Genomic DNA, 57,671 nt, shown 5'->3' with positions numbered 1-57,671 from the left:
AGACGGCACCGTTTACACCGACCATAAAGTGGGTAACCCATTCGACCGCTTCGAAGACACGTGTGCAAACTGTCATACTCAATCTAAAGAAACCATGCGTAACATCGTTTCAAGCCGTAAAGCGCAAGTACTGAACATGAAGTTGACAGCAGAGAAACAAATCGTTGCTGCTCACTTTGAAGCGGGCGCAGCATGGGAAGCCGGTGCGACAGAGCAAGAGATGGAGCCAATCCTACTGGATATCCGTCATGCTCAATGGCGCTGGGACTACGCTATTGCGTCTCACGGTATTCATATGCATGCACCAGAAATCGCTCTAGAAGTGCTAGGTACTGCCGTTGATCGCGCAGCCGATGCTCGTACTAAGATCATTCGTCTACTTGCGAAGAAAGGCATTACGGACCCAATTGAAATTCCTGACATTTCGACCAAAGAGGCGGCTCAAAAAGCGCTAGGAATGGACATGGATAAGATGAACGCTGAGAAACAACACTTCTTAGACACGGTTGTTCCCAAGTGGGAAGAGCAAGCCGAAAAACGTGAAGCTAACTACGAATACTAATCTCGTCAGTTAGACCATTACGTAAAAACCAGTCACACTATTGTTGTGTGGCTGGTTTTTCTATTTTGAATCTTAAGCGCTAGATTCTCGCGTATTCAAACCGATGCCGACCTTTAAATACCTAGTTTCTAATTCAAGGAATTAAGAATGAGAACCCTACTTTCGCTTTCTGCATTGTGCATTACGTTGTTAAGTTCTGGAGTGTACGCTTCTGAACGTGCTGAGATAGGCTGGGAATTAATTGAGAAAGGCGCATTAGTGGTTGATGTCAGAACGCCTGAGGAGTTCGAACAAGGGCATCTAGACAACGCCATCAACTACCCTCTTTCTGAAGTGGCTACTCACTTTGCTAAGATAGATAAAGACCAACCCATCGTGTTGTACTGCCGCAGTGGCAATCGTTCAGAGCAAGCTTATCAATTCTTGCGTGCTCAAGGGTTTACTCAAATCCACAATGCTGGTGGCTTAATCGAAATGCAGGAAAACCAATAGTCTTAGAGATGAGAGCTTAAGTAAGGCCGCCTCTTTAGCAATTAGCCAAGCTTAACGGATCATCTGTTTGGCTTGGTTGATCGAATGGATAATAGAGACACGATCAATGCCCTTCTGATTGGAATCTAAGATTTGAGTCCACGCGTCGATCGCTTGTTGATAGCGCATGCTGATGAAGTGATCGGTCGCAATCAACATCAATGCCGTACGATCATTGGGATCAAGCTGCATGGAGTGCTCCAACAACGCATTAACATCATCACTCATCGCTTGAGAGCTAAGATAATAAAGTGCGGTTGCTTTGGCAGCATAGAGGCCAGAAGGCGCTTGAGGATCTAAGCGAATCGCATAATCGTAGCAAGTGAATGCCGCATCAAACTCCCCTTTCTGCATGTATACACCACCAAGCTTAAACCACAAGTCGGATTGATTCGGGTCTTGCTTGAGACTTTGTTGAAGCTCATCTTCGAAATCTGTTGCCGTGTAGTTATTGCTATCATCCAAAGGAAGTTGAGGTAACTCTTGTTTCAGTTGAGACCAGACCAGCACGCTCAAAGCCACTGCAGTAAGAGAAATCACCACATTGCCTTTTAGATGGCTGCCATTGTTGCTCGCGGCAATAACGACCGTGATCAAAAACAGACTCATTAGTACCAACGCAACCAACAACCAGATATCCATTCCACATCCCTTTTATTTAGATCTACCTCTACTCTATCGTTTTCGTACTGCCTCGTTATTGATCAAAGTTTAGCGTTCGAGATTTAGTGCTCAAACTTTCGCATAAAAGCGACTGATTAAGGTTAGCACTCAGACCTAAGCCATAAGCCATAAGCCATAAGCCATAAGCGAAATGAGAAATGAGAAATGAGAAATGAGAAATGAGAAATGAGAAATGAGAAAAATAGTGAAATGACAGGCAATAAAAAACCGAGCACTTAGGCCCGGTTTTTTCATTGGTAAACTTAATTACTTAACGTAATAGAGATTACTCAGTGTCTTGCTCGCTATCACTTTCAGAGTCAGAAGCATCTGATGCTTGCTCTTCACTTGATTCAGAAACAACAGCTGTTTCAGCGTTTACTGCGTCAGCATTTGCTTCTTCAGTTTCTTCGCCTTCAACAATCTCAGCTTCTTCTACTTCGTCGATACGTTGTAGACCTACAACATTCTCGTCTTCAGCAGTACGAATCAGTGTCACACCTTGAGTGTTACGACCAACTTGGCTTACTTCCGCTACGCGAGTACGTACTAGTGTACCTGCGTCGGTGATCATCATCATTTCATCGCCTTCTTCAACCTGAACAGCACCAACTACTGGGCCATTACGATCAGAGACTTTGATAGATACTACACCTTGCGTTGCACGGCCTTTCGTTGGGTATTCAGCCAGCTCAGTACGCTTACCGTAACCGTTTTGAGTCACAGTTAGGATATCGCCTTCGTTTGAAGGAACAATCAGTGAAACCACTTGATCGTCTTCTGGAAGCTTCATACCACGAACACCAGAGGCAGTACGACCCATTGGACGTACTTTGTCCTCGTTAAAGCGAACAACTTTGCCCGATTTAGAGAACAGCATGATGTCGCTATTACCATCAGTAATATCAACGCCAATCAGTGAATCATCGTCACGTAGGTTAACTGCGATTAGGCCGTTAGCACGTACGTTTGCGAATTGATCCAGTGATGTCTTCTTAACTGTACCGTCGCCTGTTGCCATGAAGATGAATTTCTCGTTAGAGAACTCAGAAACAGGCAGGATAGCCGTAATACGCTCACCTTCTTCTAGAGGAAGAATGTTAACGATAGGCTTACCACGAGCGGTGCGGCTTGCTTGTGGAAGTTGGTAAACTTTCAAGCGGTACGTCTTACCACGAGTAGAGAAACATAAGATGTTATCGTGAGTATTAGCAACAAGCAGACGCTCAATGTAATCCTCATCTTTCATCTTAGTTGCACTCTTACCTTTACCACCACGACGCTGAGCTTCGTAGTCGCTTAGGATTTGGTACTTAACGTAACCTGCGTTAGAAAGCGTTACTACAACGTCTTCTTGAGCAATTAGCTCTTCCATGTCGATGTCATGAACCGCTGCTGTGATTTCTGTACGACGCTCGTCGCCATAGATATCACGTACCGCTTCAAGTTCTTCACGGATCACTTCCATCAAACGCTCAGTGCTTGCAAGAATATGCATTAGCTCAGCGATCTCTTCTAGAAGTGCTTTGTACTCGTCTAGAATCTTCTCGTGCTCAAGGCCAGTTAGGCGGTGAAGACGAAGTTCTAGAATAGCTTGCGCTTGAGTTTCCGTTAGGAAGTATTGACCATCACGGATACCGTATTGGTCTTCAAGCCAATCTGGACGAGCTGCATCAGTACCAGCACGTTCAAGCATTGATGCAACGTTACCAAGATCCCAACCACGAGATACTAGACCAACTTTAGCTTCTGCTGGTGTTGGTGCGTTCTTGATCAGTTCAATGATTTCATCAATGTTTGCAAGCGCTAAAGATAGAGCTTCCAAGATATGTGCACGGTCGCGCGCTTTCTTCAGTTCGAAGATAGTACGACGTGTCACAACTTCACGACGGTGATCAACAAAACACTTCAACATATCTTTAATGTTGAAAAGTTGTGGTTGGCCGTTGTTCAGAGCAACCATGTTGATGCCGAAAGTTGTTTGCAGTTGAGTTTGTGAGTAAAGGTTGTTTAGTACAACTTCACCGACAGCATCACGCTTACATTCAATAACAATACGCATACCATCTTTATCAGATTCGTCACGCAATGCACTGATGCCTTCAACTTTCTTGTCTTTTACAAGTTCTGCAATCTTCTCGATCAGACGAGCTTTGTTCACTTGATATGGAATTTCAGTAACGATAATTGTTTCTTTACCGTTCTTTTCCATTTCAATGTTCGCGCGCGAGCGCATGTAAACTTTGCCACGACCAGTCTTATATGCATCAACAATGCCCTTACGGCCACTGATTAATGCTGCTGTCGGGAAGTCTGGACCAGGGATGTAGTCCATTAGCTCATCAATAGTGATGTCTTCATTATTGATAAATGCTAAACAGCCATCAACAACTTCGCCGAGGTTATGCGGCGGGATGTTGGTAGCCATACCTACTGCGATACCAGAAGCACCGTTAACCAATAGGTTTGGTATTTTTGTTGGTAAAACTGCTGGTATTTGCTCGGTTCCATCATAGTTAGGAACGAAGTCAACCGTATCTTTATCAAGATCCGTTAATAGCTCACCAGCTATTTTTGACATACGAACTTCGGTATAACGCATTGCCGCAGCTGAATCGCCGTCAACCGAACCAAAGTTACCTTGGCCATCGACTAACATATAGCGTAGTGAAAACGGCTGAGCCATACGAACAATTGACTCGTATACCGCACTATCACCGTGTGGGTGATATTTACCGATTACATCGCCTACTACACGAGCAGACTTTTTATATGCTTTGTTCCAATCATTACCTAGTACATTCATCGCGAACAAAACGCGGCGGTGTACTGGTTTTAGGCCATCACGCACATCTGGAAGGGCACGACCAACGATGACGGACATCGCGTAGTCTAGGTATGAACCTCTAAGCTCATCTTCAATATTTACGGGCGTGATCTCTTTCGCTAGATCGCTCATAGAGCCATTTTCCCTCTATAGTCAGATCGTATTTTTGAATACGTATAAGACCGAAAAATATAACACAAATTTACCTACGGAGGCATCACTTTCCCTCTCCTTTTACCATCTTGTGACCCTTGTAGCCAATCTATTGATGAGAAATTGCACCTCAGCGTCATATCTTGCTGAAACATGGTCACTTTACACCCAATAAACTCGCAAAATTGTAGATCTTCTGGTCAGCAGGAAAAGGCAAGTTATAATGCCTGCAATTTCATGGATGCATTATTTAACTTGGAAATGCCGATTATGACTAAATCACAGAACGTAGACCCAGCAGAAATCAAAAAATTCGAAGACATGGCGTCGCGCTGGTGGGATCTAGAAGGCGAGTTTAAGCCACTACATCAAATCAATCCGCTGCGCCTAAATTACGTGCTAGAGAAAACCGAAGGCCTATTTGGCAAGAAAGTTCTCGATGTTGGCTGCGGTGGCGGTATTTTGGCTGAGAGCATGGCTGTAGAGGGTGCATTAGTTACCGGCCTAGATATGGGTAAAGAACCGCTAGAAGTCGCTCGTCTACACGCATTAGAAACCGGCACCAAGCTAGATTACATCCAAAGCACCATTGAAGACCATGCAGAGCAAAACCCACAAACTTACGATGTGGTGACGTGCATGGAAATGCTAGAGCACGTTCCTGACCCACAATCGGTTATCTCGGCTTGTTCAAAGTTGGTTAAACCAGGTGGCCATGTGTTCTTCTCGACATTGAACCGAAACTTTAAGTCTTACCTGTTTGCGATTGTTGGTGCAGAGAAGCTTCTTAAGATTGTGCCTGAAGGTACTCACGACCACGAAAAGTTCATTCGACCAGCTGAACTCATCAAGATGATCGACAATACGCCTCTACAAGAGTTAGGTATTACTGGGCTGCATTACAACCCACTAACAGACACGTATCGTTTAGGGTCGAATGTCGATGTGAATTACATCGTTCACACTCAAAATTTCGCCCAATAAATATTCGTGCATCTACCAGTATCCCTACCGTAAAATCTTTTATAAAAAAGACCCATGAAAAGAGTTGCAATTAACATAAGTTTGCGACTTTTTTCAGTCTAAATTTCGTGCGCCAGCTTCCATTTTGACCACCTCGATTTAAATTTAATCACCTAAAATCCATCGCCCATTTTGCTCAAAGATCAAGGGATTTTTTTTTATGGGAGTGCAAAAATAAAGCATCCTTAAAAGGCGGCTTTTATACAATCAAGTCACATCTAACCTCATCAGTTAGTGGTCACTTACAGTTTTTTTTAATCCACCACTTATCCACAAGCAACCCAATTTCTTTACCTTGAAAAATATCAGTTGTAGCACTATCTTGTAACCCAACAAACAAATGACCCCCATATGTTGTGTTTGAACTACAATGTATGGGTAGACCAAGATCACAAAGCCGAAACGTAATTTACAAAAATTACACAGAAATACACAAAAACACGGCCTTGTTCAGTTTTGTTAGGGAAATTAAGCAGAATGAACCAACAACTTACTGTTACCAAGCGTAACGGGCGCAAAGAAACGATCGATTTAGAGAAAATCCATCGAGTGATCACATGGGCAGCTGAAGGCTTGCACAATGTTTCTGTATCACAAGTAGAATTGAAAGCTCACATTCAGTTTTACGATGGCATTACCACGACTGACATTCATGAGACAATCATCAAGTCAGCAGCGGATTTAATCTCTGAAGAGACTCCTGATTACCAATATCTAGCAGCACGTCTGTCAGTGTTCCACCTACGTAAAAAAGCGTACGGTGAATACGAGCCGCCTGCTCTTTATGACCACGTTGCAAAACTGGTTGATATGGGTAAATACGATAGCCACCTTATGGAAGACTACACGAAAGCTGAATTCGAAGAGCTTGACGCGTACATCGACCACAAGCGTGACTTAAACTTTTCTTACGCAGCGGTTAAGCAGCTTGAAGGTAAATACTTCGTGCAAAACCGTGTAACAAAAGAAATCTACGAGAGTGCTCAGTTCCTTTACATCCTAGTTGCTGCGTGTTTATTCGGTAAATACCCGAAATCAACTCGTCTGGATTACATCAAACGTTTTTACGACGCCTCGTCTACGTTTAAGATTTCTCTACCTACACCAATTATGTCTGGTGTACGTACGCCTACTCGTCAATTCAGTTCATGTGTACTGATTGAGTGTGGTGACAGCCTTGATTCTATCAACGCAACAGCAAGCTCTATTGTTCGTTACGTATCTCAACGTGCTGGTATTGGTATCAACGCAGGTCGTATCCGTGCGCTTGGTTCTGAAATCCGTAATGGTGAAGCGTTCCATACTGGCTGTATCCCTTTCTACAAATACTTCCAAACAGCAGTAAAATGTTGTTCTCAAGGTGGTGTTCGTGGCGGCGCAGCAACCGTGTTCTACCCACTATGGCACGGTGAAGTTCAGTCTCTATTAGTACTGAAAAACAACCGCGGAGTTGAAGAGAACCGTGTTCGTCACATGGACTACGGCGTACAGCTGAACAAGCTTATGTACTCTCGTCTTGTTCAAGGTGGCAACATCAGCCTGTTCTCACCTTCTGACGTACCTGGCCTTTACGACGCGTTCTTCGAAAACCAAGAGCGTTTTGAAGCACTTTACGTTAAGTACGAAAACGATCCTTCAGTGAAGCGTGAAACGGTTAAAGCCGTTGAGCTATTCTCTCTGCTAATGCAAGAGCGTGCTTCTACTGGTCGTATCTACATTCAGAACGTTGACCACTGTAATACACACAGCCCGTTTGATTCTGAAGTAGCTCCTGTTCGTCAATCGAACCTATGTCTAGAAATCGCGCTACCAACTAAGCCGCTTTCTAACGTAGAAGATGACGAAGGTGAGATTGCACTATGTACGCTTTCAGCGTTTAACCTAGGCGCAATCAACGAGTTAGACGATCTGGCTGAGCTTTCTGAATTGGTTGTTCGTGCTCTAGATGCACTACTTGATTACCAAGACTACCCGCTTCCAGCAGCACGTAAGTCGACAATGAACCGTCGTACTCTAGGTGTGGGTGTAATCAACTACGCATACTACCTAGCGAAGAATGGTGTTAAGTATTCTGATGGCAGCGCAAATGGCCTGACTCACCGTACTTTTGAAGCAATTCAATACCACTTGCTAAAAGCGTCTGTTGACCTAGCGAAAGAGCAAGGCCGTTGCCCATCTTTCCACGAAACCAACTACGCGAAAGGCCTACTGCCAATCGATACTTACAAAAAAGATATCGACTTAGTATGTGAAGAGCCACTGCACTATGATTGGGACACGCTACGTGAAGAGATCATGGAGCACGGCCTACGTAACTCTACACTGACAGCGCTTATGCCTTCTGAGACTTCGTCTCAAATCTCGAACGCGACTAACGGTATCGAACCACCTCGTGGTTACGTATCAGTTAAAGCGTCGAAAGACGGCATCCTGAAGCAAGTGGTTCCTGATTTCCTAAATCTTAAAGAGAACTACGAGCTACTTTGGAACATTGGTACTAACGATGGTTACCTTCACTTAGTGGGTATCATGCAAAAATTCGTTGACCAAGCTATCTCTGCAAACACTAACTATGATCCAAGTGTTTACGACAGCGGTAAGGTACCAATGAAGCAGCTGCTTAAAGACTTGCTAACAGCGTACAAGTACGGTGTTAAGACGCTTTACTACCATAACACTCGTGATGGTGCTAAAGACGACCAAGGCGATGCAGTTCAAGTGCCGGAAGAAGATTGTGAAGGCGGCGGTTGTAAGATCTAAACCGCAATAAACATTAAGACCCCAGAGAAGTTATCTTCTCTGGGTTTAAAGCATTAACAGGGTTCGTTTTATTACGGGTCCTTAAAGGATTTGAGGCATTTATGGCTTACAGTACTTTTTCTCAACAAAAAAATGACCAACTAAAAGAACCAATGTTCTTGGGTCAGTCGGTAAACGTTGCACGTTACGACCAACAGAAATTCGAAATCTTCGAAAAGTTGATCGAAAAGCAGCTTTCTTTCTTCTGGCGTCCAGAAGAAGTAGACGTGTCTAGCGACCGTATCGACTACAACAAGCTTCCTGAGCATGAAAAGCACATCTTCATCTCTAACCTGAAGTACCAAACACTTCTAGATTCTATCCAAGGCCGCAGCCCTAACGTTGCCCTACTTCCTTTGGTATCACTGCCAGAAGTTGAAACTTGGATTGAGACATGGTCATTCTCTGAAACGATTCACTCTCGTTCATACACGCACATCATCCGTAACATCGTGAATGATCCAGGCGTAGTATTTGACGACATCGTTGAAAACGAAGAGATCCTAAAGCGTGCGAAAGACATCGCGTTTTACTACGACGATTTGATCAAGCTGACGGCTGACTACCACCGCTACGGTGAAGGCAACCACAACATCAACGGCGAAGACGTTAAGATTTCACTTCACGACCTGAAGAAGAAGCTTTACGTATGTCTAATGTCTGTAAACGCACTGGAAGCGATTCGTTTCTACGTGAGTTTTGCATGTTCATTCGCATTCGCTGAACGCGAGCTAATGGAAGGTAACGCGAAGATCATCAAGCTAATCGCTCGTGATGAAGCACTTCACCTTACTGGTACACAGCACATGATCAACTTGCTGCGTAATGGCCAAGATGACTTCGAATTCATGCAGATCGCTGAAGAGTGTAAGCAAGAGTGTTTCGACCTATTCAAAGAAGCGGCAGAGCAAGAAAAAGAGTGGGCAGAATACCTATTCAAAGATGGCTCGATGATTGGTCTGAACAAAGACATTCTTTGCCAATACGTTGAATACATTACCAATATCCGTATGCAAGCGGTTGGTTTAGGTACTGCTTACCCAGAAGCAACATCGAACCCAATCCCATGGATCAACGCATGGCTATCTTCAGATAACGTACAAGTTGCTCCACAAGAAGCTGAAATCAGTTCTTACCTAGTTGGTCAAATCGACAACGAAGTAAAAGCTGACGACTTTGAAGGATTTGAGCTGTAATGCCAACAATCAAAATCAACAAGCTGACTTCGATTGAATCTAACCCGTCGAATACTCTATTGGAAACAATGGAACAAGCGGGCTTAGAACCAGAATACAACTGCCGAGATGGGCACTGTGGCGCATGTCGTTGCACGTTGGATTCTGGTGAAGTTGAGTACGTTGGTTTTGCTATGGCTTACACACAAGGCGACGAGATTTTGCCGTGCATCTGCAAAGCAAAAACTGATTTGTCGCTGAGTAACGTGATTCATAGAAACAAGCAAAAACGCGCATAAGCCAACTGGCTTTAGGTCGCTTTGCTCGAATATCGTCAATAAGAATCAAAAAAGGATCCGCTTCCTTTAGGAATGCGGACCCTTTTTCTATTCATGTCTTTAGGTATCTGAGACGACTCGTCTATCACTCAACCAAAGCCTTCTTGTTGGTTCCCACTAAGCAAACCCTGACGTTTACTGTTGAGTCAGGTTCAGAGTCACGGAACCAATATAACAAGCGCTTCGGCACTCTCCACAGCCATTGCACTTATCTTGAGCTACCATAGGCAACTCCCCAGCTTCGATGTGTATCGCAGCCGCTGAACAAGCGGTCTGGCACGCATTGCAATCCATTTGCATGTAGTTGTTACAGCTATCCGCAAAGCTAGGCTTAAGGTCGATATAAGGCGTGACCGTTTGATGAAGTGCGCCAGTCGTGCATACTTCGCTGCACTTATCACACAGCGAACAACTGTTGTAATCCAAATTCAGTAGCGCACTGCCCTCTAGCATCTCAATGACACTATTTGGACATGCTTGCTCGCACAAACCACAACCATCGCAAAGACGCTCAAACAGCACCTCATCGACAGCTCTTGGTGGCCTTGCATGTAGGCGCTGCGATTTCTCTTCATAACTCGCGGCGGCTTTAACCGGTTTAGAGAGCCGAGTTAAGAAACCACGCCTATTTGAATTTATTTGTTCAGACATTAATCGATATATAACTTTTTAGTAGCAACGTTTAAATTATATTCAGATGTTAATTGCTCAAGCCAATCTATTACATCACTTGATAGCTTCTTATAAAAAGATAACTCTGATGCTGAATTAAATTTTTCTAAATAAACAGATGACCAAGTTAATAAATGAGACTCTAATAATTCACGAGCTGAATCAATATTATTATTTTCTAACAAATACGCATGTGCGAGTAGCATTAAACCAAATTGGTCTTCAGGCTCTCTTAAGCCTGTATCTAATTCTATATGATTCAATTCTAAAAACTGTCGATATTCTACAGTCGATGCGCCAAACACAATACGGTCTTTATCGAGATAAACAGAGCCCCAAGGTGGCGCTAGCATGTCTCCAACTCCTTCAAACAGCCGACTAAACTCTGCAGTTAGTGCATCTTCCTGTTCGTTTTGGAGTGCCAGTAAACAATCTTCTGATAAAACTTGGCTCTCTACTAAGGCCTGAACAATATCTATTAACTGTTCTTTATTAGTTGCTTGATAAAATAATGAACCGAGCAATTTATGCGTATCAATAATCATTCTTATTTATACCGTAATTGGTTTAACGACAATTATATAAATAATACGATTGGATTCTTTGATCTATTTTATACATTCGATTCATAATATTTTAATTCCGATCTTATTTGATGCCAATCAATCAATAATTAGAAATAAAAACATAGAGACCAAACTACCTATAAAGTGCTAGTCATCAATAACAATAGGCATCTTAGAATGACGAATAAGAAAGAATCTGGGGTAATGAATCTTACTCGAAGAGGCTTCATGAAAGCTTCTTCTGCGGTAGGTAGCGCAGCCGCACTCGCGGGCGGTATCGCTTTACCTTTCAAATCCAAACCAGTAGCGGCTGCGGTTGCTGAGAGTGTGGATGAGAAAATCGTATGGAGTGCATGTACTGTAAACTGTGGCTCTCGCTGCCCATTACGTATGCATGTGCAAAACGGTGAAATCAAATACGTAGAAACCGACAACACAGGTACTGACGAATACGGTCAGCACCAAGTTCGTGCTTGTCTACGTGGTCGCTCTATGCGCCGCCGTGTTTACAACCCAGATCGCCTGAAATACCCAATGAAACGTGTGGGTAAACGTGGTGAAGGTAAATTCAAACGTATTAGCTGGGAAGAAGCATACGATGAAATTGCTGGCACCATGCAACGCCTTATCAAAGACTACGGTAACGACACCATCTACCTAAACTACGGTACAGGTACACTTGGCGGTACGGTGACTAAGTCTTGGCCACCAGCACAAACGCTGATTGCTCGTCTAATGAACCTAAGTGGTGGTTACCTAAACCATTACGGTGACTACTCAACAGCGCAAATCGCGAAAGGCTTGAGCTACACCTATGGTGGTTGGGCAAACAACAACTCTTTCTCTGATCTAGAGAACACCAAGCTTAACATTCAGTTTGGTAACAACCCAGCTGAGACACGTATGTCTGGTGGCGGCCAGATCCACCACTACGTTGAAAGCAAAAACAAATCAAACGCAAGAACGATCATCATCGATCCACGTTACACCGATACTGCCGGTGGCCGTGAAGATCAATGGATCCCAATTCGCCCTTCTACCGATGCCGCATTGGTTGCCGGTCTTGCACATGTGATGATCACTGAAGACCTTGTCGATCAACCATTCCTAGACAAATACTGTGTTGGTTACGACGAGAAGACACTTCCTGCATCAGCACCTAAAAACAGCGACTACAAATCTTACATCCTAGGTTTAGGTGAAGATGGTGTAGAGAAGACGCCTGAGTGGGCTTCTAAGATCACAGGTATTCCCGTTGATACCATCGTTAAGCTTGGTCGTGAGATGGGCACAGCAAAACCGTGTGCAATCCACCAAGGTTGGGGCCTGCAACGTACTGCAAACGGTGAGCTAGCTTGTCGTGCAATCGCAATGCTGTCGCTACTAACCGGTTCTGTTGGTGTATCAGGTGGTTCTACAGGTGCTCGTGAAAGTGACATCAATATTCCATTTGTTCGCTTCCCTACCGTGCCAAACCCAGTTGAAACTTCCATTTCAATGTTCATGTGGACAGATGCGATTTACCGTCACGATGAAATGACTGACATCACTGATGGTGTTCGCGGTGCAGAGCGCCTTAAAAACCCAATCAAGATGATCTGGAACTATGCAGGTAACTGTATTATCAACCAGCACTCAGACATCAACAAAACACACGAAATTCTTCAAGACGATACCGCGTGTGAAATGATTGTTGTAGTCGATAACCACATGACTTCTTCTGCGAAATACGGCGATATCATCCTGCCTGATTTAACAACATCAGAGCAAGACGACTGGTGTATGGATGGTAAAGCGGCGAACATGCCTTACTTCATCTTCGCGCAAAAAGCGATTGAGCCTCAGTTCGAAGCGAAATCTATCTACGAGATGTGTTCTCAACTGGCGAAGCGCATGGGCGTAGAAAAAGAGTTCACAGAAGGCCGTACTCAAGAGCAATGGATTGAACACCTTTACGCAGAAACTCGTAAGAACGATCCAACACTGCCAACCTTCGAAGAGATGAAAGAGCTGGGTATCTACAAACGTAGCTATGACCACCACTACATCGCTTACGAAGATTTCCGTAAAGATCCTGAAGCGAACCCACTGACCACACCAAGTGGCAAGATTGAGATCTACTCGGAGCAACTGGCTGATATCGCGAAGACTTGGAAACTGAAAGAAGACGAAGTAATTCACCCACTTCCCGTTTACGCGGACTCTTTTGAAGGTCACAACGACCCACTGGCTGCGAAGTACCCACTTCAGCTAACCGGCTTCCACTACAAGGCGCGTACTCACTCCACTTACGGCAACGTTGCAGAGATCAAAGCAGCAGCACCGCAAGAGTTGTGGATCAACCCGATTGATGCGAAAGAACGTGGTATCGAAAACGGCGACATGGTGAGTATTTTTAACGACCGTGGCGAAGTTCATATTCCAGCGAAAGTGACACCAAGGATCCTTCCTCGAGTTGTCGCACTAGGCGAAGGTGCATGGTACGCACCAGATGGTCAGAAGATCGACCATGCAGGCTCTATTAACGTGCTGACCACTCAGCGCCCGAGCCCACTTGCTAAGGGTAACCCTCAGCATACAAACCTAGTTCAAATCAAAGCGCTAAAGAAAGCATAAGGTAGGTTGGAATGAAACAATACGGCTTTTACATTGATTCAAGTAAATGCACGGGTTGTAAAACCTGTCAGCTTGCTTGTAAAGATTATAACGATCTAGACATCAAAACGAACTACCGTCGCGTATACGAATACGCCGGTGGTGGCTTCACTCAAGATGGCGATACCTGGGTTCAGAAAGATGTCTTTTCTTACTACCTTTCTATCGCTTGTAACCACTGTACTAACCCTGCATGTGTGAAAGTGTGTCCTTCGGGCGCAATGCACAAGCGTGACGAAGATGGCCTAGTTGTGGTTGACGAAAGTGTGTGTATTGGTTGTCAGCACTGTAGCAATGCGTGCCCTTACGGCGCACCACAATACAATGCGAAGAAAGGTCACATGACTAAATGCGATGGTTGTTACCAACGTGTTTCTGAAGGCAAACAGCCTATCTGTGTTGAGTCTTGCCCACTTCGTGCATTGGAGTTTGGTGAAATCAATACACTTCGCGAGAAGTACGGTTCTGGTGCAGATGTAGCGCCACTACCATCTTCAAGTGAAACGCTGCCAAACATCGTGATTAAGCTGAACAAAAACGCGAAGCCTACTGGCGATACCAGTGGTCACCTAGCAAACCCGAAGGAGGTTTAAGATGATTTTTCATGAGTGGTCTTTGATCTTCTTTACGGTACTGGCACAAACAGCCGTGGGTGGTTACTTACTGATTGGCGCACGTGCACTGGTACTTGGTCATGACGAAGAGAAACTGAACAGCTACAAGGTTCCAATGTTCATTCTATGGGCATTAATGGGTCTTGGTTTTATGTTCTCGACAACGCACCTGGGATCTCCACTGCGCGCGTTTAACGCTTTTAACCAACTAGGTTCTGCTTGGTTGTCTAACGAAGTATTCTTCGGTGCGGCGTTCTTCGCAGTAGGCGGCCTGCAATGGCTACTGTCTGTGGTTAAGAAAGGTGGCGTTGCTATCCAGAAAGCACTGATGGTTGGCGCTATGGTACTGGGTGTTATCTTCATGTACGCAATGATCAATGTATACATGATCAACACAGTACCAACATGGGACAACATCTACACACCACTGAGCTTCATCATGACTATGGTTGTGGGTGGTTTGCTGCTTTCTCAATTCGTGATTGTATTCGCTAACGACAGCCGCTTTACCGTTGACCGCAACATCACCATGCTGGCTGTTATTGCCGTTGCGATCAGCTTGATTGTGACAGTAGGAAAACTGAACCTAATCGGTGACATCCAAACTTCAGTAGCTAAAGCATCTGAGTTGGTTGACGGTTTAGGCAGCTATGTGATTCTTCAAGTGGCACTGCTAATGGCAAGCCTGTTGATTTGGATTCTACCTATGCTGAACAAAGCAAAAGTGAACCCAGTAAACCTTGGCTTAGCACTAGTATTGTTCTTGGCTTCAGAGTTAATCGGCCGTGGTTTGTTCTACAGTCTACATATGACAAGCGGTTTGTAATCACGCATTACGTGTAAACATCGCAGCTTGTCTGGTTATCTAGAAGGCTAGATAAACAAAAGGCCCAACACCTATTTAGATGTTGGGCCTTTTTATTGGTTCTGCCTTAACCTTAGTTCAAGAGGTCTTGGCTCAAGAGAACTTGGTTAGCGACAAGAGCTGCTTACTTGATGATCGCTGAAGGGATAAACATATCCTTCACGCGTTTTAATGAAGAGTAATCACCAAACATAGGTTTGTTGTCTAGGTGTCTTCTCAACATATCTGCCGCAACGGTTTTGATAATGGTGCGCGCATCTTCGCGGTTATATTGACGGTAGAACTCAAGCACTTGGCCCCACTCACCCGCTTCGCTCGACAGCGCAATACTGAATGTATTGCCTTCTAGCTTGCCCGTCACCAAGGCTAATTCAGTGCCACACTTTTCTCTTGTTGCGCCTGCTAATGCAAAAGTCGCCGCCAATGGGTCGCTCTTCTCAAGCTCACTCTCTTTTGGTTCAGCCATCACCCATGAGTGACCAAAACAATCTTCAACCTGCTCATTCGATTGCAGCCAAGCCGACAATGCACCTTTGGTCGACACTTCAGAAACAGACAGGGTTTTCTTTCTCTCTGCCATGATGTGTCCAATATGGTCAATCATCGGCTCATCAACGCTCACTACATTACTCTCTAACAGCTTGTACACCATTTGTAGCAGTTTAACGCGCGTTTCTAAACCAGACTTAGGCCCAAACAATTTCACCTCAATGAACGGCAGATAAGAGCGATAACCCAGCTCATAGCCTTCAGGCAGTTTCAATTGGTCCAACACATCAGAGATACCCGACTCAGATAAGCCAAAGGTAAATAGTCGACTGCATTCAGAGGCAACCACTTGAGGATAAGCGCGTGACAAATCAGGCAGGATTTCAAAGGTCACCATGCGCTTGAATTCACTCGGTACGCCCGGTGTGAAATAGAACGTCGCATCGTTTATCTTCAACTTGAAGCCACACGCAGTGCCGACTGGGTTATCGACAATCTCAGAGCTTGCTGGCAACAAGGCTTGTTTAAGGTTGCTGTCAGGCATCGGCATGCCACGTCCAGAAAACATCTCTTCCATGCGATCCAGCCATTCAGGGAACATGACTAATTTCTGCTCTGACGCTGCTGCTGCTGCTGCCGCACTCATGTCATCCGTTGTTGGCCCTAACCCGCCATTGACGATAACCACATCATAGTTAAAGCTCAGCATCAGCAGTTCTTCAATGAGAGCATTCATCTGGTCACCCACAGTGGAACGTTTGGCGAGAGCAAAGCCGTGTTGGTAAAACTCTCCAGACATCCAAGCTGCGTTTGTGTCTACAATGTCTCCATGAAGAACTTCTTCACCTGTGCTTAACATTGCGATTTTCGTCATATTTCTATCCCTTGTGGTCATAAAAAGACACTGCATTATTCATAAACTGGTCTATGGTTGAATTTGAGACATTCCAGCTTTTCACAAATATTATTAATGTTAAATCTAAGGTTTTCTTAGGAAAAGCGATAAATTATTAGTTCCCTAAATCAGGCATTTAATAGATAATTGTGACTCTGATCAATTCTTAACTTCTCATGGAGACCCTTGTGGCCAAATCACCGTTACTAGCGAAGGTTACTGCTGCATTTTCAATGCTAATGTCAGTTAACTCGGTTGCAAGCCAATACGACTTCGACCAGCCAATCAACCTTTCTTACTCGGATGAATGTGCTCAAGACTACTGTGTTAATGATAGCTTGTACACCTACAAGCCAAGTGCCAATTACGCACTGAGCGAATCAAGTGACGAGTATGACTTCTCAATCCAACAACCAAAACATATGTTGGTGAGCCAAGAGAAGGATTGGGATTATCTAATGGGTCAAACCTACACCATTCTCGGGTTAAGTGTAGCTACAGTGGGTCTAATGACTTTGCTACCTGAAAGTATCACTAAGTGGGATGATGACCAACGTGATATCAGCTCATTAGGTAAAAAGTGGAAAGATAACGTGTCTGAGGGTCCTGTATGGGACCGCGATGAACACTTCCTAAACTACGTAATGCACCCATATTTTGGTGGTGTTTACTACACCGCAGCTCGACATGCAGGTTACGATGAGTTTGAGTCTTTCTTATACTCTTGGACCATGTCGACATTCTTCTGGGAATACGGCGTAGAAGCGTTTGCTGAAGTACCATCATGGCAAGATCTGTTCATCACACCATTCTTTGGTGCGGTTGTCGGTGAAATGATGCTAGAAGCAGAACAAGATATCGTTGCTTCAGGTGGTGAAGTGATGGGCTCTCAAACCATAGGTGATGTGTCTCTATTCTTCCTAAACCCTGTTGGCCACATCCACTACTGGGTAAGTGACGCTTGGGGCGGTGACGCAGAAGTTAACCTGAATACTAACCCTTGGTGGGATAACCAAGACGCTGCGCGATTCGCTTACGACGCCGGCGCACGATACGATTCTCAGTTTGTTGGTATGAACTTCAAGGTCACGTTCTAAACCAGAATCCACGTTATTTGTTAAGTTACTGACTAAATTATTTACTCAGTTACTTACTAAGCCGTTTACTCGTTACTTACGAAGCTTCTGGATCACAAATAACAGCGATAACTCTTCTAAAAAGCGGCTCTCTAGCCGCTTTTTTTGTGCCCTACTCTTCATTCTCTTTTTTTGCATCGAAGCTTAGTTTCAAAAATTGACGTAGGTCAAACATTGTTCGATGTAAACTTCTACACTGAAATTAAAGAACTTTATCGCGTGATATCAAACATTTAATTAGCAACGATTAATTGAGACTTTGGGGGCTGATATGAACAGTACATTTATCGTAAACTTTATCGGAAAAGCATCACCAGCAACAATCAAGCAACTTGCTGCGGTTACTCACGAAAACGACGGGAAATGGCTCATCAGTAAAGTGAACTTTATTGAAGACCAAGTCGCAGGCGTACTCAAGGTTCAACTTCCAGCCATCAACGAATCCATTGTCAAAGAAGCGTTCAGCGCCAATGCTGACTTGATCGTGCAGTTTGTTGATTCAGACCATACTCACAATGCACAAGATACAATACATCACCTACGACTCGACTCGAACGACCGAGCAGGCATCGTCAACGAAGTAACACATGTATTGGATCGACAAGGGATCAGCATTCTTGATATGGATTGCCACCGAGTCTTCATCGCTGGCGGCGGTGGTGTTAGCTCAAGCCTGTTTACTTCCAAGATTGCCGTTAAGCTACCAATCGAAGTCTTAATTGATGATGTCGTCAACGAGCTAGAAACGCTCAGTGAAGATACTCGAGTGATGATTGAGAACTAACGGATAGCACTTAACTTCTATCTTTGCTGTTTTCTCTGGTTAAACCGTTCTCTAAAAACAACAAAGAGCAGCTCGTCGGCTGCTCTTTTTATTATTCTGAAACTATGGCTCAGTTATTGAACTGACCATTGTGACAATGAACGCTTGAAGTCTTCATAGCCAAATTCATTCAGCTTTTTAATTTCGCCATTGCTGCGCTCGCAATAGATCGATGGCATTTTCAGGCCATTGAACCAGTTCAGTTTCACCATGGTGTAACCCGCACTGTCCAACAGATGAAGCTTTTGACCAATCTTCAACGGTTCATCAAAGCTTGCTTCGCAGAACTGATCGCCCGCAAGGCATGAACACGAACCAATCACATAATCATGGTTACCGTTTTCCGAGGCTTCCAATACCGATGCTGGTTCATTGTAGATAAGCGTATCAAGGCGATGAGCTTCAGTTGCCGAATCGACAATTGCCGTTTTCTTCACGTTCTCAACAATATCAACCACTGTCACAACCAAGTCAGTTGTTTTAGTGATGATGGCTTCACCCGGCTCAAGGTACATCTGCACGCCGTGCTTTTCAGAGAAGGCTTTGAGCGCAAGACCCAGTTTCTCGATATCATAACCCGGCCATGTGAAGAACACACCACCGCCCATGCTCACCCAGTCCAACTTATCTAAGTGCTCGCCAAACTGTTCTGAGATTGAATCAAGCAGGCCGATAAATGCATCGACGTCTTTGTTCTCACAGTTCATGTGGAACATAACACCATTAATCTCATCGAAGATCTCAGGTTTGATGTGGTCAGCTTGCACACCCAAACGAGAATATTGACGAGCTGGATTAGCCAAGTCTTGTCCTGCGTAGCTCACCCCCGGATTTAAACGTAAACCCAGCGAAGCCTTACCTTCAACGATATGACGGTACGCCTCGAATTGACTTTGTGAGTTGAAGATCATCTTGTCGCAGATATCCGCAACTTCTCTCACGTCATCTTCGCTGTAACCCACACTATAAGCGTGCGTTTCGCCACCAAAGGTTTCTTGACCAAGTTTCACTTCGTAAGGGCCAGAGCTTGTCGTGCCATCGAGGTAAGGTTTGATGATGTCAAACACACCCCATGTCGAGAAACACTTCAGTGCCAATACCAGCTTCACACCTGAAATCTCTTTCAGTTGCTTAGCTATCTCTAAATTCGCAATCAACTTCTCTTCGTTGATCATGAAGTAAGGCGTTTTTAGTTCGTTGTTTTGCATGTTAATACCTTGCGGCCCTCGAGTTCACGAAGGCACATGATAATCGAACAAAGCCGACGCTAATGCGTCGGCTGAAATTATACGTTCTTGTCAATCATATGACTTTGGATGTAATTCGCAGAACTTTACCTTTATCGCTAGGACACGCGACAAGGGCAAAGAACCAGAAATTACTTCAAAGTATGGATCAGAGGTAAACCGGCTGTCGGCTCTAGCTCTTGAACATGCCAATCTAGACCGATTTCAGGCATCGTTGCTAGGAACGGGTCTGGGTTTAGCTGTTCCATGTTAAATACGCCTTTATCAGCCCATTCGCCACGGAAGAACTGAAGTGCAGCAGTAATCGCTGGTACACCGGTTGTGTAAGAAATCGCTTGGTGCTCTACGTCTTCGTAAGCCACTTCGTGGTCTGCGTTATTGTAGATGAATACGCTGCGCTCTTTACCGTCTTTCTTACCTTGAACCCAAGTACCGATACACGTTAAACCTGTGTAACCCGGAGCTAGAGACGTTGGATCTGGCAGTAATGCTTTGAGAACATGCAGAGGCTGAACCACAGTGCCATCGTGCAGTGTTAGCGGATCTGGGCTTAGAAGGCCGATATCACGCATGCAGTTGAAGTAGTTCAGGTAAGCATCACCAAAGCCCATCCAGAATTCGATACGCTTAGCTGGGATGAATTCCTTCATAGAACGCACTTCATCGTGCGCCATTGAGTACACTTTATGAGAGCCACAGTTCGGGAATTCAAACTCAAGCATACGAGAGTGACAAGGCACTTGTTTCCACTCTTCATTTTCCCAGTAGAAAGAATCGCCTTGGATCTCAAGCATGTTGGTTTCTGGGTCAAAGTTTGTCGCAAACTTCTTACCATGGTCGCCAGCATTCACGTCCATTACGTCGATTGAATCAATCTCATCAAACAAGTGCTTTACCGCGTACGCAGCAAAGATTGATACCACACCAGGATCAAAACCAGCGCCAAGAATACCTGTGATGCCCGCTTCAGCGAACTTTTCACGGTAGCCCCATTGCCAATCGTAAGCTTGTGGTACTTGTTGGCCTTCAGAGCATAGGTCAACAGCTACCGATGTATCTAGGTAAGAGACTTTCGATTGGTAACACGCTTCCATGATCGCCATGTTTACCCAAGGAGGACCAGCATTGATCACTAGATCAGGCTTAACTTCTTTAATCAAAGCAACAAGCGCATCAACATCGTCAGCATCTACTGAACGTGCTTCTAGTTTCTTAGTTGAATCTTTAAGGTTGTTTTTACCTTTAATCGATTCGATGATTTTTTCACATTTCGCGATTGTGCGCGAAGCGATTGTGATATCACCCAGTACTTCGTTATTTTGTGCTGCTTTATGTGCAACAACCCAACCAACGCCGCCTGCACCAATTTGTAGAATAGCCATAGTATTAATTACCCTTGTTGTTCTGCTAGCTCAGTGGCTAGAGTTTGAATTTTGTTAATTAGAGATTTGAAATCTGATGTCTTTAAGCACGGATTCAAGATAGTAAACTTCAGTGCGCTTTTACCATCAACGACCGTTTCGCCAAGAACGGCAACGCCACGAGTCAGTGCCTCCAGTCTTAACGTCTGATTCAGTTTGTCTAAATCAAGAGCGCCTTTTGCCGATTGCTCATTGTTCGGTACCGCACGGAACAGCACAGTCGACAGTGACGGCTCAGCAAGTAGCTCAAAATCGTCATGCTTCTGAATCAGATCGGCAACTTGAAGCGTCTGCTCTAAGAGATGGTCGTACATATCGCCCAACTGCTTTGGACCGACACTTTGCATCGTCATGAAGACTTTCAGTGCATCGAAGCGCTTGGTGGTAGCAATAGACTTATCGACCAGATTCGGCAGCTCATCGTGCTCACGATTCAAGTAATCTGCGTGATGCAGTAAGTATTTAAAGTTCGCTTTGTCTTTGAGCAACACCGCACCACAGCTGATTGTTTGATAGAACAATTTGTGGAAATCGACGCTTACTGAGTCTGCTTTTTCGATGCCTTGTAGACGAGCTTTATGGCTACTTAAAATAAGTGCGCCACCGTATGCACTGTCGACATGGAACCAAAGATCTTGCTGGCTTGCGATGTCTGCAATCGCATCAAGGTCATCGATAGCACCATGATCGGTTGTGCCCGCCGTACCAACCACAGCAAAAGGAATCAGACCTTGTGCTTTCAGTGCTTTCACTTCTGCATCTAACAAATCAGCTTTGATGGTGCCGTTAGCGTTGGTATCAACACAGCACACAGCCGCTTCGCCTAATCCCATTAGAGATGCGGATTTTTGTACCGTGAAGTGAGATTTCTTTGAACATAAGATACGCAGTTTGCTCGCGTACTCTGGCAAGCCTAACTTTTGGATTGAGTGACCATCGTGCTTATCGGCAACCCAGTCTCTTGCTAGCAACAAGCCCATCAGGTTACTTTGCGTGCCGCCGCTCGTGAAAATACCATCGGCTTGATCGCCTAGTTGGTACTTATCACACATCCAGTCAACCACTCGCTGTTCAACATACGTTGCAGCGGAAGCTTGATCCCATGAATCCATGGATTGGTTCAAAGCCGCAATAATCGATTCCGCGGCAACCGAAGCCATAAGAGGAGGCGTGTGAAGGTGCGCAATACAGTCTGGGTGTTGCACAAAGATTGAGTTGGCTGCCACTAAGTCAGCGGTGCTATCCACAACATCAACCAAAGCGTGTTGGTTGTTATCGAGATCGACAGCATTGATAGCTGCTTCTAACACTTTTGGATCTAAACCCGAATAAGGAGTTTCAACCTGTTCAAAAACGGCTTTCATCGCCTGAGTGGTTTGGTTCATCACGTTAGCAAATTCGTCGCTACCGCCTAAACCTGTCTGGATGAAATGCTTTTTCCATTCTTGATTTGATTGTTCAGTTGAAGCTTGTTTTTCTTGAACACCTCCGCCAGCAGCAATGATGGCTTCTTCCATCACGCGCAGTGCAAAGTCTATCTGTTCGAAAGAGATAATCATTGGTGGCAAGAATCGAATCACTGAGCCATTACGTCCGCCCTTTTCGACCATCAAGCCACGCTCTAACGCCGCTCGTTGAATCGCTAGAGTCAGTTCGCCGTCTGATTGCGGCTCGCCAAATTTATTGAATTCACCATTGGCTTTCTTGATCTCAGCGCCAAGCATCAAGCCTTTACCACGAACTTCAGCAATGCAGTTCACGCGTGCTTGAATCTTCTCGAGCCCATGACGTAAGTATTGGCCAGCAATATTTGCGTGCTCAACTAAGCCATCTCGCTCGATGATTTCCAACGCTTTAGCGCCAGACACCATTGCCAACTGATTACCACGGAATGTGCCGGTGTGCTCACCCGCTTTCCAAGTATCAATGCTCTTATCAAATACAAGCAACGACATAGGCAATCCGCCACCAATCGCTTTAGACAAACACAAGATATCAGGATTAACACCAGATTCTTCAAATGCAAAGCGATGGCCGGTTTTACCCACACCACACTGAATTTCATCAAAGATCAGTAGGATGCCGTGTTCATCACAGATGCGACGCAAGCCTTGGAGCCAAGATGCAGGAGCTGGAATCACACCGCCCTCACCTTGTACAGGCTCAACGATCATCGCAGCCGGTTTCATGATCCCAGATTCGTCGTCATTCAACATACGCTCGATGTAACGAATGCTCGCGTTGGCACCGGCTTCACCACCAATGCCAAACGGGCAACGAAGGTTGTATGGGAAAGGCATGAAATGTACGTCAGACATTAAGCCGCTACGACGCTCTTTAGTGCCAAGGTTACCCATCATGCCCATGGTGCCGTTCGTCATACCATGGTAAGCACCACGGAAAGCAAACATGGTGTTGCGACCTGTGGTTTGCTTCGCGAGCTTGATCGCGGCTTCCACAGCATCAGCGCCAGACGGACCACAGAATTGAAGAACCGAATTAGCCGAAAAGTCTTGAGGAAGAAAAGCTTTAACTCGCTTGATAAACGTCTCTTTTGCTTGAGTCGTGATATCAAGAGTCTGGTATGGCAAACCTGAATCGAGTTGGTCTTTAAGTGCTTGGTTGATTTCAGGGTGGTTGTAACCCAAAGAAAGTGTACCGGCACCGGCTAAACAATCGAGAAAGAGTTGGCCACGAGTATCTTCAACTAAAACACCACATGCTCTTTTAATAGCAATCGGTAGGCGTCTTGGGTATGAACGAACATCCGATTCATGCTGTTCTTGCTCAAGCAAAATAGCGTCGGGTGTTAGATCGTAAGTTCCCTCTACGATAGGAACCATAGTTGAAAATGAATTTGCGATAGTATTAATATCGACTTCAAAGGCGGTGGTCATAAAAGTCCCCTTGAATGTGTTCATACTCACCTCCATCAGACGCAATTGCTCACCGTCCCTCTATTGATTTAGAGATAATTCATAGTGAAACATGCGTATTGTCTAGAAATGAGATATAGCTGTACGCTCGCATAAGTCAAATGACAAATACGAAATTAGGCCGTCTTAGGACAGCAAAAATTAGTTAGCGTGAGCTCAAGGTTCAGTAATGCTACTGTTTTGAAGAATTGGACATTTGTGCAGTATCGGACAGCTATGAAGAACTGACCCTTTTGGAAATGCAGAGCTGATTAGCAATGTTGTTATTAGTGTGTTCAATGTTGGGTTTCCCATTAGCATGGCGAATTGCGCCATAAGTATCCCGTCTATCAGCTAAAGGCTAGCTGATACCTACCCTACGTAATGTCCCAATCAGCAAGAATGGTCACTACGCGTATCCCCCAGAAGCAATCACGGCTCTTTTTGAGCATCGCCATTCCGAGATTGCGCGGGAAAGTAACATAAAGTGAAATGAACGATCAATAGTTTTTAATCATCGCTGGATAAATAGCAGCGGTGACTGACAAATTGCTGAAAATATCGTCAAGTTGATCTTTAGATAAGGAGATCCCCGGTTCGCTCGTTCCTCGCGCCCGAGGATGACGACGTGGGTATACAGAAGATGTTAGAGAGGCTCTAAAGCTAGGGCTTTTGTCATTCTCTAGAGCCGAGAGACGAGTTCATAGGGAATCTCGCTTTAAAAGCTAAGTAATCTAAACGAACTTGATAGCGACATTTTGAGATAGAAAGGAAATTTGGGGGCGTGTTCAAACAGAAAGAGGAATGACTCGTAAAAATCAGAACAGCAGAAACCAAAAAGCCCGAACATTTCTGTTCGGGCTTTTTAAATTGGAGCGATACATCGGGTTCGAACCGATGACCTCAACCTTGGCAAGGTTGCGCTCTACCAACTGAGCTAGTATCGCATTTTCATTACTCTTCAAAAGAAAGAGATAATGGAGGCGCCTCCCGGAGTCGAACCGAGGTCCACGGATTTGCAATCCGCTGCATAGCCACTCTGCCAAGGCGCCTTAGTAACTCCAATCAAATCGCTTATTGCCATCCTCTTGGGTACGGGATGCATTCTACGGATTCGAGCGTTTGAGTCAATATTATTTTTGTATTTTTAATTCGTTTGAATAGATTTCATACGAAACAGGCCAAATAGCTGACTTTGTGTGCAAAGCACTTTGTGAACAGGCTATTCAAAGGAGATCTATATCACATTAGATATCCACTATTGATAACTTAACCTTAGGTTAAAGATCAAAAAAGCGAGCCTCAGCTCGCTTCTTCATCAATGGTGTTTTTCGTCTAACAAATCATCTTTGGCGGCCATCAAGTATTGCGCCATTGACCAGTAAGTAAGAACGGTTGCAACATAAAGTGCAATGTAACCTACCCATACCATCCAGTCGTCGTATCTCCAGATAAGTACCCAAAGAGCGAACATCTGAGAAACGGTTTTGACTTTACCGACCCAAGATACCGCAACGCTTGCACGTTTACCGATTTCAGCCATCCATTCTCGAAGCGCTGAAATGATAATCTCACGAGCAATCATGGTCACCGCTGGAATAGTTATCCAAATCGAATGGTAATGCTCAGTCATCAAGATAAGAGCCGTCGCAACCAGCACTTTATCCGCTACAGGGTCAATAAAGGCACCGAAGCGAGACGTTTGCCCGAGTTTACGAGCCAGCATGCCATCTAGCCAGTCAGTAAAACCCGCTACCCAAAACACCATTGCAGCAGCAAAAGGAGCCCATTCATAAGGTAGGTAAAAAACAACAACGAATACTGGGATTAAAAATAGTCTCAGTAAGGACAAAATGTTAGGTATATTCAAACGCATATTATTAGGCTCTTATCAATTGCGCTTTAATGGTGCGGGATTTTTACTATTGTTTCAATGCTTGATAAATGTTTTCTGCCAAAGAATGACTAATGCCCGGCACTTTGGCTATTTCTTCGACAGTTGCACGCTTAAGTTCTTGTAAGCCACCCATATATTTCAACAAAGATTGACGACGTTTCGGCCCTACCCCTTCAATTCCTTCCAAAGCACTGGTTCGGCGAGTTTTACCTCGTTTCGCTCTGTGCCCTGCTATCGCGTGATTATGGCTTTCATCACGGATGTGCTGGATAAGGTGCAACGCTGGTGCATCGCTCGGCAAGTTAAATTCCTCACCTTCAAGAGTCACTAAGGTTTCTAAACCCGGCTTACGGGTCACACCTTTCGCGATACCCATCATTCTTGGTCGAAATGGCCAATCATCCCAATATTGAGAAACAATCTCGTGAGCGCGATTCAGTTGCCCCTTACCGCCATCGATAAAGATGATGTCTGGGATCTTATCGACATCGAGTTGCTTGGAATAGCGTTTCTCAAGGGCCTGAGCCATCGCCGCGTAATCATCACCTCCAGTAATACCGGTGATGTTGTAACGACGGTATTCCGGCTTAACAGGGCCTTCCTGATTGAACACCACACAAGACGCAATCGTACTTTCACCCATGGTATGGCTGATATCGAAACATTCCATGCGTTTAATCGCGTCCATCGACAACACTTCTTGAAGCTCTTTGAAGCGCTGATTGATGGTCATCTTGTGATTAATCTTGGTGGTAATGGCCGTCAGTGCGTTGGTATTCGACAATTTGAGGTAACGACCACGAGTGCCAGAAGGATTGGTATTGAAGTGAATCTTCCGACCCGCAACTTCACATAACGCTTCTTGAATCGGTGTGACATCTTCCATCAAATCGGCATTAAGAATTAAACGCGTTGGGATGGTTCTTGCTTCATTATGCGCCAAATAATATTGGCTTAAAAAGCTCGAAAAGACCTCTTCTCGCACCGTATTGTTAGGAATTTTAGGGAAATGACTTCGACTGCCCAAAACTTTGCCTTGGCGGATCATCAAGATATGAATACAAGCAACACCATTCTCTTGGGCAAATCCGAGCACGTCCATATCTTCCATAGAGTCGTCAGATACGTACTGTTGTTCTTGTACACGTCGAATCGCTTGAATTTGATCGCGGAAAGCAGCGGCTTGCTCAAAACGAAGCTCTTGGCTTGCCTTGTCCATCTTGTCGATAAGCGTCTCAAGGACGAGCTTGTCTTTACCTTGAAGGAATAGACGAACGTAGTCGATAAGCTCGCTGTACTCTTCATCAGAGATAATGGAGCTAACGCAAGGCGCCGCACAACGACCAATCTGGTACATCAAGCACGGGCGTGTTCTGTTCGCATAAACCGTGTCTTCACACTGGCGAGCAGGAAAAATCTTTTGTATTAGGTGTAGCGTCTCACGCACAGCGCCAGAATCAGGATAAGGACCAAAGTATTCACCCTTTCTCTTCTTAGCACCACGATGCATCGACAAGCGAGGATGCTTGTGACCGCTAATGAAAATATAGGGATACGACTTATCATCACGCAGAAGTACGTTGTATTTCGGTAGGTACTGCTTGATGTAGTTGTGCTCAAGGATAAGAGCTTCTGTTTCCGTATGCGTTACAGTGACATCGATTTTGTCGATATTGCTGACTAAGGCGCGTGTTTTTTCACTGTCGACTTTTTTACGGAAATAACTGGAAAGGCGTTTTTTGAGGTTCTTAGCTTTACCGACGTAGATAACAACAGCCTCGGCGTTATACATACGATAAACGCCGGGCTGTTCTGTTACTGTCTTAAGGAATGAGACTGAGTCAAACAAGTTGGTCACTATAAGATCTCAGAGTTAAAGGGTCTCAGTATCTAACATTCCATGTCTAATCGCTAAATGCGTAAGCTCTACATCACCGCTGATGTCTAGTTTACTGAACAGTCGGTAGCGGTAGCTGTTAACTGTTTTAGGACTTAGATTGAGTTGTTCTGAAATATCCGTCACTTTCTGACCTTTGGTAATCATCATCATGATTTGAAGCTCACGTTCAGATAGATCGGCGAATGGATTTTCAGACGCAGGCGAGAATTGGCTTAAAGCCATCTGCTGCGCAATTTCTGGTGAAATGTATCGTTGGCCACTATTAACCACTCGAATTGCATTTACCATCTCGTCCGGACCTGCACCTTTAGTAAGGTAACCTGCAGCTCCAGCTTGCATCACTTTAGTTGGAAACGGATTTTCCGTATGCACCGTTAAAACGATGATTTTAATATCAGGGTTGAAACGCAGGATTTTCTTGGTTGCTTCTAAGCCACCAATACCAGGCATATTCATATCCATCAAAATAACGTCAGTATTATTAGTACGACACCATTTTGCAGCATCTTCACCGCTTTCAGCTTCCCCTGCTACGTTCATTCCACGGACGTCTTCAATAATACGTCGTATCCCTGTGCGAACCAGCTCGTGATCATCTACAAGGAAAACATTTATCAAATCTTGTATCTCCACACTATTAATTGGCTCTGCAACCACCGTAAAGCTTCATCTGTTTGAAACAATTGAACAAAGAAACAGTGGGTCGCAGCATTGTATATATCTTAACTCAATTACTAAATTAAATCTCTGTTGAATATGTGTCGAAACACTAACTTTAGCAAGTACTTATTTATAAATAAGCCAACTAAAACAACAAGCTTTAGGTAAAAATCAACTAGTTAAAACAACACCCAATAAAATTACACAAGATAAAGACATTTTCAATACCATTGAATCTTGATTCATTACAATTTCACTTTTTTGCTTATTAAGTCCCGTTATTCTTCTCCAATTCGCAAAATATAGAGACTATTTTCGTTTGCTGTTGTGCGTGATGAGGCGCTAGATGGTAGTATTCCGCTCTCCATTTCAATAGGTTACTACATTGGATATTCAGCAAGGCTTTGTACTCACAAGACAAGCGCGAGATTTTTCAGGGCGCACACAAATCGACTTGTGGTTAAGCACCCCTAAAGGCCCAACGCTACTGACTATTCAAAACGAAAAGCCTGTCTTTTTTGTTGCTCAATCCGATATCGAAACGTGCCAATCCATTGCCGATAAAGAAGCCATAGATTGTCAGTTTAAGCCCTTAGAGCTGGCGACATTTGACCAAACCCCTTTAGCCGCTTGTTACACCTCATTGTCGAGAAGCAGCTTCGGGTTAGCTCAGGCCTTTAACGGTGAAGAGATCCAAACCTTTGAAAGTGATATTCGACTGGCCGATCGTTTCTTAATGGAACGCTTTATCAAGGGCAGTATCGAATTCACAGGCGCCATCACTCAAAAAAAACAACACCTCAGAGTTTCGAACGCAAAATGTCGAGCTGGCGATTACTTGCCAAACTTGTCTGTGGTTTCGCTTGATATCGAGTGTTCAGAAAAAGGTGTGCTTTATTCCATCGGCCTAGACAGTCCAATGGACAGCCGAGTGATCATGGTCGGCGAGCCACAAGAAGCAGACACCAATATCCAATGGGTAACCAACGAGAAAGCACTGCTTGAAGCCATGATTGCTTGGTTCTCCGAATTTGACCCCGACATCATCATCGGTTGGAACGTCATTGATTTCGACTTTAGGCTGCTGCACAAGCGTTCAGAATGGAACGAAGTGAAACTCAGTATTGGTCGCGACAATCAACCGAGCTTCTTTCGCAGCTCCGCACAAAATCAGCAGGGCTTCATTACCATTCCAGGGCGTGTTGTCTTGGATGGTATCGATATGCTTAAAACAGCAACCTACCATTTCCGATCATGGTCTCTTGAGTCCGTATCTCAAGAGTTGCTGGGCGAAGGCAAAGACATTCATAATGTTCATGACCGTATGGATGAAATCAATCGAATGTTTAAGTTCGATAAACCGTCACTGGCCAAGTACAACCTTCAAGATTGCGTGCTAGTAAACCGTATATTTGAACACACTCACCTACTCGATTTTGCTATTGAACGCTCGCGCTTAACCGGTGTTGAACTTGATCGCGTTGGCGGCTCTGTTGCTGCTTTTACCAACTTATACATGCCTCAGATACACCGAGCAGGTTACGTGGCGCCTAATTTGGAGCCCGAAAATTGGATCGCTAGCCCCGGGGGCTATGTGATGGATTCAATCCCTAACCTTTATGACTCTGTGTTGGTTCTCGACTTTAAGAGTCTGTACCCATCGATCATTCGTTCATTCTTGATTGACCCAATGGGGCTGATTGAGGGGCTTAAATTGGAGTTAGGCTCTGAAGAAGACCAAGCAGTGGCTGGGTTTCGTGGCGGTCAGTTCCACCGCTCTAAGCACTTTCTACCAGAGATGATCGAAAACCTCTGGGCAGCCCGTGATGTCGCGAAGAAAAATAACGAGAAAGCATTTTCTCAGGCGATTAAGATCATCATGAATTCTTTCTATGGGGTACTTGGTTCTTCTGGTTGTCGTTTCTTTGATACACGCTTGGCATCCTCTATCACCATGCGCGGGCATGAGATCATGAAGCAGACCAAGGTTCTGATCGAAGACAAAGGCTATCAAGTGATCTACGGGGACACCGATTCAACCTTCGTGTCTCTCAATGGCAGTTTTGAGCAAGAGCAAGCGGACGAGATTGGTCACTCTCTCGTGGCTTACATCAACGACTGGTGGACGAATCACCTGAAAGAGGCCTACAACCTCACCTCGATACTTGAATTGGAATACGAGACCCATTACCGCAAGTTTCTAATGCCGACCATTCGAGGCTCTGAGACAGGATCAAAGAAACGTTATGCTGGCTTAATCAATCAAGGTGACCAAGAAAAGATCATTTTCAAAGGCCTTGAAAGCGCACGAACCGATTGGACACCGTTAGCACAGCAGTTCCAACAAACTCTGTATGAGATGGTCTTTCATGACCAAGATCCAAGTGACTATGTTAGACAGTTTGTCGATGAAACTTCCGCGGGCAAACACGATGATTTACTGGTTTATCAAAAGCGCTTGCGCCGTAAGTTGCATGAATACCAAAAGAACATTCCGCCACAGGTTCGCGCTGCTAGATTAGCCGACGAAATCAATGCCCAGCTTGGTCGCCCACTTCAGTATCAAAACAAAGGACGTATTGAATATTTGATTACGCTGAGTGGTCCTGAGCCCAAGGAGTACTTGAAGAGTGGCATCGATTATCAACATTACATCGATAAGCAGATTAAACCGGTCGCAGAAGCGATTTTGCCGTTTATAGGGTTAGATTTTGAAAGAGTCAGCGGCCAGCAACTAGGCCTGTTCTAGATTTAATTCTCTTTTCGAGGCGACATTAGACTCGAGATATCGATTAAAATTAGAGCCAGACATCAAAACAAAAAAAGCAGAGGAGTGTTTAACTCGCTCTGCTTTTTCAGATCAATGGATAGCTTACGAAGCCCTACCCGATTCGAAACTCAGTTTTCTGATACTGCTTAACCAGCCATTCACCAAAGCCATCAAGAATACCTATCACCGAACGTTTAGGAATCGCACGTCCAGACAACAAAATACCCAACCTTTGAATCTCGACTTCTTTCTCTGGATGATATCTTAAGAACTGCCGACCGCACTCCATAGGCGCATCGAACCAGTTCTTGTCTCGGTACATGATCAATGAGTAACTGGCTCGCAGGAGCTTCTTGGCAATAATCACCTGCGCGGCGACTTGTTGTTCTGGCGTTGTTGCTCGGGCAATCTTATTACGATAAACCGCTAGCCAGTTTTCCGCATCCATATTCCAGTGCTTGGCAATTTCCCAACTCGTTTCGAAATCACCATAGCAGTCTGATAAGTCTTCACCATGTACACACACGGCTAAATGCTTGAGCATAAAGCCCCACGTAAAGATGTTGTCGAAATCAACGATCTCGCTCACCAAGGTGGTTTTGATTGCCACTTGTGTGACCTGAGGGAAGCTCTTTTGGAAGCGCCACTTGATGGTATTCAGCAGCGTGGTTCGTTGATCTGGGAAAGGACGATGGGTAACCACCACCACATCTAGATTCGAGCGACCGACAACGGCTTGCTTACGCGCCACACTGCCATAAACATAGACACTGTGCAGATTAGAACCTAACCCACCTTTTAGAAAGGTAATCAGATCGTTAACCACAGGTTGAAATTCAGGTTGAAATGGCTGTGTTGGGTCAATAACAGGTAGCTGCATAGGTCGTTTCGGTAAATAAAATAATGATTTAACTGTCTCTCTATGATCGCTTAGGTGACTTTATGATTCAAGCTATTCCTATTTATAGCGTCTACGAGATATAATCACCGGATAGACCCAATAAGGACAAACACAAAATGCCTAGAGCAAGTGAGATTAAAAAAGGTTTTGCGATCAATGTTGATGGCAAAACAGTACTAGTTAAAGATATCGAAGTAACAACACCAGGTGGCCGTGGTGGTCAAAAGATTTACCGCTTCCGTGGTCACGATGTAGCAACTGGCGTTAAAACAGAGGTTCGTCACAAGGCTGACGAAATCGTTGAAACTATCGACGTAACTAAACGTGCAGTGATGTTCTCTTACGTTGATGGCAACGAGTACATCTTCATGGATAATGAAGATTACACACAGTTCATCTTCAACGGTGAAATGATCGAAGACGAACTGCTGTTCATCAACGAAGATACGCAAGGTATGTACGCGATTCTTATCGACGGTACTGCAGCGACTCTTGAACTACCAACTTCAGTTGAGCTAGTAATCGAAGAGACAGACCCTTCAATCAAAGGTGCTTCTGCTTCAGCTCGTACTAAGCCAGCTCGTCTATCTACAGGCCTTACTGTTCAAGTTCCTGAGTACATTGCAACTGGCGACAAAGTTGTTGTGAACACAGCTGAACGTAAATACATGAACCGCGCAAGCTAAGATACTGATTATGACCGAAGCTAACGACCTAATGTCTTACGACGACGCAATTGACACTGCATACGACATCTTTCTAGAGATGGCTGCTGATAATCTTGAACCTGCAGACGTGATCTTATTCACCGCTCAGTTTGAAGATCGTGGCGCTGCAGAACTTGTTGAAACTGGTGACGATTGGGTTGAACATGTTGGCTTTGAAGTCGACAAAGAGATCTACGCTGAAGTACGCATTGGTCTTGTAAATGAAGCTGATGATGTCTTAGATGACGTATTCGCTCGTCTGCTGATCAGCCGTGCCCCTGAACACAAGTTCTGTCACATGTTGTGGAAACGCGACTAGGCTCTTCTTAAACCAGCTCAGAGTACTGAGCTGGTTTTCTTACGACTTCATAGCCTCATCACTTTACCAAACTGCAACTCTACAAAATTATGACCAAAGCAAAGACAGATACCCTATCCAAAGGCTATGCCTGTGTTGGATTAGTAAACCCCAAAACCCCTGAAAATGTTGGCTCAGTAATGCGAGCTGCTGGTTGCTACGGAGCAAACTCTGTATTTTATACTGGTACCCGTTATGACCACGCTCGACAATTTCATACCGACACCAAAGAAAAGCACCTTGAGTTGCCATTAATTGGTGTTGAAGATCTTAAAGATATTATTCCTGTTGGCTGCGTGCCCATCGCGGTTGATTTGATAGAAGGCGCTAAGCCTCTGCCTGATTATAAGCACCCACCTCGTGCTTTTTATATCTTCGGCCCTGAAGATGGGACTCTGAAAAAAGAGATCACAGACTTCTGTCGTGAAACCATCTACGTTCCGACTAATGGCTGCATGAACCTTGCTGCTGCGGTCAATGTTATTTTGTATGACCGCATGGCGAAGGGTGACAACTTCTCGAATCATTTGAAAGTGACCTAATATCAATCGTAGCGAGTCAGCCGAGCTGGCTAAGCACTTCTAGCTAGTTAATCACTTCTAACTAGTTAAGCACTTCCACATGATTTGAACTGCGCCATATTCAAGACATAAAAAAACCTGCTAAATTAGCAGGTTTTTTTGTATTCGAAACATTGGATTAAGCTTCAGAATCCACGTAATTACTTACGTGATCTTGGCTTAGCCGGTTTAGCCGGGCGTCCGTTGTTCAGTTTAGGCTTTTTGGTAGACTGAGGTTTACCATTGGTCGCTGGAGCACTACGACCTGAATCAGGTGTTGTAGTACCGCGAGTTGCAGGCTTCTTACGCTTAGTCTGGTTACTACGGCCTTTAGGAGCATTTGCGCGCTCTTCGTGACGCTTAACAGCACGACGAATTTTCTGGCTACGAGAACGCTCACGCTTACGAGAAGTGTTTGCAGGATCAAGGTCCAACAATGTCTCTTTTTCTGGCTGAAGTTCAACAAGCTCACGCAAGTAGTTTACTTCTTGAAGATCTAGCTCTTTCCAACCGCCACGAGGCAGTTTCTTATCAAGGTAGATATCACCGTAACGTACACGTTTCAGGCGGCTTACTGTTGTTTCTTGTGATTCCCAAAGACGACGAACCTCACGGTTACGACCTTCGTTAATTGCTACGTAGAAAGTATGGTTCATACCTTCACCGCCAGCGTAAACCACATCTTCGAAACGAGCCATACCATCTTCAAGTTGAACGCCACGAGTCACGTTCTTAACTTTTTGCTCTGTTACTTCACCAAATACACGTACTAGGTACTCACGCTCAACCTGACGGCTTGGGTGCATTAGGCGGTTTGCTAGTTCACCATCGGTTGTGAACAACAGTAGGCCTGATGTGTTTGCATCAAGACGACCAACTGAAATCCAACGAGAACCACGGATCTTAGGTAGACGATCGAAAACAGTACGGCGACCTTCAGGATCGTGACGAGTACAAAGCTCACCTTCAGGTTTGTAGTAAGCAAGTACACGACAAACCACTTCTTCAGAGGCTTTGCCTGTAATTGTGTGGCCATCGATACGGATCACTGAGTTCTCGTCTTCAAGACGCTCACCCAATTTCGCAACTTGACCGTTAACACTTACACGACCAGATTTGATTAAACCTTCTAGTTCACGACGAGAACCGTGACCAGCTCGCGCTAAAACCTTCTGTAATTTTTCGCTCATTTACTCTTTTCTACCTAATTGTCGTCTTCACAGACGTCGAATGAATTTTTCGCGACCAAAACGCGGTCGCGTATTATCGCAAATAACCTGCCAAAAAGCACTTGTTATTTACTCTGGCAGGTTTGCTGTTTCGTTACAGACTGTTAATCAGTAACGCTATTATTCAAACGGCGCTGGATCACCGGCACCACGACGTAAAACAACCGCGTCATCGTCACTGAAGTCAATCACTGTAGTAGGTTGCTCACCTAGGTAGCCGCCATTCAAAATGACATCAACCGCATGTTCTAGGCTGTCGCGAATTTCTTCTGGATCCGATTCAGTTGTCTCGTTACCCTGTAGGATTAGCGAGGTCGACATCAAAGGCTCACCCATCGCTTCTAGAAGGTCTAGGGCAATTTTGTTGTCTGGTACACGAATACCAATCGTTTTACGCTTAGCGTTCATCAAACGCTTTGGCACTTCTTTTGTTGCTTTGAAAATAAACGTGTAAGCACCTGGCGTGTGCGCCTTAAGCAGACGGAAAGCCACATTATCTACTCGTGCATACAGTGACAACTCAGAGAGGTCACGGCATAACAAAGTGAAATTGTGCTTATCATCGATTCGACGAATTTTACAGATACGTTCGAGTGCTTGTTTATTCTCAAGCTGACAACCCAGTGCGTAACCTGAATCTGTTGGATAAACCACAACGCCGCCATTGCGAATAATCGCAACCGCTTGAGTAATTAAGCGCGCTTGTGGGTTATCTGGGTGTACATAAAAAAACTGGCTCATTGTTGATCCTCGTTATCGAATCTCTCGACTCTATCATCAGAAGGAGCTGGCTCACCTAAAGACTATTCAGATGGTGAAACCGTTTGAAACTCCCAATCTTTCCATACTTCTTCGACCCCAGAAGGTAGCCAGAGATTACGTCCAAGTTCCATCCATGGGGATGGGTAATGGAAGTCGCTGCCTTGGGAGGCTAATAGTTTGTATTGTATAGCATAATCCGCAAGTGTGCGTCTTTCTTGTTGCGCTTGCTGAGGTTGAGCCACTTCCATGGCGTCACCATTTGCTTCAACAAATGCAGCGAGCAGACGTTTAACCCACTTGGCTGTAAGGCCATATCGCGCAGGGTGTGCTAATACCGCTTGACCACCAGCCGCATGAATAGCCGTTACAGCATCACTCATTGAGCACCATGTTGGCGGCACATAACCTGGGTTGTTGCGCGTAAGAAACTTTTTAAACACCTGCTGCATGGTTTTCGCGTAGCCGTTGTCGACTAACCACTTCGCAAAGTGCGCTCGAGTAATTGGTGCATCACCAGCAATCAACTTAACTTCTTCCAAAACGCCTTCACGGGTCGCTTTCTCGAGTCGCTGAGCAATCATCTCAGCACGTCCGACACGGTGTTGCTTCTGTTGTTCAATTAACGCTTTCAATTCTGGAGATTCAGGATCGACGTTTAACCCAACAATATGGATATCTTTGTTTTGCCAAACGGTTGAGATCTCGATGCCGTTAATCAACTGAATAGGAAGATTGTTATCAGCAATATAGCTGCGTGCTTCTGCAAGCCCATCAGTCGTATCATGATCTGTAATCGCTAACGCTTCGATGTTAAAGCCTAACGCTCGGTCAATCAGTTCAGGTGGAGTAAGTCGGCCATCTGAGGCTGTTGTATGACTATGTAGATCAATTCTCATATATTCTTTTTCATTGTTTTCAATTTTTATCGTTATATTTGTGTAAACGCACTTGACCTGCAAGCGCAAAACTAGTTAACTAGTACACAAATACGAAGTATCACATTTGATAGGTTCACTATGTTACAAGAATTTAACCAAAACCATAAAGATAAAGTTTTAGAACTTTCTTCAGTAGAAGCAAGTTCAGAGCTTAATTGGTGGCGCACTTGGACAAGTTCTTGGTGGGCCAACGTGTACTTCTAATTAAACAGTTTGTTTATAAAAAAGTTATCACTAAGCCCGCTTTCATAGCGGGCTTTTTAATTTGTCGAACATCTCACATTCAACTGACTAACAAATCAACGAATTGACCATATTCTAGATTGGGTGAACGGTATCTTTATGCGACTATGTACGGCAGGAAATTTAAAGAATCATAAAGGAGGTCTTGTGAACAAGGCCATTGAAATCAAAAAGCTGGGAACCATTGAGGTCATCAATTCTTCCGTTCCTTACTCGCAAGATCCAACCAGTGTTTTTCATACTCTGTGTGAAAACAAAACAGACAGTCTGCTGTTGGAATCTGCTGAGATTGAATCTAAACAGAACCTGACAAGCCTACTCCTTATCGACTCTGCTGTTCGCATCGTATGTCGCGGACATGAAGTAACCTTTCAAGCGTTGACTCAAAATGGTCAAGCGCTTATCGAACACCTAGCTCAAAACGTTAAAACAGAGATCAAATCTGACCTTACGGATAACGTATTGACGCTGACGTTTGTCGAGCCAAGCAATGAATTAGACGAAGACTCACGTTTAAGAGAAGCGTCTTCATTCGATGCACTGCGTTTGGTTCAACACAGCTTTGAGCAAGACGCGGATAACAAGCACGCGTTATTCATGGCTGGCCTATTCGCTTACGACATCGTGGCGAACTTTGAACCTCTAGGCGATGCTGAAGCAACCAACAACTGCCCTGACTTTGTTTTCTACGTTGCTGAGACACTATTACGTTTCGACCACCAAGAGAACGAAGGTCTGCTTCACGCAAGCTTGTTCACTCAAGATGAAAGCATTAAAGCGCAACTGACTGAGCGCCTAGCCGACATTCAAACACAGTGTCAGTCATTGAAGGCGATCACAGAAGTCACGCCGCTCGACAATGTTGACGCGGTACCAAGCGTTTCAGATGAAGACTTCTGCCAAACGGTTCGTGACCTAAAAGAGTACGTAGTAAAAGGCGATGTATTCCAAGTGGTACCTTCACGTCGCTTCACGCTACCTTGCCCTGCTCCACTGGCGGCTTACAAAGAACTCAAGCAAAGTAACCCAAGCCCTTACATGTTCTATATGCAAGATGAGCTGTTTACTCTGTTTGGTGCTTCTCCAGAAAGCGCGTTGAAGTACGAAACTGAAACCAACCAAATCGAAATTTACCCAATTGCGGGTACTCGTCGTCGCGGTAAGCGTCCTGACGGTCAAATCGATTTCGACCTAGATAGCCGTATCGAGCTTGAACTGCGTACCGACAAGAAAGAAAACGCTGAACACATGATGCTGGTCGACCTAGCACGTAACGATGTGGCGCGTATTGCAGAAGCAGGCACTCGCCACGTAGCAGATTTGCTAAAAGTGGATCGCTACAGCCATGTGATGCACTTAGTTTCTCGTGTTGTTGGTCAGCTACGTGAAGACTTAGATGCCCTACACGCTTACCAAGCTTGCATGAACATGGGTACGTTAACAGGCGCACCAAAAATCCGCGCAATGCAGCTTATCCGTGACGTAGAGAAAACACGTCGTGGTAGCTACGGCGGTGCGGTGGGTTACCTAACCGGTGAAGGCACGTTAGATACGTGTATCGTAATTCGCTCAGCTTACGTTGAAGATGGCGTTGCACAAGTGCAGGCTGGCGCGGGCGTGGTATTCGATTCAGACCCACAAGCAGAAGCAGATGAAACTCGCGGCAAAGCTCAAGCGGTTATCTCAGCGATTCAAGCAGCTCATACTAAAAACCTAACAAGTAAGAAGGAGTCGTAATCATGGCTGATATTGTATTCATCGATAACTTCGACTCGTTCACCTACAACCTTGTTGACCAGTTTCGTTCATTAGGTCACAGCGTGAAGATTTACCGTAACAACATTCCTGCAAAGGTCGTTGAAGCGGCGATCAACGAATTAGATAACCCGGTTGCACTGCTTTCACCGGGCCCTGGCGCTCCAGCAGACGCGGGCTGCATGCCAGAGCTGATTCAATTGCTAAAAGGTAAAGTGCCAATGATTGGTATTTGCTTAGGTCACCAAGCGATTGTTGAAGCCTACGGCGGCACCGTTGCAGGCGCAGGCGAAATCATTCATGGTAAGGTGTCGATGATGGAACACCAGAATCATGCAACTTACCAAGGCTTACCTTCGCCACTGGCTATTGCTCGCTACCACTCTTTGGTTGCAACACATGTATCCGATAGCCTAACAGTGACAGCTGAAGTCGATGACTTGGTGATGTCTGTAGTTCAAGAACAAGACAGGGTGTGTGGATTCCAATTCCACCCTGAATCAATTATGACGACCTACGGTGCAACGCTTCTAGCAAACGCTATCGAATGGGCTCTTGAGAAACCTCTTCACCTAGAGAAAAGCTCTACCCTTGAGAAGAACGAGAAATAGGAAACGATCATGGAACAGATTAATAAACTTTACGAACAGCAGTCTCTTACTCAAGAAGAAAGCCAACAGTTGTTTGATGTGATCATCAAGGGTGAGCTCGATCCAATCTTGATGGCTTCGGCACTGACTGCACTAAAAATCAAAGGCGAAACGCCCGATGAGATCGCAGGTGCGGCGAAAGCACTGCTTGCCAATGCAAACCCGTTCCCACGTCCTGATTACGATTTCGCTGACATCGTGGGTACAGGTGGCGACGGTCATAACACCATTAATATTTCGACGACTTCTGCATTTGTAGCAGCAGCGTGTGGCTTAAAAATAGCTAAGCACGGCAACCGCAGTGTATCGAGCAAATCAGGCTCTTCTGACCTACTGGATTCGTTCGGCATTAATTTAGCGATGACAGCAGAAGACACACGCACTGCAGTCGACGAACTTGGCGTAGCATTCCTATTTGCTCCGCAATATCACGTTGGTGTACGTCATGCGATGCCTGTTCGTCAAACAATGAAAACACGCACGATCTTCAACATCCTTGGCCCACTGATTAACCCTGCTCGCCCTAACATCGAGTTAATGGGTGTTTACAGCAAAGAGCTAGTACGCCCTATCGCGGAAACCATGCTGAAAATGGGTATGAAGCGTGCTGCGGTTGTTCACGGTAGCGGCCTTGATGAAGTCGCTATTCACGGCGAGACCATCGTTGCTGAAATTAAAGATGGCAAAATTCACGAGTACACAGTGACACCGGCTGACTTTGGTTTGAACACTCACCCGCTTGAAGCAATCAAGGGCGGCGAGCCAGAAGAGAACAAAGCCATCACTACGGATATCCTGACGGGTAAAGGCACAGATGCTCAAGTTGGCGCTGTGGCCGTCAACGTGGCTCTGCTGATGCGTCTATTTGGTCACGAAGATCTAAAAGCCAACGCACAGCAAGCGATTGACGCGATGAACTCTGGCAAAGCGTACGAGCTTGTACAAAAGCTTGCTGCACACGCCTAACGAACGACGAGACAAAGAACATGACACAGACTACCGATAAACTGTCGACCCACGTTTCAGTCAAAGAAGCTGAAATGGCGGAAGTACTAGCAAAAATCGTTCGTGATAAATACCAATGGGTTGCAGAGCGTAAGCAAATTCAACCATTGGATGAGTTTAAATCGGCGTTAACCGCAACAGACCGCAGCTTTTATGATGCTCTGAGCGGTGAACAAACGGTTTTCATCACTGAATGTAAGAAGGCATCTCCGTCAAAAGGTTTGATCCGTGACGAGTTTGATTTGGACTACATTGCATCGGTGTACAACAACCACGCCAACGCAATATCAGTTCTGACCGACGAGAAGTACTTCCAAGGTGACTTTGAGTTTTTACCTAAGGTTCGCAGCATTGCTAAGCAACCTATTCTGTGCAAAGACTTCATGGTTGATACTTACCAAGTTTACCTAGCTCGTCACTACTCAGCTGACGCAATTTTGCTAATGCTATCGGTATTGGATGACGAAGAGTACCAAGCACTTGCTGAAGTCGCTCACTCGCTAAACATGGGTGTACTTACCGAAGTCAGCAACGAAGAAGAGCTTCACCGCGCAGTCGCTTTAGAAGCAAAAGTGATCGGTATTAATAACCGTAACCTGCGTGACCTTTCGACTGATTTGAACCGTACTAAGGAATTGGCTCCGCTAATTCGCGAACTCGCTCCAGAAGCGATTGTCATTTCTGAGTCGGGTATCTACAACCACCAGCAAGTACGTGACCTTTCAACATTTGCAGACGGCTTCCTTATCGGCAGCTCTCTCATGGCTGAAAAGAACCTTGAACTTGCGGTACGTAAAGTAACGCTTGGTGAAAACAAGGTCTGTGGTTTGACTCACTCTGACGATGCAGCGAAGGCTTATCAAGCTGGTGCAGTATTCGGTGGTCTGATTTTCGTTGAAGCATCTAAGCGTCATGTGGATATCGAAGCAGCTCGTTTAACCATGAGCGGCGCACCTTTGAACTACGTGGGCGTGTTCCAAAACCATAGCGTTACTGACGTTGCAAAAACGGTTTCTGAGCTAGGTTTGTTTGCGGTGCAACTGCACGGTGATGAGTCTCAAGCATTTGTAGATGAGTTGAAACAATCACTACCTGAAAGCGTTGAGATTTGGAAAGCTTACGGTGTGGCTTCTGACGCTGAAAACGGTGCTAAAAGCGCGCTACCAGAATTACTGAAAAGCAACGTGACTCGTCACCTGCTAGATACTAAAGTGGGTTCTCAAACTGGCGGTACAGGCCGAGCGTTCGATTGGAGCCTAATCAACAACCAAAGCGCAATCATGTTAGCAGGTGGGCTAAACCCAGAAAATGCTAACCAAGCGGCTAAGTTGGGGTGTTTAGGATTAGACCTAAACTCTGGTGTTGAATCCGCTCCAGGTAAAAAAGACGCAGACAAGCTGCAACGTGCTTTTGCAGCGATTCGTAATTACTAGTCTGGCTTCTAGAACTTAAAACCTAGAAACCAGAACTAGAAAGCAGAAACTAAAAACATATTTGTGGGCTTTGCCTTTTGCGAAGCTCAAACCAGATTAAATGACTTGGTGTGAATACACATCGATAGAATTGAAGGAATAACACAATGGCTAAACTCGATGCCTACTTTGGTGAATACGGTGGTCAATACGTACCGCAGATCCTAGTGCCAGCACTAGACCAACTAGAACAAGCGTTTATCGATGCACAAGCCGATCCTGAGTTCCGCAGCGAATTCATGACGCTTCTGCAAGAGTACGCAGGTCGTCCAACGGCACTAACGTTGGCTCGTAACCTAACTAAAGGTACAAAAACCAAACTGTACCTAAAGCGTGAAGATCTACTTCACGGCGGTGCTCACAAGACAAACCAAGTACTTGGCCAAGCACTACTAGCAAAACGTATGGGTAAGCAAGAAATCATCGCTGAAACAGGCGCAGGCCAACACGGCGTTGCTACCGCTCTAGCTTGTGCTCTACTAGGCCTTAAGTGTCGCGTTTACATGGGCGCTAAAGACGTTGAACGTCAAAGCCCGAACGTATTCCGTATGAAACTAATGGGCGCAGAGGTTATCCCTGTTCATTCAGGTTCTTCAACGCTAAAAGATGCATGTAATGAAGCGCTACGTGACTGGTCTGCAACTTACGAAGATGCACACTACCTATTGGGTACTGCGGCTGGCCCTCACCCATTCCCAACCATCGTTCGTGATTTCCAACGCATGATTGGTGAAGAAACGAAGAACCAAATCCTGGCTCGTGAAGGTCGCCTTCCAGATGCGGTTATCGCTTGTGTCGGCGGTGGTTCAAACGCTATCGGTATGTTCGCCGACTTCATTGAAGAAGAGTCTGTTCGCCTAATCGGTGTAGAGCCTGCTGGTAAAGGTATTGATACCGACCAACACGGCGCGCCACTTAAGCACGGTAAAACCGGTATCTTCTTTGGTATGAAAGCACCATTGATGCAAGATGAGAACGGCCAAGTAGAAGAGTCTTACTCTGTTTCTGCGGGTCTAGATTTCCCATCAGTTGGTCCTCAACACGCGCACCTAAATGCGATTGGCCGTGCTGAATACGACAACGTGACCGATGACGAAGCGCTAGAAGCGTTCCAATTGATTGCACGTAAAGAAGGTATTATCGCAGCGCTAGAGTCATCTCATGCTTTGGCTCATGCTGTTAAAATGGCTCACGATGACCCAGAGAAAGAACAGCTATTAGTGGTTAATCTATCTGGTCGTGGTGATAAAGACATCTTCTCTGTACACGACATTCTTAAAGAGAAAGGAGCATTATAATGGATCGCTATCAATCACTCTTCACTCGCTTAGCTGAAAAGAATCAGGGCGCATTTGTACCATTCGTAACGGTTGGCGATCCTAACCCTGAGCAGTCTCTTAAGATCATGGAAACACTCGTTGAAGCGGGTGCTGATGCACTTGAGCTTGGTATCCCATTCTCAGATCCACTTGCTGATGGCCCAACAATCCAAGGCGCGAACATTCGTGCTTTAGATTCCAAAGTCACGCCAGATGTGTGTTTTGATCTTATTGGTCAAATTCGCGCTAAATACCCAGAACTGCCAATCGGCCTACTGATGTACGCGAACTTGGTTTACGCACGTGGTATAGAAAATTTTTACGAACGCTGCGCAAAAGCAGGTATCGATTCAGTATTGATTGCTGATGTACCAACCAACGAAAGCGGTGAGTTTGTTGCTGCAGCGAAGAAGTTTGGTATTCACCCAATCTTTATTGCTCCACCAACAGCAAGCGATGAAACACTTCAGTCAGTATCTGAGTTAGGTGGTGGTTACACTTACCTACTTTCTCGCTCAGGCGTAACAGGTGCTGAAACAAAAGCAAACATGCCAGTAACGGCACTGCTTGACCGCTTGAACAAGTTCGATGCGCCACCAGCACTGCTTGGTTTCGGTATCTCGGCTCCTGAGCAAGTGAAAGAAGCGATTGTAGCGGGCGCTGCAGGTGCTATCTCTGGCTCAGCCGTTGTGAAAATCATTGAAAACAACGTTGAACAACCAGAAGCAATGCTTAAAGCACTTGCGGAGTTTGTAACGCCAATGAAAGCGGCTACGCAGAAATAATCGACGGTCATTAAATAGACGCTCGTAATCAATGGTCATTTAATAGAACCAGCGATTCAAATAGTAAAAGGCTCCACAGTTGTGGAGCCTTTTTTATTGCTCTTCATTTGAGCCAATCACTCATCGGCTTTCATCGCTTTCTTGATTGCAGCCTCATTGAGTGTCGCTTTGATCGGGTCGGTTATCTTCTCCACTAGATCGATGGGCATTGGAAAGATGATGGTAGAGGTTCTTTCGTTAGCCACCTCGGTTAGCGTTTGCATATATCGCAATTGAATGGCGTTAGGCGCTTGATTCAACACCTCCGCGGCTTCGCGCAACTTAGAGGATGCTTCAAGCTCACCAGTCGCATGTATTACCTTAGCTCGACGAGAACGTTCGGCTTCCGCTTGTTTAGCAAGAGCTCGCACCATGCTGTCATCCAGATCAACATGCTTAATCTCGACATTGGCAATCTTGATCCCCCAATTATCGGTATGTTGATCCAAGATCGCTTGTAAGTCTCTATTAAGCTCTTCACGCTCAGACAACAGCTCATCCAACTCATGCTGACCGAGTACCGAACGCAGCGTTGTTTGTGACAGTTGACTGGTCGCTTCGAGGTAGTTCTCTACGTTATTGATCGCCATCTTCGGATCCAGCACTCGGAAATAGACCACGGCATTCACCTTGACCGACACGTTATCGCGTGTGATCAAATCTTGCGTCGGTACGTCCAACACGATAGTTCGAAGATCCACTCTTACGATTTGTTGAATGAAAGGAATGATGATAATCAACCCCGGCCCTTTCACACCGTAAAAGCGCCCAAGGAAGAACACCACTGCACGCTCGTACTCGCGCAGCACTTTGAACATACTGGCTATCAACAAGATAACGAGCACAATGACAATACCTATAGTGTGTATAAACATAACCGCCCCCTAATGGTAACGATGGCTAAGCAATTAATAATCCAATAACGTTTGTACTAGCACTCCACGCTAACAGTCCGCGCTAGCGAGATTTCGATGATGTATCATCGGGCAGCGCTTCAACATCCAAAGATAACCCCGTCAGCTTGGTGACTCTGATGATCTGCCCTGCTTGCAGTTCACTCGCGCATTTGGCTTGCCAGATCTCACCTTCGACCAATACTCGACCTGCGCCAGGGAAACCGCTTACCACTTTGCCCGTGTCACCGACAACCGCTTCCATCCCTGTGGTCACTGGTTTGTTTCTCACTCGGACTAGCATTGATATTGTTACGACGATAAAGGCGACAGAGAACAAACTGATTCCAATAATTAACGGTAATGCGATTTGGTAACCCGGTACCTCAGTGTCCATCAGCATGATTGAGCCCAGTGTAAATGCGGCAACGCCACCCAAACCGAAAATACCAAAGCTCGGGCTAAAGGCCTCTGCCACCATTAAGGCAATTCCCAATAGAATTAAGGCAAGGCCCGCGTAACTCACAGGCAGCATTTGTAAGGAATACATGGCGAGTAGCAAACAAATACCCCCTAATACACCCGGTAAACCGACGCCGGGGTTATAGAACTCAAGGAGCAAGCCATAGATACCGATGAGCATCAGAATGTAAGCAACATTTGGATTAGTAATCACCGAAAGCAAACTGAAGCGCCAATCTTGCTCTCGCTCGACAAAAGCCACCTCACTGAGCTGAATTTCCTGGCTGACACCATTGATTATGATGGTGCGTCCATTACTCAACTCAACCAATTGCTGTAGGTCGCTCGCGATGAAATCAATCACATTCAATGTGAGCGCATTGTCTGAATCCAAGCTTGCTGCTTCTCTTACCGCCTTCTCTGCCCACTCTTCATTACGATTGTGCAGCTTAGCCAAACTTACGATATAAGCCGCTGCATCGTTAATGACTTTCTTTTCCATCGCTGTGGTAGCTTTCACCTGATCAGAGTTTTGTGGTTCTTGATTACCGTCATTTTCTGCATAAGTGTCGTCGTCTTTGTTGGTGTCATCTTGAGGGGATAAAGGATTTGAAGGCGCTTTACCGCCACCTAGAGAAACTGGGGTAGCTGCACCTAAGTTGGTACCGGGGGCCATTGAAGCAATGTGGCTGGCTAGCAAGATATACGTCCCCGCGCTCGCAGCACGTGAGCCTGCAGGCCCCACCCATGTAGCAACGGGAATAGGCGATGTCGTGATCGCTCTAATGATGTCTCGCATCGACGTATCTAAACCGCCGGGCGTGTTCATTTTCAATATGATGAGCTTAGCTTGCTCATCATGAGCTTGTTCTATCTCTCTGGTGAGGTAGTCACTCGTTGCAGGTCCAATACCACCATTAATCTCAATAACCCAAACATCATCAGCCTGAGCTAAGGCAGAACTAAATAGCAGAAGGAACGCAAATAAGCACTTTGATATAAAAGTCATGCATCTTCTCCTTACAACTGAGATGCTAGATTGACGTTTTATTCAAGCGTAGAGGTAACATCTTGGTAATAAATAGATACCTTAAGCATAGTTCAGGCTAAATTTCGCACAACCAACATCTCATCTTCTCTTTTCCTAAACTTGTATAAAAAGCACTCGCCAATGAAGATTAAATGTTAATAAAAATGAGTTAACAGAACCCCACCAAAAGCATTCATAAAACAACACCGTTCAAACTTTTTATAAATTAAACAAATAACGCATCAACCAAAAACAAAGGCAAACGTTTGCCCAGTATAAAAAAACACCTAATAGCGATTCAGCTCCGGTTTTTAAGAGACTTTCACCTCCGCTCATATTGATAAATGTAAAGGATACGTGTAAAACTCTTCGCGAAATATTTATCCAATGGTACATCGTACATTGGTGAGTAATTCTGGGATTTTTATATTTAGTAGCACAGAGGTTATGGAAGTGTTAAAAGAAAAGAGTTTACTAAGCAACATCGGCATTCAAGTCGTTATTGCAATGATCATCGGTACCGTAGTCGGCGCGATGATGGGTGACAGCGCAACAATGTTCGCTCCACTGGGTGCTATCTTCATCAACTTGATCAAGATGTTGGTTATTCCTCTAGTAGCGGTTGCTCTAATTTCAGGAGCTGCAGGTCTAGGTAATAGCTCATCGGCAGGTAAAGTCGGTGTAACAACACTGGGTTACTTTGCACTAACGTCTGCACTTGCTGTAGCACTAGCGCTTGTAATGGGTGAAGTATTCGAACCGGGTCGCGGTATCGATGTTTCTGGCGTTGAAGGTATGTTCTCTTCAGAATACGCTGCGAAAGGCGAGCTTCCAACGTTCTGGGCAACCATCACTGGCATGATCCCTACCAACGTTTTCCAATCATTGAATGAAGCAAACATTCTGCAAATTCTCGTTTTCTGCTTGTTCTTTGGTATTGCGATTTCTAAACAAGCAAAAGAGAAACGTGACCCTATCATCAACGGTGTAAATGCTATCGTTGACGCTATGGTATGGATGATCAACAAAGTTATGATCATTGCACCACTTGGCGTATTCGGCCTAATGGCTGAAGCAGTAGGTACGTTTGGTTTTGGCGCGCTTATGGTTGTGTTCAAACTGTTCGTTGTTTACATCGCTGCGATTCTTATCTTCGGCTTTGTTGCTTACCCACTGATGATTCAAATCTTCACTAAGACTTCAGCGAAGAAGTTCCTAGTAGCAATGAAGAAGCCTCAAGCGGTTGCACTATCAACAGCCTCTTCAATGGCGACACTACCAGTAACAATGGAAACAGTAGAGAAAGAACTTGGCGTTCGTAACTCTACCGCTTCATTCGTTCTGCCTTTAGGCGCGACGATCAACATGTCTGGTAACGCAATTTACTACGGCCTAGTGGCTATCTTCTTCGCACAACTGTTCAACATCGACCTGTCTATGGGTGCTTACGTTGCTATCATCGTAACCTCTACGCTAGGTGCTGTTGGTCAAGCGGGTGTTCCAGGTCCTTCTTTCCTAGTGGTTGCAGTTCTTCTAGCAGCAGGTATCCCTATCGAAGGCCTACCTCTGTTGTTCGCTCTAGACCGTATCTTCGACATGATTCGTACTGCTCTAAACATCACTGGTGATGCAGCATGTGCAGTAATCGTTGATTCTCTAATCAAAGACGAAGAACAAGAAGCAGAGCTACAAAAGCAGCAAGCTTAGTCAAAAGACAACATGCTTAATTAAAATTTAAGCAGATTAGTTATTAATGTCTTTTAATAAATAAAAACCGCCTTCATTTGAAGGCGGTTTTTTTAGTTTAAATAGTCAGCTGTTTTTAAAAAATCGATGGTTCATTTTTCGTATAGAACTGTCACTATTTATTATCTGTTATTAGTTGATTAAACCAAATGCACGAGGCAGCGCTAAACTAATTTCAGGAATGAAGGTAATGGCCAATAATGTGACGATCAATACGGCACAAAACGGCATGATACTTCTAATAACATTTTCAATTTTGGAGCCACTGACACTACAACCTACAAATAGTGCCGTGCCAACGGGTGGCGTTGCAATGCCAATACATAAGTTGAAGATAATCATCATCGCAAAGTGAATTGGATGCATGCCTAAATGCTCAGCAATCGGCATAAAGATAGGGGTAAAGATCAATACGGCGGGCGTAAGGTCCATAAACATACCCACGATCAGTAGAATCAGATTCATCAGAATAAAGATGATAATCGGATTATCTGAAATAGAGAGCATCCAATCGCTGATCATTGTTGGTAGACCAGTAAAAGCCATTGCCCATGACATGATGGTTGAAGCACCAATCAAGAACAACATAGTGCCAGTGACCTGAACGGTTTCTCTACAAATTATCGGGAAGTGCGCCCATTTGAGGGTTCGGTAACAGAGTGACAATATAAAAGAGTAAAGAACCGCTATACATGCCCCTTCTGTAGCAGTGAATATACCGCCAATAATACCGCCAATAACAACAACAATAAGCCCTAAGCTTGGTGTTGCTTGCCAAACAATATTCAGCACATCTTTCGTTGTGAAGCCGTCATTCGCACTTGTTTTGTAGCCTTTCTTTTTAGCGATGAAATAGGCTACGACCATGCAACTTAAACCCATTAAAATACCTGGGACATAACCGGCGATAAACAACGCCGCTACGGATGTTCCACCCGATACCACTGAAAATACGATCAATGAATTACTCGGCGGTATTAGCAAGCCTGCTGGGCAAGATGCAACGTTTACTGCTGTTGCTAAGTTTTTATCATAACCATCTTTTTCTAATTCAGGGCCTAAGGTTTTACCAACCGCCGCAGCCGCAGCAACGGCGGATCCTGACACAGCGCCAAACATCATATTTGCAAAGATATTTACGTGAAAAAGTGAGCCAGGGATCCAACCAACCAAGAGCTTTGCAAGATTGATGAGTCGACTCGCGATGCCACCCACATTCATTATGTTACCAGCGAGGATAAAGAAAGGGATTGCTAATAAACTGAAACTATCGATACCGGTAATAATTTTTTGACCCGCAGTAATACTTGCGACTTCAAACGGTAAGATGAAATACATGATCGTTAAAGAAGACATAGCAATTGCAATCGCAATAGGCATGCTTATCGCGATCATGAATAAGAAGAGGCCTAGCAGCCAAACACCAATGGACAAATCCATAATATAGAGTCCTTTTATAACTTACTTTTTGTTGGGTTCACAAAAAAGATCAAACGTATTCATGACCAAATAGATGAGGATAATAACGGCTGAAATCGGCAATATTGAATAAACCGTCGACATCGGTAATTGCAGTGCTGGAGATAGTTGTTGTGTGGTTCTTCCCATTAGGGCGATGCCACCTTGAAGCATTGCTAAAAATACAAATGCGCCAGAAATGGTATTGATGAGTACGTGCAATGCGATATGTGCTTTACCCTTAAGATAACCATCCAATAACGTTATAGCCAAATGTCCTCTGATACCGAATAAATAGCTTGCTCCTAATAAGCCAAGCCATACCATCGCATAACGAGCAAGTTCATCAGTCCAGTTACTTGGGTCATTCAAAACATAACGACTAAAAACCTGCCAAGTGACGGTAACGACAAGTAACATTAATGCGAAAGAAGAGACAAAAAGAATCAACCTATCAAGTAGGTTTCTGAAAGTTGCTAACATGGTGTGATACCTCAAAAATTTTGCCTTAGCAAAGCCAAGGCAAAATTATATTTTCACTAATACTGGTTAAAGAACTTCAATTTTTTCAATGAATGAAGCTAATTTAGGGTCTTTTTTCGCTTCATCAATCATAGGTTTAACAGCTGCACGGAAAGGGGCTTTATCAACTTCAACAAACGTTACGCCTGCTTTCATTCCTTTCTCTTTGTTCATGTCATCTGTTGCGTCCCAGATTTTGATCTGCTCTTCAAGAGACTCAGCTGCTGCTTCCTTTAAGATTTTTTGTTCTTCTGCAGTTAGTGAGGCCCATTTATATTCTGAAATGATGATCACATCTGGTGTCATCATGTGCTGATCCATAGAATAAAATTTAGCAACTTCACTGTGTTTCATTTCAACTAAGCTAGAAATATTGTTTTCAGCACCATCAATTACGCCTTGTTGCAGTGCCGTGTATACCTCATTGAAAGGTACAGGTGTTGCTTTACCACCTAATAGGTTGACCATTTCCATCATGGTTGGAGAACCAGGAACTCGAACTTTCATTCCCGCCAGATCGGCCGGCGAGTTAATTGCTTTTTTAGCGTAGAAGCTACGTGTACCTGAATCATAAAATGTAAGTCCAATGAAGCCTTTACCTTCGCTTGAAAGCAGCATCTCTTGTGCCGCTTCACTTCGCATGAACGTTCTCATATGTGGAACATCACGGAATAAGAAAGGCAGTGCATTAACCTTAAACGTTGGTTCAAAAGATTCAGCTAATCCACCATTGATTTTCGCCATATCAATCGCGCCAGTAACAACTTGCTCAGCTTGATCACGCTCAGAGCCTAATTGACCGTTTGGAAAGATCTTAATCGTAAGGTCACCATTCGATTTTTCTTTAACTTTATCAGCCATGATCACCATGCCTTGGTGAGCAGCGCTTTCTAATGACATTGCATGTCCTAGGGTCAAAGTTTTTGCTTGAGCTCCAAATGCCATGAGAATTGATGCCGCAGCAATCGTCAGTAGGTGTTTTTTCATGTTCTTCTCCAGAATCCATTTTTGTAAGAGGTACAGTTGTATATGTCACGTTAGAACCGAGCTAGAGATCTAAAAATCAATTGCATATCGCTCATGACTTTAACGCTTCATTACAATATTCTTACCTCATGCATTTTGTATTACAATACTATGTGTATATTTTGTGAGCTAAGGTTCATCTATACGCCGGAGAGCTGAATTGATTGTGATACCAATCATATTTGACACCAATTAAACCATTAAGCAGTCTAACTTCGGATTTTTTGGGGATTTCGAGCACTTCCAACTGCTTTTAGAACAATCTGTTAGCAAAAAATACATTTGCACATTTGTGTTATTTTAAGACCCAGAGTTCGTTTATGGAGCACGAGCAAAGAAGGTCTTATCGATTGAAAAGCGAGTCGTCAACTGTGATTTCTGAGGTGGTAGAGATAAAGTTTTAGGCTAAACGTATGGAAAAAGAATGGATAAGCAGGGATAAAGGCAATAGAGAGAAACTTGATAGGACGAATTGTTTGTAACAAAAATCCGAGAACCTCACAGCTCTCGGATTTTTATTTTTAGTGATTCAGTTTTAGGCGTTAGACGAATTACAAATCAGCGCCATAAATATCAAACGTGAAGTACTTGGCAGCAATTTTGTCGTAAGTACCGTTCGCTCTGATCTGTTCGATGGCGGTATTGAATTGTTTCGCCAGCTTTGAATCCTGCTTTCTTAACGCTAATGCCGTGCCTTCGCCAATGTAGGCTTTGTCGGTCACTGCTTTGCCTTTGAATTCAAAACCCTCTCCCTCTTTCTTGTCTAAGAAAGCGAGTGATAGTTGATCGGAGTTACCAAACGTTAGATCTAAACGACCATTCTGCATATCAAGGTAGACTTCGTCTTGTCCTGTGTAACGCTTGATGTTTACGATGTCGCCAAACTTATCAGTGACGTAACGGTCGTGAATCGTGCCCTGCTGCACACCAATGGTTTTACCCGCTAAGCCGGCCTCATCTATACTAAATTCTGCGCTTTTAGCAGCAACAAATACGGCTGGTGTTTGGTAATACTTATCGGTGAACAAGATTTTGCGCTTACGCTCTTCGGTAATACGCATCGAAGCCATGATCACATCTGACTTTCTCGCCAATAGACTTGGAATCAACGAATCCCAGCTTTGTGATACCCAAGTACAATCCAACTTCGCTTGTTCACACAAGGCGTCAGCTATTTCAATATCAAACCCAACAGGTTTACCTTCGCTGTTTTTGTAGTTGAATGGCGGATACGTAAAGTCTGACGCCAAACGGATTTCTTTTGCCTGTACTGTGGTACCAAGTAAAGCAGCCGCACAAGCGAGTCCTAGTATTATCTTTTTCATCATTGCCATCCTAGATATGATTTTTATCGAGTTGAGATTGAGTTTCTTTATGTTGAGATTGCTGAATTTGTTTGTCTTGTTGATTCTTTTCTAATTCGGTTTGGTAGCGTGAAAGTGACGCTATCACTTCTGCCATACTCTCTTGACTGCCGATACTGATACGTACGCAATTACGCAAAGCAGGCTCATGGCTCTGATTTCTCGTCACAATGCCATCTTTCGTCAATACGCTAAACAGTTCATGCCCCGATTTTTGACGTAGCAAAATAAAGTTGGTCGATGACGGATAAACATGTTCAATGAAGTCGAACTGGGTTAACGCAGCTGCAAACTGATTGCGAATCTCAACCAGTTTAGCGGTCGCCTGTTTCATCACCGCAACACGCTCATCAGACAAAGCTTTTAAGACGATCTGAGACGAACAATCTGGCATCGGGTATGGGGGAATCAGCTTCGATACGTATTGCATCACGTTGGAACTAGCCAAAATAAAGCCACAACGCACAGCAGCTAGTCCAAACGCTTTAGATAAAGTACGAATCACGACTAGATGCGGATAACGCTCAATAAGGCTCACAGCCGATGTCTGAGGTTCAAACTCAATATACGCCTCATCAACCACGATTAACGATTTACCCACCGTTCCTTCCAGTACCTCAATAAGGTCGGCTTTTGGAATCACATTACCCGTTGGGTTGTTCGGTGAACACAGAAAGACAAGATTAACCAGTTCAGACTTCTGCACAATATCGGCAACATTAAGATTAAAGTCTTCTTGTAATGGCGAGTCTAAAGTCTCGATCGCCAGTGCATCGGCGCAAAACTCATACATTGCATAAGTCGGAGAACAAATGAGGATATTGTCTTGTGCTGGTTTGCAAAAGGTTCTTATCAGTAAATCAATCGCTTCATCAGCACCACGAACCGCAACGGTTGCAGCGTCAGTTCCACAATAGGCTTGATAAGCCTTGGCAATGTCTTGCGGTAAGAAATCAGGATAACGGTTGTAACCTTGCTCACCCTCGAACAAAGTATTTTCCAGTTCATTGGCATTTAGCCAGACACGCCCGTCGCCGCCAATTCTTCTTGCCGATTGATAAGGTATTAATTTTTTTACAGCCTGAGGCACTAAGCTATCAATAAAAGATGTCAAGAAGCTATCCCTTTCATGTAATTACGATTCCTTCACCACTGCCTTCATATTCAAAATATGCGACTTATACACATATTGAATCACAAATGATGATTAAGTATTTACATTCAAACAGAACACTATTGATAAATGAATCGAAATAATCACATAATAGCCATGATAAAAAATCATAGGTAAAGCATGAATAAAACTCTCCCTTCAACAAAAACACTGCTCGCGTTCTTGTCTACAGCTAAGCATCTCAACTTTACACGTGCTGCACATGAGCTCAATGTCACGCAAGGTGCGGTAAGCCGTCAGGTGCTGTCGTTTGAAGAGAGTCTTGGGTGTGATCTTTTCTACCGACATGCTCGTGGGTTGTCATTAACCCCCAAGGGAGAAGAACTGGTTCCGCTGATTCAAGATACCATTCAACAACTGCAATCAGCGCTTAATCAGGTTGCCAGCTCTCCATCTAAGATCAAGCTCAACGCACCAAGTTGTATCACCTCTTGGCTATTGCCTAAGCTGATGTCATTCCAACAAGCTTTTCCTGAAATTGATGTTGAGTTGACCTCAACCATCAAGCACGTTTTCGAACCAAGCTTTGATCCTTTTGATGCCGTCATCACCTATGGTAAGAAGCCAAGCCAACAATCCATTGTTAGCCAACTCTTGTTCAACGAACAACTCGCGCCAGTCTGCCAAGCGCAAAGCATTAAACCGAGTCACCTTACCAGTGGTTCTTCTTCTCTAATCAAACCACACAAGCTTGCCCAATACACATGGCTACATGCCAATAACGAACAAAGTGATTGGCGACTTTGGCTAGAGCATATTGGAAGTCATGATCTTTCAAGCAAGAAAAACCAGCAATTTGCGACACTCGATCAAGCGATGAACGCCGCAATACAGGGCTTTGGGATTGCGATAGGCGACATCACTCTCGCCAAGCAAGATATCGATTTGGGTCGATTGATTAAGGTTAGTGAAGGAAGCATATTTTCTGGCAATGGGTATTTTTTGCTGCAACCTAAAAACCGGCAAAACCCTTCCCTATCAACTTTAGTCGATTGGCTAGTCGGTTAGCGGCTATCAAATTGCCAATTGAAAAACATTAAAGCTTCAGTCGTTAGTCATAATGAGAATTTTACCATTCTCAAAATAAAACTATTTTGCGCCAACTACGTATTGGTTTTTAGAGAATAGAACGTACATTCCTTTAACTAGTTGAAAAGAAAATTAATTCAACTTTTTATCTCAGAAGCTCTATTCCAACGGACAAAATGGCATTCGAATTGCTTTGTCATAGATAACCCAACCAATATACAGCAGGTTGCAAAGATATAACTGCAGCTTGTCACGGAGGATAGGCTATGACCTTACAAAGACATACATACTACGGCTTAATTCACCATGGAATTAAAACCTTATTAATCGATAGAATTGGCCACTTCACTGAGCGTGAATACCACGAGTACCTTGACCTAACGACAGGTAAATCGACGTGTTTTGCGATGAGTGAGCAAGAGCTTGAAAACACCTTAGACAGTTTGAAAAGTGAGGGCTATCTTGAAGACATCAAGAAATTGATACCTCGCTACCAAACATCGTCCATGCGGTAACAGGAGTTACACACCATTAGTTTTGCAGCCAATTGTCTCGGGCTATTTAGCATCGAGGCAATTTTGGTTAGACTGTCTGCAACTCAACTAACTGGATACTCAGTGCCACATGAAGCAAATCCTTGATTTCATTCCTCTCATTATATTCTTTGCGCTGTATAAGATGTACGACATCTACACAGCTACAGGCGCATTGATTGTTGCTTCCGCAGTACAAATCGTTTTGACGTACATTATCTACAAGAAAGTAGAAAAAATGCAGATCATCACATTCTTGATGGTTGCCGTATTTGGTGGCATGACCATCTTTTTGCATGATGACAACTTCATAAAATGGAAAGTAACCATCGTTTATGCGCTGTTCGCTATAGGCCTGACTGTAAGTCACCTAATGGGCAAATCAGCGATTAAAGGCATGTTGGGTAAAGAGATCTCTCTTCCTGAAGCGGTATGGGGCAAGATCAACTGGGCTTGGACTCTGTTCTTCACATTGTGTGCGATCCTCAATGTTTACGTTGCTTTCAACCTGCCTTTGGATGTGTGGGTCAACTTCAAAGTGTTTGGCCTTCTCATTGCAACCTTCGCGTTCACCTTGTTAACGGGTGTTTATATCTATAAGCATCTACCAAAAGACCAGCTTCAATCAAAAGAGCAAGCTCCAGAAAACGATAAGCAACAAGAGCTCTCAGGTAAAAATACCGACGAGAAATAACCCTTAGGGATGAGTCCGCATCCCCTTTTTGATACAATTATTATCAACATGCGATTTAATAGTGGCCAATGATACTCGTGATCATTGGCCACTGATTGTTTGTGTTCGGCGAATACGTTAAAAATATGACCACCGCGAGTCCCGCAAACACATCTATTTAAATTCAAAACAATCAATACCATTAAGAGTACAACAATGACTATTCAATCAACTTTGAACCCGATTGGTTCTTTACTTCTTCGCACCTTGGCGATGCCCTCTGATACCAATGCAGCAGGTCAAATATTCGGTGGTTGGATAATGTCTCAGCTCGACCTTGCTGGCGGAATATTGGCGAAAGAGATCTCAAACGGAAAAATAGTCACCGTGTCAGTATCAAGCATCGAATTCAAACAGCCAGTGTCGGTTGGCGATGTGGTCTGTGTTTATGGCGACTGCACCAAGATTGGCCGCAGCTCGATGAATATCGACCTTGAAGTATGGGTTAAGCCGGTACTTGATCACGGCATCGGCGATCGTTATAAAGTTTGTGGCGCGACATTCAACTACGTTGCTGTAGACGAAAGCGGTAAGCCTCGCCCAATCAACAAATAGTCCTTCGACGACCTTATCTCTCTAAAAGGTCTTTAGTCATTTCGATTAAAAATGCTAAAGACCTTCTCACTCTGCCGCACCATTTCACAATTTCTTATCATTAGCTCTTCCAATACCTATTAGTTCGCGTAAATTAACCAGATAAATAATTTAATCGCTCTAATTCAGTGAAGTAACATAAGGATATCTCAACATGTGGTACGTGATTTTTTCTCAAGACGTCGAAAACTCATTAGAAAAACGCCTAAGTGTTCGCCCACAACATCTAGAACGCCTACAAACACTTCACGATGAAGGTCGGCTTCTAACAGCAGGCCCAATGCCAGCTATCGATTCAGATAACCCTGGTGAAGCGGGTTTCACAGGTTCAACTGTAATTGTTGAGTTCAATTCTTTAGAAGACGCACAAGCATGGGCTGACGCAGACCCGTACATTGATGCTGGTGTCTACCAAAATGTCATCGTAAAACCATTCAAGAAAGTATTTTAACGTGAAAAAATGGATTATTGGCTCACTGGCTTTAGCTCTGCTTGCAGGCTGTGCTTCAAGTGAGCAAGACCAACAAAGACAGCTTGAAATGATGGCACAACATCGTGCTGGCGTTTTATCTGCTGGCCTGCCAATTGAGTATGGCCCACTGTCAGTTATGCGTGTACTGGCAAAAAACACCGTTATCGAGATCATGATGATCTACAACCAAGACGCTAAAGGTGCTAAGCCTTTGAACCAAGTTGTAGACATGAGTGTGAATAGCTACTGCACCAACTCTGAAGTCAGAGCAAACCTCGACATGGGTTTGGCTTACAACATCAAGATTCGCAACACT

At 44.5% G+C, this 57,671-nt stretch carries 51 protein-coding genes, 2 tRNA genes and 1 other annotated feature (2 of these 54 cut by a window edge); of the genes, 29 read left to right on the top strand and 24 right to left on the bottom strand.

The features are described 5' to 3' along the window. Window positions 1-562, top strand: partial view of an ammonia-forming nitrite reductase cytochrome c552 subunit gene (gene nrfA, locus BCT49_RS08370; RefSeq protein ID WP_198595835.1) — the final stretch only. 869 nt of this gene lie to the left of the window's left edge; only the last 562 of its 1,431 coding nucleotides appear in the window; the start codon falls outside the window, past its left edge; it ends in the stop codon at window positions 560-562. A 147-nt stretch (window positions 563-709) separates the two neighbouring features. Continuing rightward, window positions 710-1,054 carry a rhodanese-like domain-containing protein gene (locus tag BCT49_RS08365; protein WP_102434840.1) on the top strand — a complete coding sequence of 115 codons (345 nt, stop codon included), beginning with the start codon at window positions 710-712 and terminating at the stop codon, window positions 1,052-1,054. Between the two features lie 51 nt (window positions 1,055-1,105). Here the strand turns inward: BCT49_RS08365 and BCT49_RS08360 are convergent, their stop codons facing one another. Then, on the bottom strand, window positions 1,106-1,735 hold the full coding sequence (locus tag BCT49_RS08360; RefSeq protein WP_102434839.1) for a TPR domain-containing protein: 630 nt from the start codon (window positions 1,733-1,735) through the stop codon (window positions 1,106-1,108). 307 nt (window positions 1,736-2,042) lie between these two features. Next, a complete protein-coding gene (gyrA, locus tag BCT49_RS08355) occupies window positions 2,043-4,715 on the bottom strand; it encodes a DNA topoisomerase (ATP-hydrolyzing) subunit A (protein ID WP_017106649.1) in 2,673 nt (890 codons plus the stop codon). A gap of 258 nt (window positions 4,716-4,973) precedes the next feature. Between gyrA and ubiG the strand changes: the two genes are divergently transcribed. The 4 genes from ubiG (at window position 4,974) to yfaE (ending at window position 10,032) form a co-directional block, all read left to right on the top strand. After that, the gene (gene ubiG / locus BCT49_RS08350; protein WP_102434838.1) at window positions 4,974-5,720 is read left to right on the top strand and encodes a bifunctional 2-polyprenyl-6-hydroxyphenol methylase/3-demethylubiquinol 3-O-methyltransferase UbiG; all 747 of its coding nucleotides are present in this window, start codon (window positions 4,974-4,976) and stop codon (window positions 5,718-5,720) included. A gap of 516 nt (window positions 5,721-6,236) precedes the next feature. Beyond that, window positions 6,237-8,519: a class 1a ribonucleoside-diphosphate reductase subunit alpha gene (gene nrdA / locus BCT49_RS08345; protein ID WP_076669905.1), complete on the top strand. Its 2,283-nt coding sequence runs from the start codon at window positions 6,237-6,239 to the stop codon at window positions 8,517-8,519. A 101-nt stretch (window positions 8,520-8,620) separates the two neighbouring features. Continuing rightward, window positions 8,621-9,754, top strand: coding sequence for a class Ia ribonucleoside-diphosphate reductase subunit beta (gene nrdB, locus BCT49_RS08340; protein ID WP_004733365.1), 1,134 nt, complete (start codon window positions 8,621-8,623; stop codon window positions 9,752-9,754). Then, complete coding sequence (gene yfaE, locus BCT49_RS08335; protein WP_102361266.1) at window positions 9,754-10,032, top strand: class I ribonucleotide reductase maintenance protein YfaE; 279 nt, start codon at window positions 9,754-9,756, stop codon at window positions 10,030-10,032. The genes nrdB and yfaE overlap by 1 nt, the downstream gene beginning before the upstream one ends. Window positions 10,033-10,206: 174 nt before the next feature. Here yfaE and napF read toward each other — a convergent pair whose 3' ends face one another. Both napF and BCT49_RS08325 read right to left on the bottom strand, forming a co-directional pair. After that, the gene (gene napF / locus BCT49_RS08330) at window positions 10,207-10,722 is read right to left on the bottom strand and encodes a ferredoxin-type protein NapF (RefSeq protein WP_102434837.1); all 516 of its coding nucleotides are present in this window, start codon (window positions 10,720-10,722) and stop codon (window positions 10,207-10,209) included. Next, window positions 10,722-11,288 (bottom strand): TorD/DmsD family molecular chaperone, encoded by a 567-nt coding sequence (locus BCT49_RS08325; protein WP_102434836.1) that lies wholly within the window; start codon window positions 11,286-11,288, stop codon window positions 10,722-10,724. Before BCT49_RS08325 ends, napF begins: the two co-directional genes overlap by 1 nt. Window positions 11,289-11,486: 198 nt before the next feature. On the opposite strand from BCT49_RS08325, the gene BCT49_RS08320 reads away from it, so the two are divergent. The 3 genes from BCT49_RS08320 to BCT49_RS08310 are packed head-to-tail and all read left to right on the top strand — an operon-like array spanning window position 11,487 to window position 15,404. Continuing rightward, window positions 11,487-13,925: a DmsA/YnfE/YnfF family dimethyl sulfoxide reductase gene (locus BCT49_RS08320; RefSeq protein ID WP_102434835.1), complete on the top strand. Its 2,439-nt coding sequence runs from the start codon at window positions 11,487-11,489 to the stop codon at window positions 13,923-13,925. Window positions 13,926-13,936: 11 nt separating this feature from the next. After that, a complete protein-coding gene (locus BCT49_RS08315) occupies window positions 13,937-14,557 on the top strand; it encodes a DMSO/selenate family reductase complex B subunit (protein WP_017106644.1) in 621 nt (206 codons plus the stop codon). Window position 14,558: 1 nt separating this feature from the next. Then, window positions 14,559-15,404: a dimethyl sulfoxide reductase anchor subunit family protein gene (locus BCT49_RS08310; protein WP_102434834.1), complete on the top strand. Its 846-nt coding sequence runs from the start codon at window positions 14,559-14,561 to the stop codon at window positions 15,402-15,404. A gap of 163 nt (window positions 15,405-15,567) precedes the next feature. On the opposite strand, the gene BCT49_RS08305 is transcribed toward BCT49_RS08310, so the two are convergent. Beyond that, window positions 15,568-16,806: a CinA family nicotinamide mononucleotide deamidase-related protein gene (locus BCT49_RS08305; RefSeq protein ID WP_102434833.1), complete on the bottom strand. Its 1,239-nt coding sequence runs from the start codon at window positions 16,804-16,806 to the stop codon at window positions 15,568-15,570. Between the two features lie 209 nt (window positions 16,807-17,015). On the opposite strand from BCT49_RS08305, the gene BCT49_RS08300 reads away from it, so the two are divergent. Then, window positions 17,016-17,924 carry a DUF3943 domain-containing protein gene (locus BCT49_RS08300; protein ID WP_102434832.1) on the top strand — a complete coding sequence of 303 codons (909 nt, stop codon included), beginning with the start codon at window positions 17,016-17,018 and terminating at the stop codon, window positions 17,922-17,924. A 310-nt stretch (window positions 17,925-18,234) separates the two neighbouring features. After that, complete coding sequence (locus tag BCT49_RS08295; protein ID WP_102434831.1) at window positions 18,235-18,747, top strand: glycine cleavage system protein R; 513 nt, start codon at window positions 18,235-18,237, stop codon at window positions 18,745-18,747. Window positions 18,748-18,860: 113 nt separating this feature from the next. Here the strand turns inward: BCT49_RS08295 and nspC are convergent, their stop codons facing one another. From nspC to uvrY, 8 genes are all read right to left on the bottom strand, one after another. After that, window positions 18,861-19,994 (bottom strand): carboxynorspermidine decarboxylase, encoded by a 1,134-nt coding sequence (gene nspC / locus BCT49_RS08290; RefSeq protein ID WP_102434830.1) that lies wholly within the window; start codon window positions 19,992-19,994, stop codon window positions 18,861-18,863. 170 nt (window positions 19,995-20,164) lie between these two features. Beyond that, the gene (locus BCT49_RS08285; protein WP_004733354.1) at window positions 20,165-21,415 is read right to left on the bottom strand and encodes a carboxynorspermidine synthase; all 1,251 of its coding nucleotides are present in this window, start codon (window positions 21,413-21,415) and stop codon (window positions 20,165-20,167) included. An 8-nt stretch (window positions 21,416-21,423) separates the two neighbouring features. Next, window positions 21,424-24,375: a pyridoxal phosphate-dependent class III aminotransferase gene (locus BCT49_RS08280; protein WP_198595834.1), complete on the bottom strand. Its 2,952-nt coding sequence runs from the start codon at window positions 24,373-24,375 to the stop codon at window positions 21,424-21,426. Window positions 24,376-25,240: 865 nt separating this feature from the next. Beyond that, window positions 25,241-25,316, bottom strand: a tRNA-Gly gene (locus BCT49_RS08275). 31 nt (window positions 25,317-25,347) lie between these two features. Next, window positions 25,348-25,421 (bottom strand) — tRNA-Cys (locus BCT49_RS08270). Between the two features lie 266 nt (window positions 25,422-25,687). Beyond that, window positions 25,688-26,245 carry a CDP-diacylglycerol--glycerol-3-phosphate 3-phosphatidyltransferase gene (gene pgsA / locus BCT49_RS08265; protein WP_102434829.1) on the bottom strand — a complete coding sequence of 186 codons (558 nt, stop codon included), beginning with the start codon at window positions 26,243-26,245 and terminating at the stop codon, window positions 25,688-25,690. Between the two features lie 46 nt (window positions 26,246-26,291). Continuing rightward, window positions 26,292-28,124 carry an excinuclease ABC subunit UvrC gene (uvrC, locus tag BCT49_RS08260; RefSeq protein WP_102434828.1) on the bottom strand — a complete coding sequence of 611 codons (1,833 nt, stop codon included), beginning with the start codon at window positions 28,122-28,124 and terminating at the stop codon, window positions 26,292-26,294. Between the two features lie 15 nt (window positions 28,125-28,139). Next, complete coding sequence (gene uvrY / locus BCT49_RS08255) at window positions 28,140-28,784, bottom strand: UvrY/SirA/GacA family response regulator transcription factor (RefSeq protein WP_026084475.1); 645 nt, start codon at window positions 28,782-28,784, stop codon at window positions 28,140-28,142. 427 nt (window positions 28,785-29,211) lie between these two features. Between uvrY and BCT49_RS08250 the strand changes: the two genes are divergently transcribed. Further along, window positions 29,212-31,575, top strand: coding sequence for a DNA polymerase II (locus BCT49_RS08250; protein ID WP_102434827.1), 2,364 nt, complete (start codon window positions 29,212-29,214; stop codon window positions 31,573-31,575). A gap of 133 nt (window positions 31,576-31,708) precedes the next feature. Here the strand turns inward: BCT49_RS08250 and BCT49_RS08245 are convergent, their stop codons facing one another. After that, entirely contained in the window at window positions 31,709-32,476 is a 768-nt protein-coding gene (locus BCT49_RS08245) for a nucleotidyltransferase (RefSeq protein ID WP_102434826.1), read from the bottom strand. Window positions 32,477-32,613: 137 nt separating this feature from the next. Here BCT49_RS08245 and efpL point away from each other — a divergent pair, with 137 nt between their 5' ends. The 3 genes from efpL (at window position 32,614) to BCT49_RS08230 (ending at window position 34,104) form a co-directional block, all read left to right on the top strand. After that, entirely contained in the window at window positions 32,614-33,183 is a 570-nt protein-coding gene (efpL, locus tag BCT49_RS08240) for an elongation factor P-like protein EfpL (RefSeq protein ID WP_009848748.1), read from the top strand. 10 nt (window positions 33,184-33,193) lie between these two features. Continuing rightward, entirely contained in the window at window positions 33,194-33,523 is a 330-nt protein-coding gene (locus BCT49_RS08235) for an HI1450 family dsDNA-mimic protein (RefSeq protein ID WP_102434825.1), read from the top strand. An 89-nt stretch (window positions 33,524-33,612) separates the two neighbouring features. Next, window positions 33,613-34,104, top strand: coding sequence for an RNA methyltransferase (locus BCT49_RS08230; RefSeq protein WP_004729783.1), 492 nt, complete (start codon window positions 33,613-33,615; stop codon window positions 34,102-34,104). A 179-nt stretch (window positions 34,105-34,283) separates the two neighbouring features. Here BCT49_RS08230 and rluB read toward each other — a convergent pair whose 3' ends face one another. The 3 genes from rluB to rnm all read right to left on the bottom strand — a co-directional run bounded on the left by rluB (window position 34,284) and on the right by rnm (window position 37,009). Then, window positions 34,284-35,312 (bottom strand): 23S rRNA pseudouridine(2605) synthase RluB, encoded by a 1,029-nt coding sequence (rluB, locus tag BCT49_RS08225; RefSeq protein ID WP_017104066.1) that lies wholly within the window; start codon window positions 35,310-35,312, stop codon window positions 34,284-34,286. Window positions 35,313-35,471: 159 nt separating this feature from the next. Beyond that, a complete protein-coding gene (locus tag BCT49_RS08220) occupies window positions 35,472-36,092 on the bottom strand; it encodes an L-threonylcarbamoyladenylate synthase (RefSeq protein ID WP_102434824.1) in 621 nt (206 codons plus the stop codon). A gap of 62 nt (window positions 36,093-36,154) precedes the next feature. Continuing rightward, window positions 36,155-37,009: an RNase RNM gene (gene rnm / locus BCT49_RS08215; RefSeq protein WP_009848752.1), complete on the bottom strand. Its 855-nt coding sequence runs from the start codon at window positions 37,007-37,009 to the stop codon at window positions 36,155-36,157. Between the two features lie 120 nt (window positions 37,010-37,129). Between rnm and BCT49_RS08210 the strand changes: the two genes are divergently transcribed. The 7 genes from BCT49_RS08210 (at window position 37,130) to trpA (ending at window position 44,280) form a co-directional block, all read left to right on the top strand. Then, window positions 37,130-37,255, top strand: coding sequence for a trp operon leader peptide (locus tag BCT49_RS08210; RefSeq protein ID WP_009848753.1), 126 nt, complete (start codon window positions 37,130-37,132; stop codon window positions 37,253-37,255). Further along, window positions 37,202-37,316 (top strand) — a sequence feature (Trp leader region). Its footprint overlaps the gene before it by 54 nt. A 125-nt stretch (window positions 37,317-37,441) precedes the next feature. Then, the gene (locus BCT49_RS08205; protein WP_102434823.1) at window positions 37,442-39,031 is read left to right on the top strand and encodes an anthranilate synthase component 1; all 1,590 of its coding nucleotides are present in this window, start codon (window positions 37,442-37,444) and stop codon (window positions 39,029-39,031) included. Window positions 39,032-39,033: 2 nt separating this feature from the next. Then, window positions 39,034-39,660 carry an aminodeoxychorismate/anthranilate synthase component II gene (locus tag BCT49_RS08200; protein WP_102434822.1) on the top strand — a complete coding sequence of 209 codons (627 nt, stop codon included), beginning with the start codon at window positions 39,034-39,036 and terminating at the stop codon, window positions 39,658-39,660. A gap of 9 nt (window positions 39,661-39,669) precedes the next feature. Further along, complete coding sequence (trpD, locus tag BCT49_RS08195; RefSeq protein WP_102434821.1) at window positions 39,670-40,665, top strand: anthranilate phosphoribosyltransferase; 996 nt, start codon at window positions 39,670-39,672, stop codon at window positions 40,663-40,665. Between the two features lie 20 nt (window positions 40,666-40,685). Continuing rightward, complete coding sequence (gene trpCF / locus BCT49_RS08190; protein WP_102434820.1) at window positions 40,686-42,137, top strand: bifunctional indole-3-glycerol-phosphate synthase TrpC/phosphoribosylanthranilate isomerase TrpF; 1,452 nt, start codon at window positions 40,686-40,688, stop codon at window positions 42,135-42,137. Window positions 42,138-42,283: 146 nt separating this feature from the next. Then, the gene (gene trpB, locus BCT49_RS08185) at window positions 42,284-43,474 is read left to right on the top strand and encodes a tryptophan synthase subunit beta (protein ID WP_017067402.1); all 1,191 of its coding nucleotides are present in this window, start codon (window positions 42,284-42,286) and stop codon (window positions 43,472-43,474) included. Further along, entirely contained in the window at window positions 43,474-44,280 is an 807-nt protein-coding gene (gene trpA, locus BCT49_RS08180) for a tryptophan synthase subunit alpha (protein ID WP_102434819.1), read from the top strand. The genes trpB and trpA overlap by 1 nt, the downstream gene beginning before the upstream one ends. 116 nt (window positions 44,281-44,396) lie before the next feature. On the opposite strand, the gene BCT49_RS08175 is transcribed toward trpA, so the two are convergent. After that, a complete protein-coding gene (locus BCT49_RS08175; RefSeq protein ID WP_102434818.1) occupies window positions 44,397-45,194 on the bottom strand; it encodes a slipin family protein in 798 nt (265 codons plus the stop codon). Window positions 45,195-45,276: 82 nt separating this feature from the next. Then, complete coding sequence (locus tag BCT49_RS08170; RefSeq protein WP_102434817.1) at window positions 45,277-46,683, bottom strand: NfeD family protein; 1,407 nt, start codon at window positions 46,681-46,683, stop codon at window positions 45,277-45,279. A 468-nt stretch (window positions 46,684-47,151) separates the two neighbouring features. Between BCT49_RS08170 and BCT49_RS08165 the strand changes: the two genes are divergently transcribed. Then, on the top strand, window positions 47,152-48,411 hold the full coding sequence (locus BCT49_RS08165) for a dicarboxylate/amino acid:cation symporter (RefSeq protein ID WP_102434816.1): 1,260 nt from the start codon (window positions 47,152-47,154) through the stop codon (window positions 48,409-48,411). Window positions 48,412-48,582: 171 nt separating this feature from the next. Here the strand turns inward: BCT49_RS08165 and BCT49_RS08160 are convergent, their stop codons facing one another. From BCT49_RS08160 to hisC, 5 genes are all read right to left on the bottom strand, one after another. After that, window positions 48,583-49,890, bottom strand: a complete 1,308-nt coding sequence (locus BCT49_RS08160; protein ID WP_102434815.1) for a TRAP transporter large permease — start codon at window positions 49,888-49,890, stop codon at window positions 48,583-48,585. Between the two features lie 21 nt (window positions 49,891-49,911). Continuing rightward, a complete protein-coding gene (locus BCT49_RS08155) occupies window positions 49,912-50,391 on the bottom strand; it encodes a TRAP transporter small permease (RefSeq protein WP_102434814.1) in 480 nt (159 codons plus the stop codon). Window positions 50,392-50,457: 66 nt separating this feature from the next. Next, window positions 50,458-51,417: a TRAP transporter substrate-binding protein gene (locus BCT49_RS08150; protein WP_102434813.1), complete on the bottom strand. Its 960-nt coding sequence runs from the start codon at window positions 51,415-51,417 to the stop codon at window positions 50,458-50,460. Window positions 51,418-52,007: 590 nt separating this feature from the next. After that, window positions 52,008-52,781, bottom strand: coding sequence for an ABC transporter substrate-binding protein (locus tag BCT49_RS08145; RefSeq protein WP_102434898.1), 774 nt, complete (start codon window positions 52,779-52,781; stop codon window positions 52,008-52,010). 10 nt (window positions 52,782-52,791) lie between these two features. Continuing rightward, window positions 52,792-53,934, bottom strand: a complete 1,143-nt coding sequence (gene hisC, locus BCT49_RS08140) for a histidinol-phosphate transaminase (RefSeq protein ID WP_102434812.1) — start codon at window positions 53,932-53,934, stop codon at window positions 52,792-52,794. A 180-nt stretch (window positions 53,935-54,114) separates the two neighbouring features. Here hisC and BCT49_RS08135 point away from each other — a divergent pair, with 180 nt between their 5' ends. The 6 genes from BCT49_RS08135 to BCT49_RS08110 form a co-directional block, all read left to right on the top strand. Continuing rightward, the gene (locus BCT49_RS08135) at window positions 54,115-55,002 is read left to right on the top strand and encodes a LysR substrate-binding domain-containing protein (protein ID WP_102434811.1); all 888 of its coding nucleotides are present in this window, start codon (window positions 54,115-54,117) and stop codon (window positions 55,000-55,002) included. Between the two features lie 287 nt (window positions 55,003-55,289). Next, window positions 55,290-55,538, top strand: a complete 249-nt coding sequence (locus BCT49_RS08130; RefSeq protein WP_061021728.1) for a hypothetical protein — start codon at window positions 55,290-55,292, stop codon at window positions 55,536-55,538. A 109-nt stretch (window positions 55,539-55,647) separates the two neighbouring features. Next, a complete protein-coding gene (locus tag BCT49_RS08125) occupies window positions 55,648-56,250 on the top strand; it encodes a septation protein A (protein WP_102434810.1) in 603 nt (200 codons plus the stop codon). A 195-nt stretch (window positions 56,251-56,445) separates the two neighbouring features. Then, on the top strand, window positions 56,446-56,844 hold the full coding sequence (gene yciA / locus BCT49_RS08120) for an acyl-CoA thioester hydrolase YciA (protein ID WP_017061510.1): 399 nt from the start codon (window positions 56,446-56,448) through the stop codon (window positions 56,842-56,844). 193 nt (window positions 56,845-57,037) lie between these two features. Then, entirely contained in the window at window positions 57,038-57,334 is a 297-nt protein-coding gene (locus BCT49_RS08115) for a YciI family protein (protein WP_102434809.1), read from the top strand. Window position 57,335: 1 nt separating this feature from the next. Then, a protein-coding gene (locus tag BCT49_RS08110; protein WP_102311435.1) for a GspS/AspS pilotin family protein crosses the window boundary here: on the top strand, window positions 57,336-57,671 show its 5' portion. 60 nt of this gene lie beyond the right edge of the window; 336 of the gene's 396 nt are visible here — the first part of the coding sequence; the start codon lies at window positions 57,336-57,338; the stop codon falls past the right edge of the window.

It is taken from the genome of Vibrio lentus, assembly GCF_002875945.1.
In the GTDB taxonomy this organism is placed as follows: domain Bacteria; phylum Pseudomonadota; class Gammaproteobacteria; order Enterobacterales; family Vibrionaceae; genus Vibrio; species Vibrio apostichopi.
Note: the sequence above shows the minus strand (reverse complement) of the source record. Positions and strands in the feature narration are given on the sequence as shown.

Bases quoted from the DNA above. Each gene is read 5' to 3' on its own strand.
- trpB (WP_017067402.1), top strand. From the start codon at position 42,284: ATGGCTAAACTCGATGCCTACTTTGGTGAATACGGTGGTCAATACGTA.
- BCT49_RS08150 (WP_102434813.1), bottom strand. From the start codon at position 51,417: ATGAAAAAACACCTACTGACGATTGCTGCGGCATCAATTCTCATGGCA.
- BCT49_RS08235 (WP_102434825.1), top strand. From the start codon at position 33,194: ATGACCGAAGCTAACGACCTAATGTCTTACGACGACGCAATTGACACT.
- ubiG (WP_102434838.1), top strand. From the start codon at position 4,974: ATGGATGCATTATTTAACTTGGAAATGCCGATTATGACTAAATCACAG.
- napF (WP_102434837.1), bottom strand. From the start codon at position 10,722: ATGTCTGAACAAATAAATTCAAATAGGCGTGGTTTCTTAACTCGGCTC.
- BCT49_RS08285 (WP_004733354.1), bottom strand. From the start codon at position 21,415: ATGGCTATTCTACAAATTGGTGCAGGCGGCGTTGGTTGGGTTGTTGCA.
- yciA (WP_017061510.1), top strand. From the start codon at position 56,446: ATGACTATTCAATCAACTTTGAACCCGATTGGTTCTTTACTTCTTCGC.
- BCT49_RS08115 (WP_102434809.1), top strand. From the start codon at position 57,038: ATGTGGTACGTGATTTTTTCTCAAGACGTCGAAAACTCATTAGAAAAA.
- nspC (WP_102434830.1), bottom strand. From the start codon at position 19,994: ATGCAAAACAACGAACTAAAAACGCCTTACTTCATGATCAACGAAGAG.
- BCT49_RS08200 (WP_102434822.1), top strand. From the start codon at position 39,034: ATGGCTGATATTGTATTCATCGATAACTTCGACTCGTTCACCTACAAC.
- BCT49_RS08165 (WP_102434816.1), top strand. From the start codon at position 47,152: ATGGAAGTGTTAAAAGAAAAGAGTTTACTAAGCAACATCGGCATTCAA.
- BCT49_RS08155 (WP_102434814.1), bottom strand. From the start codon at position 50,391: ATGTTAGCAACTTTCAGAAACCTACTTGATAGGTTGATTCTTTTTGTC.
- yfaE (WP_102361266.1), top strand. From the start codon at position 9,754: ATGCCAACAATCAAAATCAACAAGCTGACTTCGATTGAATCTAACCCG.
- BCT49_RS08280 (WP_198595834.1), bottom strand. From the start codon at position 24,375: ATGAACACATTCAAGGGGACTTTTATGACCACCGCCTTTGAAGTCGAT.
- BCT49_RS08175 (WP_102434818.1), bottom strand. From the start codon at position 45,194: ATGTTTATACACACTATAGGTATTGTCATTGTGCTCGTTATCTTGTTG.
- rnm (WP_009848752.1), bottom strand. From the start codon at position 37,009: ATGAGAATTGATCTACATAGTCATACAACAGCCTCAGATGGCCGACTT.
- BCT49_RS08145 (WP_102434898.1), bottom strand. From the start codon at position 52,781: ATGAAAAAGATAATACTAGGACTCGCTTGTGCGGCTGCTTTACTTGGT.
- nrdA (WP_076669905.1), top strand. From the start codon at position 6,237: ATGAACCAACAACTTACTGTTACCAAGCGTAACGGGCGCAAAGAAACG.
- rluB (WP_017104066.1), bottom strand. From the start codon at position 35,312: ATGAGCGAAAAATTACAGAAGGTTTTAGCGCGAGCTGGTCACGGTTCT.
- BCT49_RS08315 (WP_017106644.1), top strand. From the start codon at position 13,937: ATGAAACAATACGGCTTTTACATTGATTCAAGTAAATGCACGGGTTGT.
- trpD (WP_102434821.1), top strand. From the start codon at position 39,670: ATGGAACAGATTAATAAACTTTACGAACAGCAGTCTCTTACTCAAGAA.
- BCT49_RS08245 (WP_102434826.1), bottom strand. From the start codon at position 32,476: ATGCAGCTACCTGTTATTGACCCAACACAGCCATTTCAACCTGAATTT.
- gyrA (WP_017106649.1), bottom strand. From the start codon at position 4,715: ATGAGCGATCTAGCGAAAGAGATCACGCCCGTAAATATTGAAGATGAG.
- BCT49_RS08320 (WP_102434835.1), top strand. From the start codon at position 11,487: ATGACGAATAAGAAAGAATCTGGGGTAATGAATCTTACTCGAAGAGGC.
- BCT49_RS08125 (WP_102434810.1), top strand. From the start codon at position 55,648: ATGAAGCAAATCCTTGATTTCATTCCTCTCATTATATTCTTTGCGCTG.
- BCT49_RS08295 (WP_102434831.1), top strand. From the start codon at position 18,235: ATGAACAGTACATTTATCGTAAACTTTATCGGAAAAGCATCACCAGCA.
- BCT49_RS08230 (WP_004729783.1), top strand. From the start codon at position 33,613: ATGACCAAAGCAAAGACAGATACCCTATCCAAAGGCTATGCCTGTGTT.
- efpL (WP_009848748.1), top strand. From the start codon at position 32,614: ATGCCTAGAGCAAGTGAGATTAAAAAAGGTTTTGCGATCAATGTTGAT.
- nrdB (WP_004733365.1), top strand. From the start codon at position 8,621: ATGGCTTACAGTACTTTTTCTCAACAAAAAAATGACCAACTAAAAGAA.
- BCT49_RS08220 (WP_102434824.1), bottom strand. From the start codon at position 36,092: ATGAGCCAGTTTTTTTATGTACACCCAGATAACCCACAAGCGCGCTTA.
- BCT49_RS08325 (WP_102434836.1), bottom strand. From the start codon at position 11,288: ATGATTATTGATACGCATAAATTGCTCGGTTCATTATTTTATCAAGCA.
- trpCF (WP_102434820.1), top strand. From the start codon at position 40,686: ATGACACAGACTACCGATAAACTGTCGACCCACGTTTCAGTCAAAGAA.
- pgsA (WP_102434829.1), bottom strand. From the start codon at position 26,245: ATGCGTTTGAATATACCTAACATTTTGTCCTTACTGAGACTATTTTTA.
- BCT49_RS08170 (WP_102434817.1), bottom strand. From the start codon at position 46,683: ATGACTTTTATATCAAAGTGCTTATTTGCGTTCCTTCTGCTATTTAGT.
- BCT49_RS08130 (WP_061021728.1), top strand. From the start codon at position 55,290: ATGACCTTACAAAGACATACATACTACGGCTTAATTCACCATGGAATT.
- trpA (WP_102434819.1), top strand. From the start codon at position 43,474: ATGGATCGCTATCAATCACTCTTCACTCGCTTAGCTGAAAAGAATCAG.
- BCT49_RS08160 (WP_102434815.1), bottom strand. From the start codon at position 49,890: ATGGATTTGTCCATTGGTGTTTGGCTGCTAGGCCTCTTCTTATTCATG.
- BCT49_RS08360 (WP_102434839.1), bottom strand. From the start codon at position 1,735: ATGGATATCTGGTTGTTGGTTGCGTTGGTACTAATGAGTCTGTTTTTG.
- BCT49_RS08365 (WP_102434840.1), top strand. From the start codon at position 710: ATGAGAACCCTACTTTCGCTTTCTGCATTGTGCATTACGTTGTTAAGT.
- BCT49_RS08135 (WP_102434811.1), top strand. From the start codon at position 54,115: ATGAATAAAACTCTCCCTTCAACAAAAACACTGCTCGCGTTCTTGTCT.
- BCT49_RS08310 (WP_102434834.1), top strand. From the start codon at position 14,559: ATGATTTTTCATGAGTGGTCTTTGATCTTCTTTACGGTACTGGCACAA.
- BCT49_RS08305 (WP_102434833.1), bottom strand. From the start codon at position 16,806: ATGACGAAAATCGCAATGTTAAGCACAGGTGAAGAAGTTCTTCATGGA.
- BCT49_RS08210 (WP_009848753.1), top strand. From the start codon at position 37,130: ATGTTACAAGAATTTAACCAAAACCATAAAGATAAAGTTTTAGAACTT.